The 57,671-nt window shown below is 60.5% G+C and carries 38 protein-coding genes and 1 pseudogene (2 of these 39 cut by a window edge); 17 read left to right on the top strand and 22 right to left on the bottom strand.

What is annotated here, in order from left to right; translation table 11 throughout:
* Positions 1–3,863 carry the 5' portion of an AAA domain-containing protein gene (locus E5720_RS16700; protein WP_136171573.1) on the bottom strand. Its footprint begins 985 nt before the window's first position, so 3,863 of the gene's 4,848 nt are visible here — the first part of the coding sequence; it begins with the start codon at positions 3,861–3,863; its stop codon lies beyond the left edge, outside the window.
* 229 nt (positions 3,864–4,092) lie between these two features.
* Here E5720_RS16700 and E5720_RS16695 point away from each other — a divergent pair, with 229 nt between their 5' ends.
* Entirely contained in the window at positions 4,093–5,688 is a 1,596-nt protein-coding gene (locus tag E5720_RS16695; RefSeq protein WP_168708368.1) for an SIR2 family protein, read from the top strand.
* 121 nt (positions 5,689–5,809) lie between these two features.
* Positions 5,810–6,736 carry an SMI1/KNR4 family protein gene (locus E5720_RS16690; RefSeq protein ID WP_136171571.1) on the top strand — a complete coding sequence of 309 codons (927 nt, stop codon included), beginning with the start codon at positions 5,810–5,812 and terminating at the stop codon, positions 6,734–6,736.
* 364 nt (positions 6,737–7,100) lie between these two features.
* On the opposite strand, the gene E5720_RS16685 is transcribed toward E5720_RS16690, so the two are convergent.
* Entirely contained in the window at positions 7,101–8,312 is a 1,212-nt protein-coding gene (locus E5720_RS16685; RefSeq protein WP_136171570.1) for a Fic family protein, read from the bottom strand.
* Positions 8,313–8,766: 454 nt separating this feature from the next.
* Between E5720_RS16685 and E5720_RS16680 the strand changes: the two genes are divergently transcribed.
* From E5720_RS16680 to E5720_RS16660, 5 genes are all read left to right on the top strand, one after another.
* Entirely contained in the window at positions 8,767–9,090 is a 324-nt protein-coding gene (locus E5720_RS16680; protein ID WP_168708367.1) for a WXG100 family type VII secretion target, read from the top strand.
* A gap of 2 nt (positions 9,091–9,092) precedes the next feature.
* Entirely contained in the window at positions 9,093–9,395 is a 303-nt protein-coding gene (locus E5720_RS16675) for a WXG100 family type VII secretion target (RefSeq protein ID WP_136171568.1), read from the top strand.
* A 62-nt stretch (positions 9,396–9,457) separates the two neighbouring features.
* Complete coding sequence (locus tag E5720_RS16670) at positions 9,458–10,681, top strand: hypothetical protein (RefSeq protein ID WP_136171567.1); 1,224 nt, start codon at positions 9,458–9,460, stop codon at positions 10,679–10,681.
* On the top strand, positions 10,666–11,052 hold the full coding sequence (locus tag E5720_RS16665; RefSeq protein WP_247596010.1) for a hypothetical protein: 387 nt from the start codon (positions 10,666–10,668) through the stop codon (positions 11,050–11,052). Before E5720_RS16670 ends, E5720_RS16665 begins: the two co-directional genes overlap by 16 nt.
* Positions 11,053–11,391: 339 nt before the next feature.
* Positions 11,392–11,661, top strand: coding sequence for a hypothetical protein (locus tag E5720_RS16660; protein ID WP_247596009.1), 270 nt, complete (start codon positions 11,392–11,394; stop codon positions 11,659–11,661).
* A 59-nt stretch (positions 11,662–11,720) separates the two neighbouring features.
* Here E5720_RS16660 and E5720_RS16655 read toward each other — a convergent pair whose 3' ends face one another.
* The 12 genes from E5720_RS16655 to E5720_RS21830 form a co-directional block, all read right to left on the bottom strand.
* A complete protein-coding gene (locus tag E5720_RS16655) occupies positions 11,721–12,314 on the bottom strand; it encodes a hypothetical protein (RefSeq protein WP_136171566.1) in 594 nt (197 codons plus the stop codon).
* A gap of 15 nt (positions 12,315–12,329) precedes the next feature.
* Positions 12,330–13,487: a hypothetical protein gene (locus tag E5720_RS16650; protein WP_136171565.1), complete on the bottom strand. Its 1,158-nt coding sequence runs from the start codon at positions 13,485–13,487 to the stop codon at positions 12,330–12,332.
* Complete coding sequence (locus E5720_RS16645) at positions 13,484–14,518, bottom strand: hypothetical protein (RefSeq protein WP_136171564.1); 1,035 nt, start codon at positions 14,516–14,518, stop codon at positions 13,484–13,486. The genes E5720_RS16650 and E5720_RS16645 overlap by 4 nt, the downstream gene beginning before the upstream one ends.
* 40 nt (positions 14,519–14,558) lie before the next feature.
* Complete coding sequence (locus tag E5720_RS16640; protein WP_136171563.1) at positions 14,559–17,279, bottom strand: hypothetical protein; 2,721 nt, start codon at positions 17,277–17,279, stop codon at positions 14,559–14,561.
* Positions 17,276–19,687 (bottom strand): hypothetical protein, encoded by a 2,412-nt coding sequence (locus tag E5720_RS16635; protein WP_136171562.1) that lies wholly within the window; start codon positions 19,685–19,687, stop codon positions 17,276–17,278. Before E5720_RS16635 ends, E5720_RS16640 begins: the two co-directional genes overlap by 4 nt.
* Before the next feature lies 1 nt (position 19,688).
* A complete protein-coding gene (locus E5720_RS16630; protein WP_136171561.1) occupies positions 19,689–22,397 on the bottom strand; it encodes a hypothetical protein in 2,709 nt (902 codons plus the stop codon).
* Positions 22,397–26,002 carry a tubulin-like doman-containing protein gene (locus E5720_RS16625; protein ID WP_136171560.1) on the bottom strand — a complete coding sequence of 1,202 codons (3,606 nt, stop codon included), beginning with the start codon at positions 26,000–26,002 and terminating at the stop codon, positions 22,397–22,399. Before E5720_RS16625 ends, E5720_RS16630 begins: the two co-directional genes overlap by 1 nt.
* Before the next feature lie 55 nt (positions 26,003–26,057).
* Positions 26,058–28,844 carry a hypothetical protein gene (locus E5720_RS16620; RefSeq protein WP_247596008.1) on the bottom strand — a complete coding sequence of 929 codons (2,787 nt, stop codon included), beginning with the start codon at positions 28,842–28,844 and terminating at the stop codon, positions 26,058–26,060.
* Positions 28,841–29,251, bottom strand: a complete 411-nt coding sequence (locus E5720_RS16615) for a hypothetical protein (protein ID WP_136171559.1) — start codon at positions 29,249–29,251, stop codon at positions 28,841–28,843. Before E5720_RS16615 ends, E5720_RS16620 begins: the two co-directional genes overlap by 4 nt.
* A 177-nt stretch (positions 29,252–29,428) precedes the next feature.
* Positions 29,429–30,004 (bottom strand): TerD family protein, encoded by a 576-nt coding sequence (locus tag E5720_RS16610; protein ID WP_136171558.1) that lies wholly within the window; start codon positions 30,002–30,004, stop codon positions 29,429–29,431.
* 133 nt (positions 30,005–30,137) lie between these two features.
* Positions 30,138–30,959, bottom strand: coding sequence for a hypothetical protein (locus tag E5720_RS16605; RefSeq protein ID WP_136171557.1), 822 nt, complete (start codon positions 30,957–30,959; stop codon positions 30,138–30,140).
* A 247-nt stretch (positions 30,960–31,206) separates the two neighbouring features.
* Positions 31,207–31,542, bottom strand: coding sequence for a hypothetical protein (locus E5720_RS21830; RefSeq protein WP_210729887.1), 336 nt, complete (start codon positions 31,540–31,542; stop codon positions 31,207–31,209).
* A gap of 370 nt (positions 31,543–31,912) precedes the next feature.
* Here E5720_RS21830 and E5720_RS16595 point away from each other — a divergent pair, with 370 nt between their 5' ends.
* Positions 31,913–34,042 carry a hypothetical protein gene (locus E5720_RS16595; RefSeq protein ID WP_136171556.1) on the top strand — a complete coding sequence of 710 codons (2,130 nt, stop codon included), beginning with the start codon at positions 31,913–31,915 and terminating at the stop codon, positions 34,040–34,042.
* 23 nt (positions 34,043–34,065) lie between these two features.
* Positions 34,066–34,253: pseudogene (locus E5720_RS22110) on the top strand (integrase core domain-containing protein); the annotation flags it as partial.
* A gap of 53 nt (positions 34,254–34,306) precedes the next feature.
* On the opposite strand, the gene E5720_RS16585 reads toward E5720_RS22110, so the two are convergent.
* Both E5720_RS16585 and E5720_RS16580 read right to left on the bottom strand, forming a co-directional pair.
* Positions 34,307–35,065, bottom strand: coding sequence for a vWA domain-containing protein (locus E5720_RS16585; RefSeq protein ID WP_247596007.1), 759 nt, complete (start codon positions 35,063–35,065; stop codon positions 34,307–34,309).
* 78 nt (positions 35,066–35,143) lie between these two features.
* Complete coding sequence (locus tag E5720_RS16580) at positions 35,144–35,767, bottom strand: DUF4352 domain-containing protein (RefSeq protein ID WP_136171555.1); 624 nt, start codon at positions 35,765–35,767, stop codon at positions 35,144–35,146.
* Between the two features lie 165 nt (positions 35,768–35,932).
* On the opposite strand from E5720_RS16580, the gene E5720_RS16575 reads away from it, so the two are divergent.
* Together E5720_RS16575 and E5720_RS16570 are read left to right on the top strand one after the other, a co-directional pair.
* Positions 35,933–37,138, top strand: a complete 1,206-nt coding sequence (locus E5720_RS16575) for a histidine kinase (RefSeq protein ID WP_348769835.1) — start codon at positions 35,933–35,935, stop codon at positions 37,136–37,138.
* Between the two features lie 38 nt (positions 37,139–37,176).
* Positions 37,177–37,830 carry a response regulator transcription factor gene (locus tag E5720_RS16570; RefSeq protein ID WP_136171553.1) on the top strand — a complete coding sequence of 218 codons (654 nt, stop codon included), beginning with the start codon at positions 37,177–37,179 and terminating at the stop codon, positions 37,828–37,830.
* A gap of 121 nt (positions 37,831–37,951) precedes the next feature.
* Here the strand turns inward: E5720_RS16570 and E5720_RS16565 are convergent, their stop codons facing one another.
* The 3 genes from E5720_RS16565 to E5720_RS16555 form a co-directional block, all read right to left on the bottom strand.
* Positions 37,952–38,185 carry a hypothetical protein gene (locus E5720_RS16565; protein ID WP_136171552.1) on the bottom strand — a complete coding sequence of 78 codons (234 nt, stop codon included), beginning with the start codon at positions 38,183–38,185 and terminating at the stop codon, positions 37,952–37,954.
* Positions 38,178–38,771 carry a hypothetical protein gene (locus E5720_RS16560; protein ID WP_136171551.1) on the bottom strand — a complete coding sequence of 198 codons (594 nt, stop codon included), beginning with the start codon at positions 38,769–38,771 and terminating at the stop codon, positions 38,178–38,180. The genes E5720_RS16565 and E5720_RS16560 overlap by 8 nt, the downstream gene beginning before the upstream one ends.
* Positions 38,772–39,101: 330 nt before the next feature.
* Positions 39,102–39,374, bottom strand: coding sequence for a hypothetical protein (locus tag E5720_RS16555; RefSeq protein ID WP_136171550.1), 273 nt, complete (start codon positions 39,372–39,374; stop codon positions 39,102–39,104).
* A gap of 171 nt (positions 39,375–39,545) precedes the next feature.
* On the opposite strand from E5720_RS16555, the gene E5720_RS16550 reads away from it, so the two are divergent.
* Both E5720_RS16550 and E5720_RS16545 read left to right on the top strand, forming a co-directional pair.
* Positions 39,546–41,180, top strand: coding sequence for a DUF726 domain-containing protein (locus tag E5720_RS16550; protein WP_247596006.1), 1,635 nt, complete (start codon positions 39,546–39,548; stop codon positions 41,178–41,180).
* 297 nt (positions 41,181–41,477) lie between these two features.
* Positions 41,478–41,747 (top strand): hypothetical protein, encoded by a 270-nt coding sequence (locus E5720_RS16545; RefSeq protein WP_136171548.1) that lies wholly within the window; start codon positions 41,478–41,480, stop codon positions 41,745–41,747.
* Between the two features lie 7 nt (positions 41,748–41,754).
* On the opposite strand, the gene E5720_RS16540 is transcribed toward E5720_RS16545, so the two are convergent.
* On the bottom strand, positions 41,755–42,054 hold the full coding sequence (locus E5720_RS16540) for a nucleoside triphosphate pyrophosphohydrolase (protein WP_136171547.1): 300 nt from the start codon (positions 42,052–42,054) through the stop codon (positions 41,755–41,757).
* Positions 42,055–42,072: 18 nt separating this feature from the next.
* Between E5720_RS16540 and E5720_RS16535 the strand changes: the two genes are divergently transcribed.
* The 4 genes from E5720_RS16535 (at position 42,073) to E5720_RS16520 (ending at position 51,925) form a co-directional block, all read left to right on the top strand.
* Positions 42,073–43,188, top strand: a complete 1,116-nt coding sequence (locus E5720_RS16535) for an HNH endonuclease (protein WP_136171546.1) — start codon at positions 42,073–42,075, stop codon at positions 43,186–43,188.
* Positions 43,189–43,370: 182 nt separating this feature from the next.
* Positions 43,371–49,349, top strand: coding sequence for a DUF3320 domain-containing protein (locus tag E5720_RS16530; RefSeq protein ID WP_136171545.1), 5,979 nt, complete (start codon positions 43,371–43,373; stop codon positions 49,347–49,349).
* A gap of 45 nt (positions 49,350–49,394) precedes the next feature.
* Complete coding sequence (locus E5720_RS16525; RefSeq protein ID WP_136171544.1) at positions 49,395–50,414, top strand: CBS domain-containing protein; 1,020 nt, start codon at positions 49,395–49,397, stop codon at positions 50,412–50,414.
* A 1,022-nt stretch (positions 50,415–51,436) separates the two neighbouring features.
* On the top strand, positions 51,437–51,925 hold the full coding sequence (locus tag E5720_RS16520; protein WP_136171543.1) for a hypothetical protein: 489 nt from the start codon (positions 51,437–51,439) through the stop codon (positions 51,923–51,925).
* 285 nt (positions 51,926–52,210) lie between these two features.
* On the opposite strand, the gene E5720_RS16515 is transcribed toward E5720_RS16520, so the two are convergent.
* Together E5720_RS16515 and E5720_RS16510 are read right to left on the bottom strand one after the other, a co-directional pair.
* Entirely contained in the window at positions 52,211–55,456 is a 3,246-nt protein-coding gene (locus tag E5720_RS16515; protein WP_136171542.1) for a UvrD-helicase domain-containing protein, read from the bottom strand.
* Between the two features lies 1 nt (position 55,457).
* Positions 55,458–57,671 carry the 3' portion of a PD-(D/E)XK nuclease family protein gene (locus E5720_RS16510; protein ID WP_136171541.1) on the bottom strand. The gene runs 600 nt beyond the window's last position, so only the last 2,214 of its 2,814 coding nucleotides appear in the window; the start codon falls outside the window, past its right edge; the stop codon is at positions 55,458–55,460.

Here is a 57,671-nt window from a genome sequence, read left to right as displayed (position 1 = left end):
TGGTACTCGCTTTGAGTCAAGGAGATGAACTTCTGCTCTGGGGCGACGACCAGTGACAGCATCACCACATGACGTTCGTCGCCCTGAAAATCGGGTGGTGTACCGACTCTCAGCTTCCGCTCTTCGTACACTTCGGCGGACACCCGGCGCATCAGGAGGTTCTCGATGACGTCGACCTGTGAGCGGCCCTGAAGCACCACGACTCCGAAAGTCTTGCCGTCGTAGGCCGGGTTGCCGAAGCACTCGATCAGCTGGTCGACGATGGCGGCCGCTTCGAGTTCGTTTCTGAGCGTTGCGCCCTTGCCGAGATGAACGGCGCCTTCGACGTACGTGTGGGCCAGCGGTGGGAGCCGGTCTGCACCGAACTGTCGGACCGGGATCAGCGGCGAATCACGGTAGAACTGGTTGCTCGACCAGTTGATAATTTCCGGCATGCACCGGAAGTGCTCACGTAGACGGACCACCTGGCCGAATCGAGTCCGCAGCATCGAGAACAGGCTCGACCGCGGAGTAAGCGTTGTGCGCACATGCTCCGGTAGGTCACCCAGGTAGAGGTCGAGCCGATCGAAAATCGTGTCGAGCGCGCCGCTCGACACTTCGCTCGGTGTGCACTGCTTGTCGTCGCCCACCACGATTACGCGTGGCGCCAACCAGAGTAGGAACAGACTCGTGATGTCTGCTTGGCTGGCCTCATCGACGATGACGACGTCGAACGTATTGGGCTTTGCTGGAATGGACGAGAGAACTTGCTGAAGCGGCATCACCCAGGCCGGGACCGCGCTCTGCGCTTCGAGCATCGCCGAACGAGCTGCGCTGCTGTACTTCTCCGCATACTTGCCAGTGCCCATACCGATGTTGGCGACGTGGTCGCGGTATGTCTGCAGTGCTTGCACTTCTGTCGCGGTCATTCGCTTGAGCGAGTCGCGCCACGCGCTCGCTGCGGCGAGCTGGGATGTCAGTTGCGCAATATCGGCGTCGACGGCGTCAAGTTCCGCATCGAGCTCTTGCTCCCTACCGGTTCGGTGCTGCTCGACAATCCACTCCTGGGCACGGCGCCATGCCCACGCTTTGTCGAGTTCCCAACCGATTCGGTCCCATTCCTCGTTGCCGGCCGTGGTTCGAACGAGCTTCGCAAGGGCGGGCGCTGCTTCAGTTAAACGAGACTCCAATTCGGTCAACCGCAGTTGGTTTATTGTTTCACTGCACGCCGAGACATACTGATCGACAGAGTCTTCCAACGCGCTGAAGTCAGCCGAATCGAGCGTCTGGATCAATGTCTCTCCCTCGGGTGAGGGAGCTTTGTCCACCTCGAGCGACACGGATCGGACCAGCTGATCCAACTCCGCGCGTGCGCTTTCAACATCCGACCTCGTGGCTATAGCACCGGCCGCGCCGGCGATCGATGACGCTTCGGCCAGGGAACGAACTCTCGGGTGCGAATGCGAAATAGACCTGAGCTGAGACACCAGGTGGTCACGAGTTGCCACAACGTTTCGAATAACGTCCAAGGATCGGAACGTTCCTTGCAAGCTGTTGATCTGCAGGCCTCGCGATCCGTCGACGACTACCGAAATGCGCAGGTCGGCGAGGAGCATCCCCGCTGAACGAATAGCGTCCAAAGCCCTCACGTGCTCCGCCACTGCACGGAGTGCACTGGCGTCGGCCGCGGGAGCACCATCCACGGTGGCGACAATGCCTGACTGTTCGTAGGCTCGCTGCTGAACGCTCTTGAAGAATCGACCCGACTTCCATTTGGCACCTGTCTCCAGAGCGACGGCCAACGCGTTGAGGACAGTCAGGCCCTGAGATGTGGTGTCCGAGCTGTAGGCATCTCGCGGGCCCACCGCGGAGTCTGCTCGCACCGCGATATCGAGAATCGCGGGCAGAGAATCAACACGCGCCCAGAGGTAGTCGGCCTCGCCGGACAGGACGCGGTCGGCCAGTTGCTGGAATTGGGGCGAGAGTTGCTGCACGTCGTCGACGAGACCATGCAAGCTCTCGCACAGCGACCGAACCTGTTGCGCAGTAGGCAGGTCGACGCCCCCGAGAATCTCGATGAGCTGCGCGGATTCGGCGGTATCGGTCGAAACCTGAGTGGTAGCTCGGGTGAAAAGCTCCTCCAGTGCCGGCCGATCCGGCAGCAAGAATTCGATAGGAGTAAGTAGTTTGGCCGGCCGAGTACTCTGAGTCGGTGACGCAGTACTGATGAGCTTGCGTAGCTCACCGATCTCTGTGCCGGACAGGGAAGGTTGCTTCGCGTGCAGTGGACCCGGAAGCCACGAATACGCCGCCTCGTTTGCCTTGACCTGCTTGACAATCGACGCTGCGCTACCTTCGTATCCGTCGGAAACAGGAGGATGCTGGTAGGTTTCGGCTTCCCGCAGCGAGCGGATGCGTTCGAGGATGGCTGAGCGATTCTGCCGGGCAGCCTGCCGTCTGGCAGCAAAATCTTTGATTCGTTGATCTTCGAGGCGCTCGTTGAAAGAGGATTTGCGCTCGGCGATCGTCGCGACACTCTTGTTCAGCTCGTGCGAGCCACCGCGTGCAAGATCGGTGATGGAGACACAGAGTTCTTGCATCTCGACCGGCAGCTTGTCCCGCAGTACGCGGAGTGCCTGCGATTTCTCGCTCGTGACGAGGACTCGTTGACCGCGAGCCAACAGCGCCGAGACGAGGTTGGCGATGGTGTGGGTCTTGCCTGTTCCAGGCGGACCCTCGACGACAACACCGCTGTCCTTACCCAACCGTTCCAGGATCTGTGACTGCTCGGCATTGGCAGGGAGCGGGAAAAGTGGATCGTCGGCGAGTGTCGAAGAAGCTGCAGCGCCGACGCTCTGGAGCCAATGGAGACGGTCATCGGGCTCGATCGCTTCCACCAGCTGAGCCAATCCCAAGGGCACAGGTGAATCGTCCGCCTCGACGTCGGCGATCATCTTCTCGTAGTACTCGACCAGTGCAAACGCGCCACGCTTACGAAGCACCAATGCTGGTGACGGCGTTAGCATCTTGTCCGACTTCACAGCGGGTTGTTCCAGTAGTTCGTTGACCTCGATCGTCTGCGTCAGGGCCCGCGGTGCCCAATCTTTGAGGAATAACAGAACGCCATCACTCAGCGGCGATGCGGCCTGCTGTTGTAGCTGCTTCTGCAAACCGAGCGAACCCGAGGAATCGAAATCTGATCTACCCGTGAGGAGCTGGGTGTCCTCGAGTCGCGGCGAGCTCATCGGTGTCAGGCGTACAACGAGATCACCGGTTGCTTCGTCACGATCAACGGACGCGCTCTGAGTGATCAGGTGGGTCTGCACAGCGTCTTCGGTATCGAACGACGCAAGAGAAAGCAGCCCTGATGCCAGAACCAGTTCGACGGATTCCGGACGGGCAGACAGCTCCTGCATCATGCGCTGCAGCGACTGATAGAACTCTGCCTGCGGTCGCCTGATGCGATCGGATGCAGCCCAGGTCTGCCACGTCGGCAACCACTCAGCGAAGGCGCTGCGCACTGTCTCCGCTTCTGGTGAGTCGCGCTGGATGGCGCCGAGACCCGTCAACGAGCAGGTTTCCGACAACTGCGGAGACTTCGATCGACTATCGGTAACCAGCTTCGCGTCAAGCCATCCCGTGAGAACCTTCGGGACCGGCGGCGGATCTTCGATGCTGACTCTTGGGGCACGGACAGCGATGCCGCCTTGCACGACCGACGGGTCGACCTGGGTGACCCTGTCATCACGGAACAGCCATTCGACCTGCGCGTGCTGCTGAACCTGCAACACCGGACTGGTGCGAGACTTTACGATCTCGCGGAGGAACTGCATAAGGCGCTTTACCCGCCCCTTGAGTTCTGCGTCGTGTTCCCGACTAGCCACTGCCAACTCCAAATTCGCCCCCGGATGCGACGTCTTCGCTCCCGCGGACAATCTATCGGTTGCCTCCGACACGTAATCCGTTAGCAAGAGCAAAGTGCACGATGGCCCATGACTTACGGATGTGTGCAGCGATCACTGCCGGCCATCGGACCAGCCCGACCGAACGATCTAGCATGGGCGGTGTGATCGAACGACGGCCTTCCGGGCATGCGCTATGAACGAACGTGAGATGTCAACGGAAACAGGGATCGAGGGGCACGTTTTCGTCGTCCGGGGCAGACTCGAAGCAGTGGCATCGGATGTCGTGATCGTACCGACGGATGGAACATTCGTACCTCGTCGAACGTGGTGGCCGGCCCTCGACATCGATCAGAAGCCCCCGCCGCCGGTCGACCAAGATCACAGGGCTCGGCGATTTCGACCGCACAGTACTCAGAGCCGATCCGCCTGGCTGTTGCACGTCGCCCACGGCGGCCATCCATCCGTCACGTGGCTGATCGACGGCCTCGACCATCTTTTACGACTAATCGACGCCGACCGGCCGAAGTTCGTGAGCGACGGTCGAGTGAGACCGCTGATCGCGCTCCCAACCATTGGGGTAGGACGAGGAGGGTACGCAGGCGTCCGCGGAAAAGTGATCGAGGCGCTCTATGCGACAACACTCGAATTTGTCGCAAAATCCGACTTCGATGTCGTTTTCGTGGTGGAGAATGCAGCGGATTACGCTGCCTTCCAAGCAATTCGGCGAGAACGATCCTTGCCAACTCGCCAGCGCGAGGCGGGCGCCCACTTGGCTTCCAAAATTCGAGGTGGCGACACCGCTCTCCTGCTCGGTGCCGGCGTCAGCATATCGGCAGGCCTCCCCACCTGGGACGAGCTACTCGCAACCATCAAAAAGGACACACTTCCAGATCTGGATCCGGATCAATTTGCAACGCTGGGTGTCCTCGACAGAGCCCAATTGCTGTCGAAGTCTGTTCAGGGGCAAACCCTCGGAGAACGCGCAGCGGGAGCTACGGGCGCTGATGCGAAAAAGGTTCCCACCCTTGCGCACTGTCTTCTAGCGTCGTTGTCAGTCGAGAAAGTTGTCACCACCAACTACGACTCCTTGTACGAGGACGCATTCAAAGCAGCGAACGGCCCAGATTCGATCTCGGTATTGCCGCGCGAGAACGCCGTTGGTGATCGCGCATGGCTACTCAAGATGCACGGTGACGTCGCGGCACCTGAAAGTATCGTGCTGAGTCGTCGAGACTTCGTTCGCTACGACGCCGAGCGACGCCCTCTCGGGTCCATCGTGCAATCCATCATGGCAACAGGCCATCTCATTGTCATAGGCGCCTCGATGACCGATGACAATGTACTACGGCTAGCGCATGAGGTTCTGGCAATGAATGCCACCAATAATCATCAACGCCCGTTGGGGACGGTGGTCACCTTGCAGAACGATCCCGTTCGAAGTGCACTCTGGGAAGGCGATTTCGACTACCTCGCAGCGTCCGACTCCTCCAATATGAAAGTAGCGGCGCGAGACCTGGAGATCTTGCTCGACGGAACAGCGATGTACTCCAGCGACAGGTCCCCGTACCTACTCGACAATCGGTATGCCGAGCTGTTGAGTCCAGAAGAGGCGCAATTAGCCGACCACCTTCGTGAGGCTGCTCACCGAATACGGTCACTCACCCCTGTCCAACGCGGCCGATGGAAGTCACTGGAGACAGTTCTGACGGCTATGGGCGACGGCGAACTATCCCTGAACCACGCTGGTTTTCAGCCTGAGCGGCCCGTGAAGGCGATTTGGGATCGTGGGCTTTTCAGGAGTTGATCGACAATCGCTCGAGGCACACCGCTCTAGATTTTTCTTCGGCACCCAATCGTGCATAGTCGGTACCTGGACCGACCATGCAGGCGCGGGTGGCGAAGCCACCACGACCGAGGAGAACGATATGGAATGGTATGTGTCGATCTGGAACAGCGAGACGAAACGAATCGTCACCCGGGGTGGCGAGGCGCATGATCGTGAGACCGCGATCGAGCAGCTCGTCGCGATGGGACGTTCGCTCACGCACACCGAGGACGGCACGCTGATCGGCAAATTCGGCAATGTCGTCGTCGATGACGAGCCGGGCAACTCGGTCCCATTCGGCGACCAGGACCTGAGTGACGACGAACTCCGTCGCCGGGTGCATGCCGCCATCGAGTACACGATGGGACGGATCGAACCCGCGTACCAGCCTATTCAGACGATGCCGAGTGCACAGGACGGTCCCACGAAGTTCTCCACCCCAACCGGTGTAATCACCGATCAATGGGACCGAATTGCACTGTGGCTCAGCACCTATCTCGACACCGCACCTGTGGTCCCCGCAGAGCAGACCGCCATCGACGACGCCATCGCACGCACCGGCGTCGGCTGGCCCGAGGAACTGCAGGCCCTTTTCAGGTCGGTCAACGGGTTTCCGCACGAGGCATGGGTGCCGCTGCTGCCATCGCACGAGTTGTTCGATCTCGAGCGCGTGATCGACGAGCGTCAGGTGGAGCTCGAGGTCTGGGGCGAATTCGCCGAGGACATGGACGAGGACGAGTTGCGCGCGTCGATGGCCGGGGACTCGGTGGGCACGTGGCTCCCAGAGTTCGTGCCGTTCGCGGGCGTCGACGGCAACCTGCTGTTCGTCGACACCAGGCCCGGTCCGCTACACGGATGCGTGACCGAATTCGACAAGGTCGGCGCGGACGACGACGGCCCGCAGTGGATCTCGATCAGCGCATTGCTCACCGACGTCGCTGATGCTCTCGAGTCGGGCCGCCCGTTCGCCGGTGCGTGGACTCCGTCGGTAGTCGACGGGCAGTTGAAGTGGTTGTACGCCAACTAGACTGGCCCCCTGGACCGGTTCGCAGCATCGTGTTGGCGCTGCACAGCATTGCTCGGGAGCATCTACCTCTGCCGGACGTCCGAGCCCTTCGACAGCATGGTCGGACTTTTCGGAGCACGGTTTTTGGTGAACTGCAGCATCCGGACCGACTGGATACTCCGTTGTTGCTGACGATCAAACTTCGCGGGACGAAACCGAATTCGATCCTTCCGAGACCGGGTCACCACCCTGCGCCTGATCGGCCCCTTCGGCTGCGGGTCACTGTCGATCCCCTACGCCGTCGACAACCTCGCGCCGGGGATCGCGGACACCCTCCGGTAGCGCTCGCACCCGAGAGGTCCAACTGACAACACGAACAGTGTCGCTACCACCTGGCCCGACGGGTGCGCTCGGCGAAACGGTCGAGTGCATCGAGGATCTCGTCTGCCTGCCAGACGCGGTTCCGTCGCCCCTTCGACGTCTGGTGAAGAACGCCCGCGTCGACGAGTCGGTCAATGGCTCGCTGAGCAGACATATCACTTACATTGAACGTCCTCTGCACGAAAGGGTTGTCGATCACGGGTTGTGCAATGAGCGCATCGATCAGGCTCCATACGACAGATTCGCGGCGCGCAACAACGGCTCCGATGAAACGATCTCTAGCAGCTGCCAATTCGTCGATCAATGTTCGGCCATTCGACACCGCTGTGAAAGTCGCGGCATTCAGGCGCCGAATTATCGGTTCGACGTGCCCCATTCTGTACTCGTCGAGGCTCGAAAAGTACGACGCCGTGTCCGTCAGCAGACCGGCGGACAATGGGGCCGTGACACGTTCGATTGCTTCTGCCCGTCGAAGCATCGTATGTATCAGTGATCTGCCGGTACGTCCGTTCCCATCAGTGAAGGGGTGAATCGTCTCGAACTGAGCATGGGCAATGGCCACCTGCGGAAGGACTGGAAGATCGTCCCTCGATGCGAACACGAAAAGATCGTCCAACGACTTCGCAAGCCGATCGTGGTGTGGCGGAACGAATGCAGCGTGGTGTGGGCCGACATCAGAGCCACCGATCCAGACCTGCTGAGTGCGCCATCGGCCTGCATCGGGGTCACCTGCCGGCTTCATCAGTGCCCGGTGCATGGCAAGTACCGACTCGGCGGACACCGTTGCACTCACTGCGAGTGCGGCCTCCATGGCGCGCACGTTGCCGCTGACGATCGACGCGTTTCGACTGCTCGGCGAGCCCAACTCGGCGAGAGCCAACGAACGCGCGCCGACGGTGAGGTTCTCTATCTGCGACGAGGCAGCGCTCTCGGATCGCAGCAGGATCGAACTCATCGGCGCCAGCTCGGTGGACGAGCCGAGCCGCTTCGACGCGTATTCGTCGAACCGAACGATTTCACGCAGCGCATCCTCGGATTCAGCCGACAATTCAGCAGGAAGCTGCAGATCGAGGTCGCCGATCCGAGGAAGGACGGCAGCTCGGTAGTCCCCCGCGTGCAACCTGCGTTGGGTTCTGGATGCATGCATGGATGACGCCTGCCACGGCCGACTCTCGTACTCGACAGCAGCCAGCCCGAGATTTGGATCAGTGGCCATCGGACTACCATACCAATCTGTAATCCTTTATGGATTGGTAAAGATCCAGTTACGCCACCAAAAGCCTTCATTTGCATCCGCTGATCCCGGCAGGTCAGCGTCACACATCTGTGACAAACGCGGAGCATTCGATGCGAAAACATTCCTGGCCGCTCGGGGCACTTCGGTTGACATGTCGCTTGCCGCAGAGTGCGGGGGTTCAGCAGCAGGCTGTCCGGAGACAACGGAGCTGTGGGTAAACCGCAGCTGACTGGCGGCAAGGGTGCTCGTTCCACGGGTGGATCGAGCCACAGGCCCTCACCAGCATTGCCGGCTACGTGCTGGGCAGAACCGCTCGCGTTTTCGTGTAGATTGCTCACGAGTCGAGACTGGGGGGTCCACTTTTGAATGCAGTTCTTGTCGGGGTGTGCGAATGCGTTACCGCCTGTCCCTCGGTGCCGCGTCGGGCACGCTGATGCCCGACGCGGAAGGCCCGGACACCGTCGATGCCGATCCGGCGACCATGATTACTGCTGCTGAGACACTCACCTCCATCGCACACGAACTCCATGAGGGCTTTGCTGCCATGTCGACGGACATTGAAGGAACAGTTAGTGATCACTGGTCGGGGGCGGCCGCCAACGACTACCTCGCGAGGTGGTCTGCTGTGCGTAACCACGGCGGACTGGTGGTGGACCGCCTAGAAAGCCTGATCGACGGGCTGACTATTTCGCGCGTTGAGTATCAGTCAACCGAGTCAGCGAACGCCTTCTCCATCCGAACTCTGAACCTCGACTAGCAATGGAGGGAAACTACACGGTCGATGTCGACGAACTTCAAGCTCTGACGCACAGAATCGACAGCTACGCGTCGCTCGTTCGAGAACGCGTGCTCGCGGCCGATGCAGCGGTGGCGCGCCTGTCGATGGGGTGGACCGGCCCAGCAGCGGACTCATTCCAGATCGTACACCAAGAGTGGGTCAGTTCCGCCGAGATGCTCGTCGAGTTTGTAGCCGACATGGCGGTGTCGGCGAGATCCGCGTGCACGGCGTATTCGGCTGCTTTCGAGGGTAATTCGAGTATGTTGCTGCAGGGCCGTTCGTGACCAAGCAAACTGCATCACCTTCGGTCTTGTATTCTGCTGCGACCCTGTGTAATGACGCAGCGGTGATCTCGTACGAAGTCGTCACCGAGACAACTTCAGCGCTGTCCGTTGCGAGTGGAATGGCCGGTTCGCACGACACAGCGCGGGAGTGGGCCACCACCTATGACGAGCGTGCATCGACGCTGCTGACATCGCTAGATGATGTCGTTCGAGCGTTGGAGAACTATTGCGTCGTGCTCAATCAGGCCGGCCACAACCATTCTATGGCGGAGAGCGCGGCCAACGGGTCGTCGACCGCGACGCCGGAACCACCGTCTTTCCCTGCCGTGATGCCGGGTTGCACTGTCCCGCTGCAGCAGTCAGCCGGAGGGCCCGGCAACGGCCTGGAGGACTACGCCTTCGGCATTGCGGACGCGGTTGGTATTCCGGTACCCGACGGTGATACCGAGAACCTTCGGCGGGCCGGTGCGTTGTGGCGGAACCTGAGTGTGAGCGGGAGGATCGACGACGTCCTCGCCCGCCTTCGCTCGGCGGAGGATCTGTTCTTCGACATCGAATCGACCGAGACAGATCTGATTCTCGACGACATGGACGACCTTCGAACGAGCCTGCAGGCCATCCAATTCGCTTGTGGCGAGCTGGCGGACTCCTGCGAAGACTACGCCGCGAACATCGACGAGCTCCGATCGCAGCTGTACGGAATCCTGGAAGACCTCGCGGAAGAGCTCACCATCACCGCCGCGATATCGATCGCTGCGGCGTGCATCAGCTTCGGTGCCTCGGCAGTCGTCGGCACCGCGAAGTCTGCTGAGTCGATCAAGAAGTACGGAACCCTGATCGGCGACGGCATTGCTGCGTGGTCCTTTTCCAAGAGCATCGGCAGCGGTGTTCGCGTCGGGGCGGATCTGGGTGTGGTTCAGCGAGTGTTGCTGCGCCTGAAATCCATCGGAAAAAAGATTGTCGATGCTGCTCGTCGAACACCGCCAAAGCGCAGCATCGATGAACTGTTCGTTAACGGGAGCAAGCCGAAGGCGTCCGAATTAGAGGAGTACGCGCGGTCAGAAGGATGGACCAAGATCCAGACCGCCAATGGACCGCCGAAGTACATCGACGAAAACGGTGTGACACGGTTAACGATCAAGAGCGGTACCGACAGAGCACCGGGAAGCGGAGATCCGCACGTCGAGATCAGGAACGCCGATGGTCAGCGGGTCGATCCGTTCGGCAATGAAGTGACGCGCAGAAGCCCCGGAAACCACACTCCAATCGAATGGGACTTGCCATGAACAACGAATATTCGCAGCTGAAGGGCCTCGCCGGCGTGTACCTGGAGGACAGCTACGTGCTGTCCATATCTGAGGCTCCGGGCCAGTTCACGTTCGCGCTCGATGCGGTGCTGACGCCGGAAAGCTCACGTTACAAACCTCCGAAGCCCGACGAGCAGTACTGTTACGCCCTCGGCAGGCTGGTATTCAGCGCGGTCACCGCGGTAAAGTGGATATCAAGATCGGCCCAGCAGTACACAGACGCAACCGGGGACGTCGACCTCGGCAATATCGACAATCTGTCTTTCGATGAAGGCCGGTATGTCGCCGAGGGCGATTGGGGCCAAGTGGAGATTTATTCGTCGGCTGATCCAGAGTTTCTCTTCGACTGATTGCTTCGCTCGAGTCCTTTCGCAGCGAGATCGGTCGGCCGAACGACTACCTCGCTTGCCAAAACTGTGTTGCGCTCGCCTTTCGAGTGGAGACTGAGCAACTCCAGAGCGCTCCGATTGCGTATTCAACTGCCTAATTGGTGGGGAGACTATTAATCTCATGCGCATTCGGCTTTGCCCGCTACGACGTCGGCGTCAGCTACTCCCCTGCCCAACACAGGCAGCGCGGTAGCGGATACTGAATCCGCAGTGGCGGATTCGGGGCCTCGATGTACTCGGCACTGGGTCGGTCGAAGCGCACGAACCTTGGGATGCGCTCCGGTATCTGCCATTCGGTCCGTGCGCCCGGTGGTCATCGGGCCGTCAGAGTTCGTACTGTTCGCGGGCATCGACGGCAATTTACTGTTCGTCGACACCAGGCCCGGTCCACTACACGGATGCGTGACCGAATTCGACAAGGTCGGCGCCGACGACGGCGGCCCGCAGTGGATCTCGATCAGCGCAGTGCTCACCGATTTCGCTGATGCTTTCGAGTCGGGCCGCCCGTTCGCCGGGGTGTGGACACCATCGGTGGTCGATGGGCAGCTGAAGTGGTTGTACGCCACGTAGCCGGCATATTACCAACGGCATTTCTACGGGCGCCTACCTCAATCGTGTTCTCAACCAGCTCAGCGCGTGGAAGCGTAGTCGCAATACCTACGCGACACGGGCAACCAAAGTAGTGCGACGGCAACGAGGCCGAGTAAGACAATTGTTACGACCAAGGGCCCACCGAGCAATCCGAACAGCGAGACCACCGCAAGTCCCGACGCCCACACACGTGGCCAGTGCTTCCCCTGGTACACGCCGCGCGCGAACGTGACATATCCGAACGCGAAGGCAGCGGCAACTGCGACCATTGCGAAGACCAAAGCAATGGTGGCTCCGTCGATGTAGTCGTCCGTGTACAAGGTTGCCGCCCCCGAGGGCTCCATACCGACCAGGTTTTGAACGCGACCCTGCAGATCCAAAATGGTCAGCACACCTAAAAGCGCGGTCAACAACGACAACACGGCAGCCAGAGCCAACACACCGAAAGCAACATGCATGGGTATCGGTCTTGCAACCAACGGCGCACCAGATCCCCGCGGCGTCCAGCCCGCAGAAGAGTTGCGCGAAGCGAGCACCGACTCGGCCGGCCCAGCGAGACCGAAGGGATCTGTGCTCGGCAGCGGCCTGGAAGCCGCATTCCCGCCGAACCAAGGATCGTCGTTCTGCGTCATGAAACCGTCTCCGTTCTAGAGCACACCGTTAGCCGAGAGAACCCAACGAATGGGGTCGAGGCACCGAAAGGGCGAGATTCCGTTGTCGTGGAGCCGACTTCCGACCGGTGAATCTCCGAGCGCCGATACGGCAAAGAAGCGATGAGGGTATGCCTGCCCCGTCTGTGTGTTCGTGACTGATCGGATCACAGGGCCCGCATCGAGTCGCTGAAGCAAGCTACTGACTTCTTCGTGCAACAACCGACCATCGTCTTCGTTGTATGTCGGGCTGTCCATGCCCGGGTCGCGCGAGAATGCTGCACCCGGATTGGACATGATCTCACTCCATTGGCTGCCGTTGACGTTCTGGAGAGCTTGCAATGCATCGAACTTCGACAAGATCATTGCAATGCGCGGAGTCTGGCGGTTGATCAGGTCGGTGACCGTGCGAAAAACTACCCTGGGATCGCCGCCTCGGTAGCCTTGCATGGGAATGAGATCCATCAACTGGTGCGCAATCTCCTCGACGCGCAGCGGGTCGAACAGAAACAGGACGGCATCGGCCAGACCGAAGAAGTGCCAGGCATGTCCTTCGGTATTCGCGTTCTCCAGATCCTCACCAGCTACGTCGCGAATCACCAAGTACTGCTTGACTCCTTGCCAGATTCCCAAGCTGAAGATCAGCGGATCCCGCTGGTAGGAACTCGCTGTGTTGACGGTGGGAGTGGGCTCGAGAAGGCCCCGCTCCTCATAGAGGGGGCGTTCGTAGAACTCGCGATAGTTACGCTCGGTCTCTTGATTGGCTGGATCGACCGATTGCCCTTGCTTCTCCACGAGACGCTGCAGTTGTTTGATCATGACAGCGATATAGACAGTCTTTCCCGTTGCGCGAGCTCCGGCCATCGTGATGCAGGTGGCGTTTCCCCAACGCCAGTACGCCGGTAACTTGAAATGGCAGATCGGACACAAATCCACAGCAGGCCGGCCGAGCTGTTCCTCAGCGTAGTTAGGAGTGGGAGTCCAATCAGGAGGCCCGTTTTCCGGCTTGCGTAGCTCTATCGTCGTACCCATAACCACGGGGACGCCGCTGTACGCTGATGCGCGCTTATTCGATTCTGTTTCCGTCGGTGTCTCGGCCGTCCACGCAAACCACTCGGGGGAAAGATGATTGAAGCACCTGGGGCACTTGGTCATATCGAGGATCCTCGTGCATCGTTGGCGATACGATCGTTCAATGGGCGGAGGAACGACCGAACAATTTCCTCGACCTCGGATGGTCGAGAGACCAGATAGTCTGCAGTGTCGGAGCCGTCCGGCGCGGGGACTACGACCGCGCCTGCGAAAGCGCGGCAACGTTGCGCTGCTCGCGATGACGACGCGATCATCGAGGCGAATCGCGAATCAGCCGACTCGCGTCCACTCGCGACGAAGTCTGATGGGGAATCAGTAACGAGGACGACCATAGAGTCCGGTCTCACGGCGTCGAATTGGTCGCCATTTCCAAAGCCGATGCCTGGCTTCGTTGTTTCGAGATGCGTATGGACCGTCGATCCCAAATCACCGGGTCCACTGTACGGAAGACCGGCCGACGCGTTTCCGACGATCGTTACTTCGGGATTTCGATCGTACGAAATCACGGTGGACACTCCCGCAAGTATCTCCATGATCGCGCGCACACTGCCATCCGCAATCGCGGGCAACATGGACGCACTGGTGTCCACCCGGATGTCGAGCATGGTCTGCTGACTATCGGACAATTGGTCGACGCGGAGCACCGACCTGGCCGCGGCCCGCGCTGACGACGCCAAGGGCCCGAGTTCGATCTCAGGCTCCTCCAAGCGGGTGACTACGGCAATGCGATCACCGTCGGGACCGATCGTGGCGAGCTCGAGATAACTCAAACCTGACACATCGCGCGGGGTGAGCTGCGCACGATCAGGGTCTGCTTCGTTCGAACTATCGACCGCGACCGAAACGTGAATCGTCGTCCCACTCGGGAAGGTCGAATTGCCCTGCGCGGGAATGGCTACAAGCAGCATCTCGTACTCCACCCTGGGCAGGATGAGCATCCCGGGGCTGTGCGCAATCACAGTGGGATCAGAGACGCCGCTGTGACGGACGTCGAGTGCAGCGGCTCCTGCGACACCTACCACCGACATGGACACCATCAGTGGCCGTTTCGGCAGGTGGGCTTTACTCTTGCCGTCCAGCACGTAGGTAACCATCAGATGGTGTCCTTTCGATGATCCTGCATTGTTGCATTGTCTACCACTGTGCCCCTCTATCTTCGCTTGGCCTGATATCCGAGATGTATCGACGAATACCGTGTGCCTCCAACCACTCCCCCACACAACGCGGGTAGTTCGCAAAGATTCTCTCGGCATCGTGTGCGGCCATGTCACGAACGAGAGGCCACATTGCATCGCGCAGTGAATCCGAGTCCGACGGTCCCGAATACAACTGTTTCCGGACAAGTTCGGACAAGAACTCGTCCTCCCTGGAGGGACGTGCCGATGGTCGCTGATAGCGCTGCTCGACGAAATCGATGAACGACTTACCTGCCATGCGAGACACATCGACGACACTCCGTGCCATCAAGGCACGAAGCTGACCGGACTGGGACTCGGCAGTCGCGATCAGATGCGAACGGCATTCGGCCGTATAAGCCGAAACATCATGCCCCATCGACTGTGCTACATAGAAAAGAAGTCCGAGTTTCTGCGAAAGATCCTGCGCTAGTTCTGATGCCGCAATACTGCGACCGAAGAGTTCGTTGTAGTCGTTCATGATCGGATCGAAGTAAGTGTCGATGAAATTCACGACAGCGGAGCGAGTCAAGTCACCCCAATCTGCCAGTCCACGCAACGCGCCCCACGCTATGGTCACCTGGTCGGACTTCACCCGCCGACCATCAAGTTTCGGCCGGTGGCCCGCCGCAATGAGGTGCGCCAGGACCGTGGCCAAGTGAGCAGTGTCCTCCGCGTACAGAACCACTTGACGCGCGGCTTCGGGCGGAACGAATTCGCCGAATGTTTTGAACAGGGCACCGACGTCACTCGGCGACAACGTATTCAGTCGACACAGCGCACGAAGATCCTCGGATCGGTCACTCGGGTCGGCCCTTTCCCGTTGGTCATCGAGGATTCCCCACACAGCAAGGCCGGCATATTCCCGCACGTGAGCCCGTTCAGGAGGCGAGGCCCAATCAAGCATCAACGTGCTGTACACATACTCCAGGAACAACGCGACGTCGTAGGGATACTCGAGCTGATTCTTCTCATCGGCGATCTGACACAGTGCTGGAACGTCCAACTTCGATGGAGCGACCCATCGGATGACTTCCGCCGAAAATCGGTGACCGAACCGAACCTCCCTCAGCCGCGGCATGGTCGCAAGAGTCCGACGGACGACTAAGCGCAAAGTACGCTCGTCCAGTCGACGACCTACTGTTGCGACGATCCTCGGTCCAGCTGCTGGATCCATCAATTCAGCTGCGACATTTTCGAAAACCTGGCACAACTGCTCGACGAGGTCGAAACTCACTGCCGCATCGGCATTGGTCGCTACGAGCACGTCTGCGATGCGAAGAAGGCGCACTGTCAGATCGGCATTCTTAGTGAATCGATCACACGCCAAGCCTGAGAGTTCGCCGAGTAGCGCACTGATATCGGTCGAAAAGACAGACGGAGCCAAACCTGCGAACTCTGCTCCGATCTCGCCGGCGGGATGCAGGCTCATCCACTCGTCGTCGCGCACTGCAAGTCTGATCAGGCTGCTGAGAGCGCCGGTTGTATTGCGGCCGTGCGACTTCGAGCGAACAAGTGCGGCCATGGCCTCGACCGCGGACTGCGGCGCGAATTCGGCATCGATCTCGTCGGACACTTCCGCGAGTCGTGACTCGGGAAGAAGCGATCCCGGTCGATGCTCGGAGACTACTCTCGATGCCTCGCGCTTGACGTCTTCCAAGCTTGGGAACGACAGCACTGCGATCGCCAATGGCCACATCGGCGACAACCCTTCACCACCCGCCTCCTCCGCTATAGCGTCCTGAAGTTCGACGACGGACAGAGCGGTCGCGTAGTCGCTCAGCGACGCTTGTGCCAGCATCGACCACGGCGTGACCTCGACCGAGACCCCGTGGTGCGTCCGATGCGGGACTCCGTCGAGCACTCCCAAAATCGGATCGTCCTGTGAGTCGAGGACAACTATGCCGCTGAGAGCTTGGAGGGACTCCTTCTCGGAATCCGGGGCGACGGTGAGATGAACTCTTCTCCCGATATTTTCAACAACCGCGCCCGCTCGATCGTGAGTGCTCCAGTTGAATCGCCTGCTCGTCGCCGGCGACATGAAAAAGCTGACAGCGCCGATCCACAGGGTGCCCGATTCCGAGTTCTCGGTCAGCAGCACCACCGGTGGTCCACCTTCCCACGCGTGAGCCACGGCATCGAGCAGAACCTGAAGCACCCCGAGGCGAAACACGCTGACGTCTGTCAAGAATGCAAGCACCTTCTCGCGGGTAATTGCACTGCCAGGTTCCGGAAGCGACGTCGAAGACACAACTGCGGATCTCGTGGCCGCCGGCCCGTACGGCATCGACCAGGAGGGCGACAACCACAGTTGAATAGGCCGAAAGGCCGGGATCGGATCGTCGATGGCACGGTCCAACACAACGTGCGCGAAGATGTTTCCCGGACGACCAGATCCATCGGTGCCTGCTTCGGCGGTATGCCAGTAGGCCGCACCACCCGGTACCGCGGCGTACATCAACCGACGCTCGCGGCCTTCGATTGCTTCCGGCGTCGGATACCGTTCCAACACCGGCTGCAGATCGAATCGAGTCGACACCCAGGCCGTCAGAGCGTCACGCTCGGCCGGATCCAGGTCTCCTGAGACATCCTTGACTTGCCATCCGCCTCCACTACCCGAGCCGTCGTCGAACGACGTGTAGATCAGGTGTGCGAAACGTGTCGGAGCCGACGGTGTCACCGGTCCGGTCTCGCATCGGTCTCCAAGAGAAGCTGTGCGACAGGCGGGTCCAGCAACGCATACGACTTCGCTCGCGCCGAATCGATGTCCAAGAACAATCTGACATATCCGCGGCGGTTGGTTGCGTCTGCACTCCATCCGGTCGGAGTCCACTGTGGGACCAAGCGTGGGGGAAGAAACTGCCGCATCTCGCGACCGGAATGATCGTTCTGATCGCTCAACAGCAGAGCCTCACCGTCTCGTGCGCTGAGGGGCAGCCTTTCGTGGTTGTAGACCAACGTGAACGGGGCAGGGGGCTCCAGGTCGCCATCGGCGCCCATTGTGATCTCCAGACGGGTTCCACCGTTCGGTGTCACAATTCGATTGAGCAGATACCAAATACTTGCGAGACCTTTGTAGTCCAAAGTGGTTACCGTGCCGGCCACCCGTTCACCGCGCGAGTACGCGATCGGAACGAGATGTACAGAACAACCTCCGGGTGGTAGCCGCTTGAAGGACAAACCCCCGTCGCGCTTGTACTGGGTCGCCGAAATCTCCAGATTCGGTTGACTTTCCAGCAGATTTTCGGGCACATGATTTCTAGGCCCGTAGTACGCGTACACACTCGCTGCTGCCTTCGGCCAGCCAAAGGTCACCAGCTGGTTTGCGCAACGCTCCACTATCCGCGCGTCGGTTACCGGCGAGATCGGGCGGGTCTGCACGGTCGTCTTCCCGACGCGAGCCGAACCGTTGAGAAGGGTGACCGGTGTGAGATACGCGCGGTCCCAGCCCGCAGGCCAGGGAATTCTCCGCATCCGCGACGTGCCACCCTCACCAGCCTCGATAGGTTGAGCGAGTTGCGTTTGGCGAGACAAGCCCTCTACTTCGATTGAACCTTCCGCCAGGACTGCGAAACGCAGTCCAGCGTCGGGTGGAGTCTCGGTGCGATAAACGAGAACATGGCCGGATTCGGGTGTCGTCCAAACCAGTTCGAAGGAGGGCTTGTTCGGATCCTGGTCCGGGTGGACTGTGAGGTCTTCCACTGGTTCGAGAACGACGGAAACCAGAATCTCGCCCTGCGACGGCGCGGATTGTCGCACGCCATCAGCGACCGATACCTCGGAGATTGCCCGATACAAGTACCTTTGGCCACGCACCACATCTTCGTCGACGAAGCCGGTGAGGTTGTCGGCGTGTTGTTCGATCTGGTATCGGGGATCGTTGGATACCGGGGACATACCGTCCAGGGGAATTCGATAGATACGCACAGCTCTGGTCCCCTGGAAAGCCGACCATCGGCCGATCACCCGGCCCACGTCCTCGGTGAGCTCGAATCCCGTCACAGGACTTACCGCTTCGCCGTACGCAATCTTGTCGGGCTGTTGCCTCGTCGCGTCCGCAGCATCATGTCCGCGATGGCACCACACCTGATAGTTGCGGACTGCAGACGTCGGCGGTCGGTCGTCGACCCACGTCGTAAGTGATGTCACGCCCAGGAGCTCACCTGCTTCAGGCTTGTACGGTGCGTTGATCTCACCCGAGATCACACGATAGATGGCGATCGAGCCGTCTGCATCGGGGTGCGGAGACCATGACAACCGGCGCCCGTCACCGGCGTTGGATACCTTCAGTGGCTCGGGTTGGAACGTGCTCTCGAAGTTGTACTCGCAGAAGTCCGAGGACTCGAGACCACTGAACTCGGACTTGTCTGGAAGAGCGGGCGACGGTGTCGACGCTTGCGGCTCGTCCTTTCTTCCGTGGCGCGCGGTCCCCGGCGGGACGACAAAAGTTGGGGCGGGATCCACCCTGGTGCTTTCCTCGACCGGGGCAACAGCACTCGGCACTTCGGCTTCCGCTTTCGTATCCTTTGCACCTGCGTTCGAGAAGACCTCGGCGATACTCCCCGCCAAGGACACCGATGGTCCTCGCAACTGCTTGCGAATCTGCGTCGCTGAGGTATGGCCGTACTTGATCAGGTTGTGAAACGTGACGTCCTTGATCGACGCTGCAGCGGTATCGCCTGCTGCAATCCGGTCCGCTCGCCACGCCAACAACGCGTCGATAGGTGTCCGCTCCCCTGCTTTGGTGTCCGGCGCTTTCGGAGTCGGCTTCTCGATGTCCGGGGACGTGGAGCTGGAGGTGGCGATCGGGGGCTTGGCCGGACCGCTTCGCGGAGTTCGTAGCTCCTCCGGGAGGTGGCGGAGCACCTCCAACGGGTCCATCCCGAACTTGATCTGGTGATTGATATGAGTGATCGTGTCGGCCCAGTCGGACGCCGCGGGTGACACTCCTGACTTCGACCACCCGTCGGGATCGCTCGAGATCGTCTGTATGTCGCGGGCAGTCGGAACACCGAAACCCACGCCTGCTGCGGCCTGTGCCCACTGGGTCAACGCCGTGGAGCGTCGAGCCTGCTTATCTGTCGCCATGTCAGAATCTGAACTCTCTGTTCTGCGGTGGGTCGTAGCTTTCGGGAGCGTCAACCGGCCTCGACTCTGCGACGCTGTGACGGTCGGGCATCTCCGGGACCGTCCAGTCCTGTGCGGCCACAACCGTCGTGTCGCCCGATCCGACGGTCAACTGGTCGACGGACAGTCCGTCGCTGATCTGTGTTGCAACGCTGACCGTCCCGATACCGGCCCAACCACGCTGCCGGACATCGTCCTTGACTGCAGTCATACCTTGTGTGGTTGCAAGGTCGGTGACCATTCCGCGATCGAAATGATCGACTCGTCCCTGGCCAGGTGCGTCCGCGACCCCTGCCAGGAAGTCGTTCAATGGCACGAATGTTTTGGTGCCGTCGAGAAGAACTTCGATTTGTCCGGTAAGCGACTGCACGAGTTCCGACTTCGGACCCATCAGGTTCGTCCGCGCCTTGTCCCACATCAATGCGGCACCGGTAGAGGCGAACGATCCTCGAAAGAAGTCTCTCGACCAACGGTCCAATGAGGACGCAGATCCGCTTCCCGGAGCTCGCCACAACAGCGTCGGATCGGCTTTGATATCTCGACCATCGCTACCCAAGGACTCTCCGGCGTTGACCATTGCCCGCTCCCAGGGCGTACTGAGCCAGCCCAGACCGAACAGATCCTGCCGGAGGTATTCCGCGGTGCTCGCCAGCTGATCTGGGTGTGGATTCGCATACCCGATGGCTGTGTTCTTGGGTAGACCCCACGCAATCCTGCCCTCATGCGACCGCTGAAAGGTGTTCGGCCCCAATGGTTCAGCGAGGAACGCGCCCAGCGCTCGACTCCATGAGAGGTACTGAGAGTAAGCGTCGCTCAACCGATCCAAATCGCGTAGTGCAGTTCTGAGATTCGCCTCGTCCGCCTGCTCGTTCGCTGCTGCAGTTTTACGTCTGTTCAGGTCCTGGAACAGGTCGCGTTGCCCTCGCAGGAACACAGACACGAGTACGACGATCCACAGAACGATCGATCCCACGATGACGAGGGCGCCGATCCACCAGTCGAACCATGCTTGCGCGATCCCGACCGCCGACGCCGCGATCACCAACACCAGGATCACCGACGTGATCTGAATCCACCGCGCAAGTTTGTTGTGTCCCTTACTCTCTGCGGGTGCCGGTCTGTCTGCGTGCGCCCGGAGCCTCGCCAGCAAGTCCTTGACTTCACGATGGCGGTCGTCGAAGTTGCGCGCGAGTGTGGTGCCCACAGCAACGGCGAAACTATTGCCCGTCCGCGAGCGCCACTCGTCGAGGGCTGAGCCGGTCCGGCGCGCTTCGATACCCAACGACGCGTCCTGGTCGAATTCGCTCAACCGGCTTCGAAGCTGGCTCGCACCGATCACGTCGGTCGCGTCGACGCTGTCGACTTCGACCGTTGCGGCAACGACACCAGGGATGCGATCGAATTGTTCGGCCGGCCCCGGTACTACGTCCGATGCCCGTCGTAGGACACCTCGGCTCGCGCCGATCTGCACTGGCGGCAACTCGGCAGACCTCGCACCCCCATCTGCAAGAGTCATCGCAGCACGTGAGTAGTCCTGCCAAAGGTCGGAGAGGTCCGCGCGCGCAGCATGGTGTCGATCGTCGTCCATCGACTCTATGGAACTGCGCAGTTGGTGCGTGGCCGAACCTACCTGGAACCAGCTGGCCGACCGCCCCTGTGTTGTGCGGCCGTTGGCCACCACCTCGTAGGCAGACGGATTCTCGCCGAACACCGTTGAGTGAACGGCTCCGGCGACGGAGGAAGAGACGCTGTCGACTACACGCGCATACCAAGCCGCAGGTGCATTGCGGAGCGCTGCACCGAGAAACGAAAAGAACATCTTCAAAGCAGCCCAGAATCCGATGATCTGGGTCTGCTCGACGGCATAGGGGACGCGGTCACCCATCAGTACTGCGCGATGCTTGTCCCACAGATTGCGGGCCATCGTGTGCGTCGCCAGCTGTACATCATCGATGTACGTGACGGGCGCGCCACCTTCGCGGGGTAGAGGCAATTGACCGTCTTGTTCGAAAATCTGTCTGCGCAGCGAATTTTCGACCTCCGAAGTGTCCAAACGTCGGTAGAACGAGCGCGTAAGGCTGAGCAAGTTGCCGGGAAGGACGGGCTTGTCATCGAAGGGGGCATGTTCGACGTCGGCCCATAACCCGGACACAGCCGCCACAACCGGCGCCGCATGGCGTCCGATTTCGAGACCGTTGTCCTCGGCGGAGAGTGCGATGTGCCCCATACCCGGGCCGCGTGCATCTTCTGGAGCGATCAGGATGTTGTGCCAACCGTCGAGCGCCAAAACCGTGTTGGTGGGCGGTACACAACCTGGTCGGCCGAGGAGCAACCGCAACCGCACGACGCGAGCTCCACCCGACGTCGAGGCCAACAACTCGGCTACTCGGCGCTCTATATCGATGCTCAATGCCGGAGACTGTCCGGTAAGAGGCACGAGCACGGACAGTCGGAGCGTGAGAATCCGTTGCGAAGCAACGACTTCCTCGATCGTGGTGTCGTACTCGCGACCGTGCTCGACCCTGGTTGCGGCCACTGGCGAACGATCCGCCTCCGAACCGTCCACCCATAGGAACGGGCGTATCAACCCGACTGCAGAGAGATCCTTCAGAACATCTTTGATCCCACCGGCAACACCGGGGGTCGCAAGAAAAACAGTAAGTGCAGCCATCAGTTCGTTCCTCGTTGTGGGATCTCGAACGAGTCCGCACCGGTCGACCACGATCCGACCGGAGGCGCGGGAGGCGGTGTGTCGGTACTTCGAGACGGTTCGAGTGCAGCGGCGAGGCATTCGTCGATCAGCGAAATCAACTTACCGGTGCCCCAGAACACGTCTGGCGCCAGATCCCTGTAGATAGGAGTTTTCGTTGCTTGCGCCCGAACGGTGATGTTGGAGAAGACTCCGCCACCGACGGCGCCTGCCTCGCCGACGGCCCCGCCAGAGCCAGGAGGCATGTAGTGCTTGGCTACGAAGGCACGCTCCTCCTCGAGCCAGGCTTTCGTTCTGGCGGCGCGATCCTGTGGAGTAACGGATTCACCGGTATCGGCAACTGCCGAGGCCAACCCGGTTCCGGTGTTTCCGGTCCGGAGCCAGTCGGTCAGGTGTGCAGCTGCTGACAAAGCGAAGATGCCGCTGACCTCATCCTCGGTCGAGGAGTCGTAGAGTCTTCTGAGCGCACGGTAGGGCTGCATCGACGACATCACCGGCGGTTCGTGCGACTGAGCCATCGCCAACAAAACCGACTCGATCACAGCCGGCAGCCAATCGTAGTCGGCAGCGAACTCCGATGGCGGAGTCAGCAACGGGTTCGGAAAGTTGAGCCATCTCCCAGCCTCACCGTCCCAGATCCGTGCCGGTTCGATGAACGGCGATTTCGGGAGGAAGATTCGTCCGAGGATCTGCCCGAGCAGCCAGCCTCCGACCATCGCTTGACGCTCGGACTGGTGCATCGGCAACGAGGCAGCCAACGGACGTGCACGACGCAAGTGCCAGAACGCCTTACGCTGCGACGGTGAAGACTCCAGCCACTGTCGGGAGGCCGGACCGATTACCGAGTTGTATGCGAGCGGGGAGTAGTTGGGGTACGAACCGAAGATGTCGATCCGCTTGATCTGCTTCTCATCGGTCAGTGCGTTGACCAGAACGTCCTTGGTCGTCTGGTCTATCCGCACACTTCTTTCGAGTTCGGCGGAGAGGTCGTCGGCAATACTCTGTCCGTCGAACGGGATCGCTGAGAACTTGAAGCGGTACTTCATCTGCTGGTCGTTGTGAATCGCTTGCATCGCAGTCTCGTTGACACTGGCCAGAGGTCTTGCGAGGGCGATGGCTTCGCCGAACTTCGACACCAAGTCTCGACGTCGGCCTGCCAGTTCCGATTCGGCGGCACCTCCCCCGGTGACGAAGTCGTGCAAGGAAACCGAGCAGAATTTGTCGAATGATTCTCCGGTGCGACTGACGAACTTGCGGGCTCTGGCGAGCAGCTCGTGAGGCCGGGTGTGCACGTTGTATGCCGCAGGTGAGGAGATGATGGACTCACCGCTTGCTGGGTTCGTCGGAAAGACCCGTGAGCGCCACGACGCGGTGCGTTCGACGAGCCGAACTGTCTCCCCCGGTGCACGACTGCCGTCGATGGTGGGCCACAGGCCTGTGATGACCTGAGCCGCCGCCCGAGCGACGGAGTCACCGAACGCTCGCCGATCCGTTGCACTGCTTCCGGTCGCGGCAGGAAGGTCCAGCTCGTATCGCATCTTGAAGTCGCTCGAACTGGTCAGCATCACTTCGTTGTTCGCCTCGGCGAAGCGAGACGGAACCTTTTCGTCCGAATCGGACGGCCACGCCGCATATTGATCGGTCTGCAATCGCGCCAGACCGAGATCACGCGGTTGTTCCACCGAGGCTTGCCGAAGCAGTGTGTGAGATTCGTTCAGCGCAGCTACCAAGGGGTCGAACACCTCGGCGACCATCGCGCCCGACGCTGCGCTCAGATGCGACGAAAGTGTCGCGTAGATCTGACGCTCTACGATGCGGCGGGTGCCGTCGAGCACGCTCACGACGACTTCTTGTGCGTTCGACAAAGTGCCCTTGAGCGCAGCCAAGGTTGCGCGTACGTCTTCTGGTGGTTCGGCGATGTCTCCCGGTGCCTGCTTCGCGAGGTCCTGTGCCGTCGGCAAAACCACGTTCTGCATGTACTTCGACACCCGCTTGACGAGAGCCGTCGCATAAGGAAGGCCGAGTTCGGCTACAGCGTCGCCAACGACCTGCTCGAGTTTGTCCGCAAAGTCGAGGTGCCACCGGAATGCGGCCGAGTAGGCAGCATTCTGGGCCCCGGAGAGCAACGCCGATCGTCGGCCATTGAGGTTTCGATGGACCTCCGGTACCCACGCAGCAGCATTGAGACCGTTGCCAGACGGAATGTAGTCGCGAAGCGAGTCGTCGATCACGTGAGTTGCGAGCGTCGACACCTCGGACCTGGGTAGGACCGTCGTCGTGATCCACATTCCAATGTCTTGGGGAAGAGCGTTCGCGTCTGTGTGTCCGGTCGGAAGTCCCAGTGCAGCACAGATGTTGCCCCACTGGTTGTCGAGAACTGCTGCGGCCTGCTCATCCTCCGATGCGCGATTCCCCGGCTGCACATGTCCACGGAGCAGCTTGTCCGCGCTCGCTCTCGCGAGTCGCTGGGATGAATACTCGGCGTATCGATCGCGGCCCATGCTCAAACTGGCGAATCCGAACGATCCCCACGGCAACGTGTTCCAGGTCTTGTTTCCCCAGCCTAGGTACTCACGGCTGCCGGCGATTCCACCACCGTTGGTCAGGTCCCACTCGACGAATTGCTGAGTGGCCGATTGGCTCATCATCAGCGCCGACAGTCCTCGGCCGAGACCACGGTAGATCGCGTTGGGGGTACCGTCGCCGAACAGCGTCTGTTCGGCACCGACGTAACGACCCACTGGGAACACGCGGGCGAAGGGAATCAGTTCCCCTTCACCGTTCTGCTGTCCTAGTGCACGAAGAATCGAGACATCGTGATCTCGTGCGGATCCCGTCTGGCTGGCCACGATTTCACCGAGCATGGCGAGTGCATTGGCGCGGACTCCGGTGGTGGCGGAGGCGTCGAGACCGTCGAAGATATCCGGAGCGACCATGAACACCCCCATGAGTCGCGGATCGACTCCAGTGATCAAAGTGAGCAGTCGGCAGATGTCCAATGCCATCGATGCCCCAGCACCACCGGCCATCGACGAGACAACCAGAACGACAGGCCGCTCACCTGGGTCGTATTTGCCGGCGCCCGGAATATCGAGGTTTCGCATCTCGGTATCGGTCTCTACGAGATTGAGTTTGCCCCAGGCAGTTTCGAGCCGTTCGCGGACCGAAGCCGCACGACTCAGGGTGATCATGCGGCCGAGAGCGCGGAATTGCCCGGCTCCGGTGCTCAGCGGAGTGTGTACCGCAGACGGATCACGAGGTGCCCAAGTCGCGATGGTGTCGAGGCGCTGCTTGCCGATGAACTGTTGGCTCATCGCATTGTCGAGAACGCTGTAGCTGTCGCTTTGTGGACCCGTTCCGACGTATGTGCCGCCTTGATCACGAACATGCCCCATCCCGTCGGGCCCGGGCGACGGAGCCGTCGGAACATCGAGATGGATGAACTGCCATCCGGCTGGAATGCCTTCGATGCCGTGAGAGGCGAGGTCGGAGCGAAGCTGATCCATCATGTACGCCAGCGTGGCTCCACCGGAACCGCCGCATCCGACGACGAGAAAACGCCTCATTCGTCTACCTCTCCATTAGCTGATTTGCGTATTTTCGGTGCTCTTGAACGTGCTGTCATCGACCGTCGCCGAAAGGGTCGAACGGTTTACCGGATGGGCCCGATTGCGTCGGACCCTGGCCTCTGGAAGGTCCACCGAACGGTTCCTGGGTTCGGGGGGTGGGCGTCATCCTGTTGGGGCCGCCACCGAATGGGTCGTTGTTTCCGGCGCTGGACGGGGAGATGCTGCCGCCCCCGAAGGGATCGAATCCGGACGGGCCGGCGGCCGGCGGCGTCGGTGCCGAAGGATTCGAATCAGGGTTGATGGAAGAACGAAGCGTCGCCAGCACATTGGGTAAGCGGTTCGTCATGTCGTCGACGACCGACCGCCGAACGGTGGGGCCTGCGTCGTCACCGATCAACAACACGACCGTGGCCGAGTCTGCGGGGCCTTGCGGATCATGTAGTACAACCCAGGTGTTGTGGACCGCCAAAGGCAGTCGTGCCTCGAGATTCTTGCCGTGTGTTGCCGGCAACACGGACGAGGCGCCTACACGCCCCGGCGACGATACCGTCACGAATCCCGCTCCGACAGGTGACCATCCGACATGTGTACGCAGCTGGACGCCGGCGACATCGAGCGATCGTGCCGGCGAATCGAGACCACGGACGACCTCGATCAGGTCGCGATCGGTCAATGCAAAAGGTGAGCCGTTGCGAAGGACTGTGCTACCCGCGATGGTGACGGGGAACTGCTGTCCTTTGAGCGTGCGAGCAGGAATTTTCGCCGTGTACCACTTTCCGCCGTACAGCAGCAGCAGTGGGATTCCCGGGCCGAGCAGGAGTGCAACGAGCAGGGCAAGTAGCGCATTGCTGGTATCGAGGGGCTTTTCCAGTTCCGCCCGGAATTCGACGTCGATAGGCAACGCACGGTCTGCCTCACCGTTGGGGGCGACCATCAGCTGAACGGTCCCGTTGATCGGACCGTTGGCTGCGTTCTCCACCTGCAGTGCGAGTGGGAAGGTACCGTCCTGGCCATCACCGAGCTCCTGGCAAGAGTCGACGGTTGCAGCTCCCGAGGTCGACACCCCGACACTCCCCACACCGTCCGGCGACCCGAGTATTGCCGCCGTCGTCTCTTGCGGCAGCCAGACACACCCTGGACCGGTGACCGGCAGGTCAGCCGAGAACGTCCCTGCGCCTTCGAGAGTGCCGAAGTCGACGGTCCGCGGCAATGCCGGAAAGCCGATCGGTGGTGCAACGGCCAACGGGATATCGACGGACTGTGGTGCGAGAGCCGTCCCTGGTTCGATGTCGCCACTCGATGTCGTAGCGTCCGCTGTCGTCACATCTAGAGTAAGGCGCACGGTTGCTTGTCCTGGGGCAACGTCGGTCAAGTCCAGTCGCAGGGGCTCGGAGATTTGGTCCTTCGGGATGCTCGCACCGACGACTGTCTGTTGTCCGTCGCTCTCGATCAGAGTGGCTGACAGGGTGGCAGTTCCGAGCAACGCAGTTGGATCTACCTCGTTTCGAGCCGAATCGACAATACCGAGATCGACTGGCACATCCAATTCGCCACTGTGAATAGCGCTCGTGCGTTGCCCTTTCCATTCGGGGAACAGATTTCCTGAGATATGGATATTCGATTTGGAACGAGCTCCTGCAGCATCGCCCGTCGGATCGACGAAAGCCAAAGCCCACACACCTTGCCACTGTGCGGCACCTGGATTGGCCATGTCGAAGGACAGCGTTCTTGCCGACTGCCAGCGGTAGGCGACGTCCACACCCCCGACGTTTGCAGTCACATCTGCCTCGGATGTCGGAAGAGGCAACTCGGAGCCATCCGGCGCAACCAGTGTCGGTATCAACCCTGGGACATCTGTCGACGCCAGTACGGATACGGAATCGATCGAATCGTCGAGCACGAACCGATGTTTCCCTTCCTCACACACGGTGAGGGCACAAACCCCGGATTCGCGAGTGAGCGGTGCTTGACCGGGCGTGGAGAAGGCATCGAACGCAAAGAGCAGGTCGTCGATGTTCTGAGCCAGATAGAAGTCACCAGGGCTGGGTGTCGTGATGTTGCCGCATGACGCCGAGCCGGTGCGCTCTCCGGTCGCGATCGATCGCATCACATCGAAGTCCGCTGGAGATGCGGTACCCGCAGCGAGGCCGATACCGAACAGTACAACGCCTGACGAACGCAGCTGATCGGCGACACCACCGGGGCGACAGATGGACTCAGTGGCTGCTCCCACCACGCGCGTCACGTCTTCAGCAGTATCGAGCGGCTGATCGGGAGCGTATGGCTTGCGTGTATCGCTGCGCGAAGTGAAGTCGATCTTGCCATCCGAGAACCACGCAACTGCTTGACAAGGGTCTACCCCGTCTGCGGTCTGGGTCTGGTCCGCGAGCGAGGCTCGAGCGCCATCCAGTGCCAACCAGTAGTCGGTGTCGATTCCATTTGTCCGACCACGAAACTCGTCGACCGAACCTTTGAGCGCCGGAAGCGTTCCTGAGTCCAGGGGTGTCCAGTTGGATTCGACAGAGTAGGTATCGGCGAACCCCGCTATCGCGACATCGAGTTCGATCCCTGACGAGTCTTTGAATTTCGCGAGTTGATCCAGCAGATAGTTGGCTGAGGTGATTCGCGCGCCGTCCGGATCGGATGTTTGGAGGCTCGAAGATTCATCGATCATGAGTAGCAAGTCGCCGCTGCGCTGCGCTGCGAGGCATGCGCCGAAGTCCGATACCGCGGCACCGCCGGGAGCGGCAGCCACCGCTGGAGCCAATGCGATCGCCACCGTGCCGCCGAGCCCTACCAATGCAGCGGTGAGTAATGCGCTGGCTTTCGCTTTGTTCACAGTCGACCAATCCAGTCAGCGATGCGCAGCGCGCAGACAATTATTCCGATTGCCGCGATAACCAGGACGGCCCAGTACGCCGGCCGGATCCACGTTGGTTCGGCGTAGACAGGACGTGCTCTCCGATTGGTGTCCAACAGAGTGAATGCCGACAGCACCCCTATCGCTACTGGCCCGGCAAGCACCCATCCGATTACCGCCAGCGGGCCGGAGGCTCCGAGCGCGACTCCCACGACAAGACCGATCAACGCAAGTGCACCGGAAGCGAAGAGGTAGGCCGAGGGTGGACCTGCGACGGATAGAGAGGAGCTCGGTTGGACGCCAGCCGGCTGATGAGACGGCAGAGGTGGTGGTGAACCGAATCCTCTGTCGTTGCCGTAACCGAACGGATCCGGTGATGAAGCCAATGCGTGGTCTCCTCAGACTGACTCGGGTTCGCAGACGATGACGCAACGCGAACCGTTCCCTGAGGAATCGACGATTCTACCTATTGCGTTACTACTGAGACTCATTCGTAATGAATTCATCGGCGGTGGCGGGCGCTTCAAGTCCCGGCCGACCGCATCGACGACCTATGGCCTACCTCAGACGTTGATTCCGAAGTCGCGGGCGATTCCGGCCAAACCCGAAGCGTAACCTTGGCCGACGGCTCGGAACTTCCATTCCTCAGCATGCCGATACAGCTCACCGAACACCATTGCTGTTTCGGTGGAGGCATCTTCGCTCAGATCGAATCGAGCCAGTTCGCGTCCGTCCGACTTGTCCACGACGCGAATGAACGCGTTGACGACCTGACCGAAGTTCTGTCCGAGTTCTTCGGCAGCATGAATCGAAACGGGGAACACAATGGATGCGATCTCGGGAGACAAAGCAACGAGGTCGATGTCGATGCTTTCGTCGTCGCCCTCGCCTTCACCGGTTCTGTTGTCGCCGGTGTGCACGATGGCCTCGTCAGGCGACTTCAGATTGTTGTAGAAGACGAAGAACAGCTCGTTGAGAACCTTCTTGTTGCTCCCTAGAGCAATGGCGCTTGCGTCGAGATCGTAGTCACCACCGGTGGTCGACCTGACATCCCAGCCAAGTCCGATAGTAACGGCGGTGAGACTCGGTGCCTGCTTGCTCAGGGAGACGTTTCCACCCTTGGCCAAGGTCACGCTCATGATTCGACTCCTTCTTCGACGCAGAGATCGAGATCGATCATTTTGTACTACATGTGAGCACAGCTCTTTACTTTTAGCAGATAAATGCTTTGCGAACACTGTGAACTGTCACAATTAATACGTTTGAATGACCCTAAGATGTCACGCCGAACACGATAAACAAGACGGCACCGAGAGCGATCCCAACCGGAAGCCAGTTCTTCTCCGCGAAACCGAACTCGGGAGCCGTACCTAACGACTTCGCTCGCCGCATGATCGAGTTGCGTCGTGCCCTTGACAAGGCGAGGAGTGGAATCAGAAGCAAGGACAGATAGAGCGCCACCAGCGATAAGTTGTCACTATCAGCAAAAGCACCCGCCACCACACCGAGCGAAAAGAACGCGATGAAAGCCCAGGCTGGAATCGTCTTCCAGAGTGTTACCAGACGCTTCCGCGAAGGGGCCTGACCCTCGACGATTACGTCCGCTGACGGGGTTTTCACCGAGCATTCAGCGGTTTCGACGTTCTCTGAGAGCTCCGATGTAAGCGGTGGCTGGGAGGTCGGTCCCGGCGGCCCGAACCCTTGGGCAGCCGTTGGCTCTACCCACGGTGTGGTGAATGGGTCGTACACGTCGACTGTTGGACGTTCGAGTGTCCGCGCGTCGGCGATGGAGTTCACTCGAGCGACGACGAAGTCTGCATCCGAAGCCTTCACCGTTGCGACGTTCCGTGGCTCTCTTCCATCGGCGTATACCACCAGAGTGCGACCTGCGGCACGCATCTTGATCTCGCAGGCACCGATCTCGAGTGCACTTATCTCAACCAGCGGCCCCTTGGAATCCAGACTTGTGCTTAGGAAGAGGATCAAACGACGATTTGTTACCGCCATGCCATCTGTCAGCGGTCTGAACGTGCTGATCCGTGCCAGCGCCCGTATTTCTTCTCCCTCGCCGATGACACCGCTAAGCGACTCCATCCACTTGGTAGCGTCCTTTTCCTTCAGGCTGGGCGAAAACGGTGGCAGCATCGTGGTCCTGTTCAGTCAGAGGTCGTCCGTCAGGGCATCGGGGAACTGCGGCAATGTGTTTCATCAGGTAGCGATGTAACGCATAGTAATGTCCAGCCGAAGTCTCCTACTGAACGTGGGCGCACTCAGCCCCGCACAAATCGAATGCAGGCGATTACTTGAAGCTCCGTACAGTATCTCGTAAAACCTCGCTTCATCAGCGCGTGACTGCCACTGCAGTCTGTTTGTCGCTGAGCGCGCTTGTGCTGGGGGGATGCTCAGCGGAAGACTCGAACGTCGAAACAGGCGACCCCGTACAAGTCACCGTGCCGCCCCTCCCCCAGGTCGACACGACTGCCCGACCGACAACGACAACGACAACGACAACAACGCGCACTACCGCTCCGGCGGCCACCACCACGGCTACCACGATCCCGCCGATGGTCACCACAGAACCGTCGGTGTATGTGCCGCCGCCACCGACATACACGCCTCCTCCGCCTGCGTACACGCCACCACCACCGGCATACACGCCACCTCCGCCTGCATACACGCCGCCGGCTGTACCAGTGCCAGACCCGTCCGAATCACTTCCTGGTGTCGTTCACCCCGGGTCATTCTGTGATGTGCCGGGTGCCCCAGGAGTAACCAAGGCCGGTACCGCCATGGTGTGCGGCACAGCGAAGGATGGGCGCCTGCGCTGGAAGAGCAGCTGACTACAGGGTGCAATTGACCGGGGTCGCGCGGTCAAGAGATAGTAATGCTCGAGCAGCATCACTTCGGGCAAAGGCAGAATAACCATCTATACCGCATCGATCTCCAGAAACAGCGCACGCGAGCCATTTTCGGCGTCGTTCAGGCATCCAGCACGTGTGGATCCGTCGACCGGACTACCTGGCAGGCGAGTGCGGCGGACTCTTGGAGTGCTCGAGGCGCACCATGCTGAGCGCATGGAGGAACAGCTCAACAAGCTGCTGTCCGACGAGGACTGGTGGGATCCCGCTGCACGTGAATACGCGGAGGGGACCTTCGATCCGGCCGTCATATCGGCTTTCTATGACAGCGCAGAACCACCAGCTCCAGGAGCTTCGCGGGACCTTCGCGAGGTTCACATGCCGTTGCCCACTCTCGAAGATGACTATCGACGCGTTCTGATGATCGGGACAACCGGCGCTGGGAAAACAACAGTAATTCGCCAGATTTTGGGGACTGATCCGGATCGAGACCGATTCCCGTCGACATCGACGGCCAAAACTACTGTCGCGGATACTGAGATAATTGTCGTCGAGGGAACGTATAAAGCTGTTGTGACTTTCTTTTCTTCTGAGGAAGTGACAGACCATCTCATCGAGTGCGCGGTGAAGGCTGCGCTGGCGATCAGACGCGGCGTGACCGACCAGGACGTAAGGTCGGCGCTGCTCGACCACGAGAATCAGCGATTCCGCTTCAGCTACATCCTAGGTCGCAAACAGAATCCGAAGCCATCGCCCGCGACGAAACGGAACTTGGATGAGTTCGACGAGTTCGAGTTACCTGCGATTGCAACTGAGCCACCTCGGTTCGACGCGGAGCCGGAACGGCTCGACGGCATCGACCTTGACGAGAGCTCACGCCTGATCGACGCTGCAATCTCCACCCTCAAATTTCTCGTCACACGGCACGGCTTGTCCGAAGGCTCAACTCCAGTCGAGGACGAAGATCTAGACATCTCGCTTCGCGACGATGACACGTTTCATTCGATTATCGACAGCCTGTTGGAGGAAATCGAGAAACGATTCGCCGCGCAAATGACCGGAGACTTTAAGCGTAACGCTGAAGGTTGGCCGGAAAGCTGGCAGTTCGAGAAAGCTGACAGGGCCGCCTTTTTGCAAGCAGTCAATCGATTCACGTCGAACTACGCGCCCCTCTTCGGGCATCTGCTTACCCCGCTCGTCGACGGCATCCGCGTTTCCGGCCCCTTCTTACCGACCTGGGCTGACGGCCAATTCCCGAAACTAGTACTGATCGATGGAGAGGGTCTCGGACATACTGCGAAATCGTCAGCGGCACTACCTACCAATGTCGCAGCTACGATCAATGAAGTCGACGCAGTTCTACTGGTAGACAACGCACAACAGCCGATGCAGGCCGCGCCTGCTGCCGCAATCCGTTCGATTCTGACCTCTGGGAACGTGGAAAAGCTTATCTTTTGCTTCACCCACTTCGAGGAGGTGCAGGGCGACAACCTGACGAACATCCGCGATCGTGCGCATCACGTGCTGGCAAGCGTCGAAAATGTGCTCAGCACGATCCGCAAGGATTTCGGACCGCGTGCCGAGCAGAGCGTGCGCGATCGTTTGGACCACGATCGGGTGCTTCTATCCAGCATCGACCAGCCGCTCAAAGCCGCCACTGACAACGGGCGGTGGTCGATCAGCCAGTTCCAGAAGCTGCTTGTCATCATCGAACGAAGTGCAGAAAGACCCGACCTCGGACCCGCAAAGCCCGTGTACGACAAAGCATTTCTGTCAGCGGCCATCGAGACCGGCACAAGGCAGTTCCATCACCGCTGGGGTGGCTTGTTGGGGACAGCCGAAGCCGAGGATGTCGAAAAGGAACATTGGAGTCGCATCAAGGCTTTGACGAAACGCTTTGCCGAGGGAATCGCAGACCAATACGACACACTGAGGCCTAATGCCGAGCTGCGCGAGATGCTGAAAGAAGACATCTACAAGGCTCTGGAGCGCCCCGAGAAGTGGATCGGCACGCCGCCCGAGAGCTTGGAAGATCAGACTGTGATTATCGACCAGTTCTCGAACGAGATCGCTAAGCGGCTCGAACAGCCGATACGCGAACGACTGTCCGAAGTGCCGCGTTCCGACTGGCAGATCAGCTACGCGTATAGCGGCAATGGGTCGACCGGCAAACGTGCTCAGCACATTTCCGATAGCATTTTCGGCAAGAACGTCACTGTCCCTGAGGATTTGTCGAGCTCGGATCCGAGCACATTTCTACACATAGTCATTGCATCGCTGGAAGAAGCCGCCGCCGAGTGCGGTGTCCACCTGGTGTAGTTCTGGGACTGTCTCTCCGCGAATCTCGGCACTACCGCATCAAACCGTATACGCCGAAACACAATGGGAAGGTCGAGCGCTACAACCGAATTCTCGCCGAAGAACTGTTGTACTCCGTGAGTACACCAACGAAGCCGAGCGGCGCGCCGCCGTCGACGTCTGGAATGTTCACTACAATTACCACCGATCGCATTCAGCACGCGGAGGATGACCGCCCGCCGCTTACCGCCGGCACCGCGTCACTAACGTCCGTGCCTCATACATCTAGCCTCGATCTACCGATCGAATGGAAATTTCATGAAGTCCTGATCTTCGGTCGAAGTCATACTGAGTAGGTATAGGACCGGAGGGTCGCAATGCTTCATCGCAGCTCAGAGAATCATTCGACTGAATGATTACGAGCCGCACTGCTTCCTTATCGCCCATCTCGCCTACTCCCCTCGCGCGCGCCTGGGGTCCTCGGTGGAGAAAGCCAACACCGCAGGCGCACCGAGTACGGCCGACCGACGTCGAAACATACGTCATCGACTTGTCGCGCTGAAAGCCCAGATCTGCACCCACCTCGACGGCGTCGATGTTCGATCCCAGGAACACGAAGTCCCAGCTGTACTCGGCTTCCTGCCGCTGAATCAGCTCTCGCACAGCAGCATTCGTCCACCCCCTGCTTGCGTTCTCATGACCGTCGGTCATCACGAGAACGGTCACCGAGCCGGGACGCTCGTCCTCCGGTATCGCGGCCAGCCCGGCACCGACCTCGCTCACAAGCCGGCCGATCGCGTCGTACAACGCGGTGCCGCCCCGTGGCTCGAGCACCAGCGGGTCGACCTTCTCGATGGGTACATTGTCGTAGACCAGCTGGTACCGGTTGTCGAACTGCGCCAGCGTGACCACGGTCCGGCCGTCGGCCTCACGCTCCTTGGCGATGAACGAGTCGAATCCGCCGCGGGTGTCGTCGGCGATGGAATGCATCGAACCGGACCGGTCGAGCAAAGCTGCAACGAGAGAGAGTGTCGGGTTGGTCATGATTTCCTTCCGTAGGACGCAGCCGAAACTGCGTCGAATGAATGGATTGAGAGATAACGGAAGAGCGGTTGACGACCGCTACCGCAGCCCAACCGTCGTACCGCCCGAGAAGGCGGAATCATGCAGCTCGATCTCAGCAGGGACGGTCCCGACGGGGACATCAAACACGACGGTCGTGTCCAGCGCATTGCCCGGGTTGATCTGTTCGTAGCCGATGCCCTCGTCGAGGTAGGCGGTCGCGGGGCTGTCGACCGAGTACTGCTTGCCGTCGGCGTCGAGCAACTTCTGCGACGACGCGTCCAAGCTCTGTGCTCGGTCGCCGATGTTGCGCGCGGAGATCTTGACCTGAACGAACTCGCCCTGAGCGGTCTGCGTCCGATACTCCGAGCCGACAGTCGAGACGGGTGGCGCGACCGCGGTGACGACGAACTCGAACTTGCCGTCGCGCACCGGGACGCCGATTCCCGGCTGAGTCGGCTCGGCCGGGGCCGCAGGAGCCGCTTCCTCTGACGGCGAGGACCCGGCCGGCGCGGGAGCCGTCGGGGTCTCGGATGAACCGCCGCCGATGAGCCGGATGAGGACACCCAGCACGACGATCGCCAAGATGACGGCCAGGATCTTGTGCCGCGCAAACCAACTCTTCTTCTGCTCCGGAGCGGGCGGGGCGTACTGCTGCTGGGGGTTCGGGCTGTTGGTGGTCATGTCGAAATTCCTCTCGGTTAGCGATGCATCAACCACACCGCAGTCGGCCCTGTCCGCGCCTCGGCTGACCGGTCGGTGCCCCTCCTCCTTTCGGTCGTATCCGGTTGGTGATGCGGGCCGATCGGACGATCCGCCGTGTCGGTGCTCGGCCGTACGCTTGCGTTCGTGAGCACCCACCGGACAGGCACCCTGCGTCGCAAAGCCTGGACTACGGCGGCGGTGGTCTTCAGCCTGTTCTGCTCGATCATGACCGCCGGGTTGGCGGGATCGTCCGGCACGCCGGGGTGGAATCTAGGCATCGGCGTCGCGCTCAACCTCGTCGCGGGCATCGCGTTGATCTGGCGACACGAGCGGCCATGGATCGTTCTGGGGCTGGCGCTGGCCGGGCCGCTGTTCTTCGCCACCGATGCGACGGCAGCGTTGATCGCCCTGTTTGCTGTCGGTGCGTTCGCGCGAACCAGGCCGCTGGTGATTGCTGCCGTCGCGGTCTTCGTCGCGTGCGGGGTGTCGTTGACGTACGACGCGCATCGCAGTCGGTACTACTCCGTGCTGACCCTCGGCTCGACCAAGACCAAAGATGGGTCGACGCCGGTCGAGTGGGACGTCGCGGCGTGGATTCCGTGGGTGGTCGCAGCTGTACTCGTCGGGTTGGTCGTGGGTGGAGCAATGCTGCGCCGCACACGATCCGACCTGACGGCGGCCGTGGTCACGCGGGACAAGGTGACGGTGGAGTCCAACGCACTTCGTGAGGAGATGCTGCTCAATGCGGAACGCGCCCGCATCGCCCGCGACATGCACGACACCCTCGCCGCCAGCCTCAGCCGCATCTCGTTGTTTGCAGGCGGAATGCAAGTCAACAGTGCCGATGGGCCCGAAAAGGTAGCCCAGACAGCGTCGATGATTCGGCAGACTGCGCACGATGCGCTAGATGAGCTCAAGCGCATCATCGGTGTGCTGCGCGGATCGGCCGATACCTCAGGCGGTGGTCGGCAGAGCGTCGAGGGCATCTCCGATCTGGTGCACTCGGCGCGGGGCGCGGGTTTGCACACGTCGCTGATGCTCGACGTGACACCCGGTGAGATCGGTGCTGCGAGCAGTCATGTGGCGTACCGGGTGGTGCAGGAATCGCTTACCAATGCGCACAAGCATGCCGCCGGATCGACCATTCGGGTGGCGGTGCACGGGTCCGATCAGACGGGTGTTCGCGTCGATGTGCGCAATCAGCTGTTGCGGCAACCGCCGTTTGAGCATGGGTCGGGTACGGGGTTGGCGGGATTGGCCGAACAGGTCCGCGGGGTGGGCGGGACGTTCAGTGCCGGCGTGCAGCCGGGTGAATTTGTGGTCTCGTGCTGGCTGCCGTGGTACTCCTGACGGACGATGTCGGAGACGCGTTCTAAGCTCAGCGCACCATGACAGCGCCAGCCGTGATTACAGTTCTGATCGTCGACGACGACCCCTTCGTTCGTCGTGGAGTGACGGACATCTTCGCGAAGACCCCGGACATTTCGGTGGTGGCCGACGTGGAGGACGGCGACCAGGTTCCCGCTGCAGTGACGGCGTTCCGGCCGCACGTGGTGCTGATGGATCTTCAGATGCGACGGGTCGGCGGGCTGGACTCCACCCGCGAATTGATGACGCTGGCCCATCCCCCGAAAGTCATTGCAATGACGGCAATGGATGTGGACGATCTGGTGATACGCGCCATCGAGGCCGGGGCACACAGCTTTCTGAGCAAAAGCGAGGCACCCGAAACGTTTCATCAGTCGGTTCGGGCAGTGGCATCCGGCAACACGTTGTTCAGTGAAGATTCGCTGCGGAAAATCGTCGCAACGTCGGTGTTGCCGACGGCCCCGAATTCAATGTCGATGGACGTGCTGAGCCCGCGGGAGCGAGATGTACTGCGCATCTTGGCTACTGGTTCGACCAATGCGGACATCTCCTCCGAGCTCTACCTCAGCGAGACGACGGTGAAGACCCACATCTCCGGGATCTTCGTGAAACTCGGCGTGCGCAATCGAGTCGAGGCGGCGCTGGCTGCCTTTAGGGCAGGAATGGTCACGTAAGCGACCCGGGCCAGAACCGCTGAGGAGCAATCGAGTTCGCTTTACACACATCTTGCTTCGAACGAACGACGTGCGGCGAAAGGGGCCGTTTGTGCCTTTCTTTCGTCAGAGAACCACACTGCTACTTCCGGGTCCGGGGTCCGGTGACGTCAAGAATCAACCCCAGAATCCACAGCACCGGAATGGCTACCGCCACCGCGATGGCCACGAGAAACAGCCTTCCGACAGTCTCCAGGTGCGTGAGAGCCCACCCCAACGCAACGAGCGCGAGCAACACCCCGACCGCATAGACGGCTACACGGTCAAACGTGCGGCCCGCAATCAACGGGGCCACAGCCGAGGCGCCGCTACTCACCCCTGGAGGTGAGTGTGTAGAGCCGAATATCGCTCTCACGCGCGAACTGTCGAGCCTCGGTGCTGTACCCGCCGTGCGAGGTGTGGAGTCTGACCTTGTTCTTCATCCGATCGAGTAGATAGACGTCCCGGTAGATAGCGTGCATTGTGTCGACGTCGACGGGTCTCGAACAGACTGTTCCCCGTCCGGTCACTCTGTTGCCGTCGATGTGAAAGGTCTGATCCGCATCGCCCTTGCGAAGGCTGGCGTCGGAGAATCCCAGCTTCTGCGTACTGCGCCGGACGGGCTCTCGGATATCGCGGCGGGTCAGCGGCACATTTATGAAGGGGAACACTCCGTGGACGACGGTCGTTGTTTTATCTCGAGATCGTGGCCGGGCCGACCGACGCGCGAACGCAGCGCCGGGACGTTCGCGGGGTAAGTCGTACGTGACCAGTTCGCAATGATTCTCGTCGAACTCGCGCGCTCGCAGCCGGCGCTTGACGGTCGGTGCACTGGTGCGGTGCGTCAGATTCCACCAACCGTCAGGCTGCAGCGTCCAGGTGTATCGGTGCCTGTTCCATGTGGTCTGTACCTCCATGGTCACCGGTCCATGGTGTACCAATCACGCGAGCTCGTCGACGTTTGCCATGCTCCCCTGCTGGCTGATGGCTCTCCTACTGGATTTCCCGCCACCGGTTCGGCGTGAACCAAGGCCGGCTGGATTGATACTCCGTATCTACCGCCGACAGTAACTCGCGTGCATTGCGGCCGGCTATGTATCCGCTCTCAGGGATGGACTGCCACCCACACCGTGTGGCGACCGCGTTATCAAGTATTCGTTCTCGAACACGACGGCCACGGCGCCGTCGCACTGCATGTACGAACTGGTATTCGGATCGAAATCGACTTCGACCTCGTCCAAACCGATGATCATTCACGGACTGGTCGCCACCAACGACAGCACGAAGTCGCCGGCACGCATCGTGTCGCGGACCGACCAATAATCTCCGCGGCCATAGCTGGAGTACATGTCTCTCAGCGCTTCTTGGTACGGAGTTCCGTAACAAATGTGCAGCTTGCTACGAGGCTTCAGCAACGGAAGTGGCGGCAAGTAGGACCGTGGCGGGATCGTCAGCTTGTTTATGGGGTCGAGTGTGCCAGTTCCACGTCCGACGTATTCCCTGATCAGGCTGACCGGCAGGTGCATTCACAGCAACGTGTCGCCCTCTCGGCTGCTGTTTCCCATCGACGCTTGTCGTCGGCTTGAACACCAGATGGGGCCGGCGTTCCTCAATAGAGGGCAACCTGTAGCGGTCCGAACACACTCGATAGATTTGCGTCGAAGCTGGCCGAAGAATTAGGAAGGCAAATGGTGGGAATGTCCGCTGAAGTCGTATTTCGCTCACTCGGGAACGCCGAATTCGAATGCGAGGTTCGCAGCCCGGAAGGGTTGACGATGCGCTGCAACGGCGCGCTCGGCGATCTCGAGCCTCGCGTCCTGGGTGACGACGCATTGGGAACCAACCCCGCCTTGGTCCACAATGCGTGGGCCTTCGCCAAGCACGATCACCTGTATCGCACCCTTACCGACGGCGCTGAGCGGGAAAGCCATCACAAGCAGGCAACGGCGCATCGCAAGACGGCGGCTGGCATCGCAGAACTGGTCGACAAGTTAGGTACAGCGTCGAAAAATTCTTGGTGTTCAGCATGCTTCACCCGAAGCGACCATCGACGCTTGACGCAAGGATTCGGCTCGATCCCGGCGTACCTGTGCGAATCGTGCGGATCGCCGACGCTGGGATGCGCAGGTCCGGGGTGCGCCAACATGGCAACGCGAGGTTTCGCAGCGGTACTGGTGCCGCGGTACTGCGCCGAGCACAAGCATGAGATCCCCGGGTTCGAAAAAGCGTCGGCGAACTTTGGGGCGCTGGAGGACTACCACGAATTCCTCAATTTCGAGCGTCGCAACCTCGCACTAGGGTCACGTGTCGCAGCGATCTCTGTTCTTTCCGCGGGTGCACTCGCGACCGGTGCATTTCTTGCTGCCCCCGCGATCGGCGGAGCTATCGGCAGTCTGAGCATCGCGGGGGGTGGCTACGCGGGAGCCGCGGCGAGCAGCTACGGGTTGGCTCTGCTTGGTGGTGGCTCGATCGCTGCGGGTGGGTTGGGGATGGCTGGCGGGACAGCAGTCGTCGCAGCCGTCGGTGGGGCTCTCGGTGGTGCACTGGGCAGTTCAGTGACAACTGCTTACATCGGTGCTGACAAATCGTTCAACATCGAGCTGATCAAGCCAGGGTCCGGGGTAGCCGTGATCGTCGCGAATGGACTCTTCAGCGAGGGAACGGACACACGCTCGGACTGGAAGAAGCTTGTCGCAGAAAGCTACCCGGGTTCACCGATCTATCGAGTTCACTGGGGGAGCAATGATCTGGGAGATTTGGCAGCAATGGTCAAGGCATTGGGTGGACAACCGGCAGCAGCGCTCGGAATCAAGGGGCTGGCTGCAAAGGCGGGAAAGGCGGGCGCGAAGAAGCTTGGACCGTTGGCACCCGCGCTGGCGGCAGCCGCCATTGCCAAAAACCCCTGGCATACTGCGAGAGTCAAGGCAGACCGCACGGGCGTGGCTCTGGCAGGGCTGTTGGCGAGAACCGACGCCAAAAGCTACGTGCTTGTCGGACACAGCCTCGGTGCTCGCGTTGCAGCCACGGCGGCCGAGACCCTTGCGAGGTCGAAGAGCAAGCCGAAGATTGACACGGTCCACCTGCTGGGCGCCGCAATCGGGTCGAGGGGTGACTGGCGACTTCTCAGCAATGCAGTCACCGGCGCCGTGCACAACTACCACTCGTCGAACGACGGTGTCCTCAAGTACGCCTATAAGACCGCCCAAGGTGGACAAACGGCGGTCGGATTTGCAGGCTTCCGCACCGAGTTCGCCCGCATCCACGACCACGACGTCTCTGAAAGCGTCGCTGGGCATTCGAAATATCTTCAAAGCGTGCAGCTTAGCCACTAGAGCTTTGCTACCGAGTACTGCTCTCCTGTAGCGAGTTTCGGTCCATGTCGCGCGGTTGGCATAGATGTGCACAGTCGCTGAATGCACAGCTACCGCACCGTCAGGATGGGACTCCCACGTTCCGTTGACCCGTCGATTTGTGGTGTGTCCCCGATTCACCGGGGACACACCACAGTCATCTTCGACAAACCTGTCGGCGCCCTCGTGTACACATGAAGTTGCAGGCAGTCCGATAGTCCGGACTCCGCTCTCGCCGGCTTTCTCGGCAACCCTTTCGCACAACTGACGAGGAGAACTATGGAACAAACACGGCTCGGGCCCAACGACATACCCGCTGGAGATCCCGGATTCATGATTGCAATCGAGGTCGATCGTCCGTTGTCGGACCTCACGCCCGAATGGCGTACCGACCCCGCGACAGCTCTACACGACACAGTCGAGGATCAACCCCGAGCGCTCGTGTCGATTCTGGACGAGTCACAACTGTCAGACGGATCGAATCAACAGGCGGCACTGGACCTCATCACCAAGCACTTCAACCCAGAGACCTCCGACGCAGCGCTGTGAACACCGACTACTCTAGCCAGATCCTCTTCTCGAAGCCACCGCGTTTCGCACGTTTACCCACAGCCAAGTCGTCCAGAGCCGCGTCGGTCAAGCCCAAATGCGCGGCCAATGCTCGGACTACTTCGAGGATGTCGGCCAGCTCCTCACGCCTGTTCTCCAGCATTGCCTCACGGAACTCGTCTGCTTCTTCAAACAGTTTGTCGATCAACGCGTTTCCGTAGTCTCTGGGATTGAGGGTTCGATACTTCGGGACGCGACCCGAGGCTTCGATGATCGACGGAATCAGATCACGGACGAGTTTTCCCATGCTCAGTAGTGTGCAGGTATGCCGATTCCATCGCCCGCTGATCCGCTGACGCTGGGCCAGCACCTGGTCAGCGTCCTCGACACCGGTGCACGCGTCGCTACCTACAAACTGGCTGTGTTGGTCGCTCTACTCGAATTCTCAGTCGAGAACGTTCCCGATGACCGTAGTTCCGCCGTGGACGTCGATCTCGACGACCTGGCCGAGCGCGTTGTCGGTCTCTACTGGCGGCAGGTACGTGACTTCGACGGTCACTACCTCCGCCAGTCCACGCAGGCCAGAGCGACGATTCCCGACGCTGTCCGCGAGTTTGCTCGAGCTACGGCAACCGCCGGCCGAGAAGCTCCACTGGACCTCGCTGCTCGGAGGAACCCTGGTCTGTTCCGCGAGATGATCAAGAGGGTTAAGCTCGTTCTCGCAACGCAGCCGTTGTATCGCCTGCAGCGGATTCCGGGCGGATACGCGGGCGAGTCATTTCTGTACGACGACAGATGGATGAGCGCCAAAATGGGCATGACCACGGTCCTGGCCCACGGAAACCGGATCGCGCTGTACCCCGGAGTGTGTTTCGCTCTGGCGCGATTGTCCTCACTTCTCAAGCCTGCGTTGATGCTGGCGTGGGTCGATGACGTCAGGCGAAAGAATAGCTTCCTCGAAGAGAACGTGCCGGATCTCGAAGGCCACCTGTTCGGCAATAGCAGAATCGCGCTCATCCGTCCCAAAGCCGCGTTGATCGAGGCCTTCGGTCCGTCGTGCTTCTACTGTTCGACGCGTGTGGGATCCGAAGCCCATGTCGACCATGTTCTTCCATGGTCGAGGGTCGCGATCGACGGTCTCGCGAACTTGGTGTTGGCTTGCCCATCCTGCAACACCAGCAAATCTCAGCTGTTGCCCGCACGATCACACGTCCTTCGAGCCCTCGACCGCGGCCGCGACCCCATCACCGAATTGGCGGCAACCATCGACTGGCCCGCGCAATTCGATCGAGTGGTCGCATCGGCACGGGGACTCTATGCCTCTCAACCAGACGGCTCTCCAATCTGGTTGGGCCGAAACAAGATCACAGCTCTACAAGTCGACTTTTCTTGGCTGCAGGGATACCGCATCGAACTATCGGACATCGCGGAATGCGAGTAGTCGATCAACTCAAAAGTTGATTCTGAGGTCGTCCGCCGCACTCCTTCGACAATATCGATTCGCGGCCATGGCCGGCATTCCATGGAACGTTCCCGCAACTAGCGACGATCTCTTACGGTGAGTGCAACGTCTTTCTTATGCCCACCGGTGGAGCTGCAACGAACGAGTAGTACGGAGACCCGATGACCAAGCCCGAACCGACCGACGCGACTCACCGAACAGAGGAGGGTGGCCTCGTCGTCGAGTTGTTCGCCCACCCCGCGGTGAACCTCGCGCTGGTCCACAACGGGATTCCTGTGATCACGGCTCTTTCCATTCGTAATGCGTCGAGCCAAGACGCGGTCGACACCCATGTATCGGTCCAGTTGTTCGGCCGTGGACATCCCATCTCTCCCGAGTTCGACGACGTGCACGACGGTGCACTCGCTCCGGGCTCTGCTCTCCAGTGGGACGACTTCGCCGAGATCGTGCCTGAGGTCGATCACCTGCAAGAACTCAACGAGAGTTATCCGGCAACCATTTACGTGAGCGTCAAGCATGTGTGGAGTCGACCGATACAACTCAAGGTGCCTATCAGGGTTCTGGCGCACAATGAGTGGTTCAACGCGCCGGTCTATTATTCGTCCCTGTCTGCGTTCGTGCAGCCCAACACTCGGGCCGTCTCGTCGGTCCTCGCCATCGCCAGCACGCTCCTGGAGAAGCAGACTGGCAACTCGTCGCTGGGTGGATACCAGTCCGGACCGGAGCGCGCCGCCTACATCGCAGGCGCGATCTATGAAGCCCTCCGATCCAAAGGCATTCGATACATCAACCCGCCGGCGTCGTTCGAGCGCTCCGGCCAGAAGATTCGAACCACAGCGCAGGTGTTGGAGGAGAGGCTCGGGACCTGCATCGACTTGGCAGTCACCTACGCCGCGTGCCTCGAAGCTGCTGGGCTGCGTCCTGTGCTCTGGCTCAAACAGGGTCATGCGTTCGCAGGCTTCATGCGTGAGGAGACGAATCTCGCGAGCGCCACGGTGACCGACACGAACACCATGGTCAACCTGGTCGAGTCCAACACCGTCGTCCCCGTCGAGGCTCAGTTCTACGACCCAGCACGTACCGGGACTTTCGCCAGTGCCGTCGCCACGGCTCGACGACACTTCGCCTCCCCGGAGACACTGTTGGGCGTCACCGCGGTGACGACGGCGCGCAAAGACGGTATCCGGCCGCTCCTGACCCAGGACGACGTCGTGATCGAGACCGTGAATGACGACTCCGACACCGAGGCGGACGGCATCGAGCTTCCATCCGATCTGGTTCGAGCTGCCGCCGAGCACGACGCAGTGTTCGACCCCACCGATAACTCCCCGGCCCGCGTGCAGAAATGGAAACGATCTCTGCTGGACCTCAGCACCCGAAACAGGCTGCTGAATCTGAAAGCTGCCAAGGAGGTCATCGACCTCCACATACCAAAATCTGGTCTGGCGATTCTCGACGACCTTGTTCACGCCGATGTGGCAATCGAACTGATGCCGAACGACGAAATCAGCGACATCCACGAGCTCCGGGGTGCGCGGCTGGCGCAGAACATCGACAACGATGTGCTTCTGGAGTACCTGCAGAAGAGCAAGAAGCTTTACGCCGCAGTCACCAAGGCGAAGTACGCGACTCAGCTCAAGAGTCTGCAACGGTCGGCCCGAACGATGTTCGAAGAGACCGGATCAGCGAATCTTTACCTGACTTTCGGTGCGCTTATCCACACCACGTCGACCGGACGCGAGGCACGAGCTCCCCTCTTTCTGCTTCCGGTAAGAATCACGGGAGGAACCGGGAACGCACCGTTCAAGGTCGCAATCGACTCGTCGGAGATCTCCAACCCGAACTATTGCCTTGTGGAATGGCTACGTCTGAAACACAACGCCTCCATTCCTGCGTTGCAGAACCCGCCGACCGACGATTCGGGAATCGACATAGATCTTGCCCTCCAGCAAATCCGGGGATCGCTGGTCGAGCACAACTTGTCCTTCCGAATCGATGAATGCACGTCACTCGGGATCTGCCAGTTCGGCACCTTCGGAATGTGGAAGGACCTCGACGAACACTGGGAGACTCTGCAAAAGAGCCCGATTGTCCACCACCTCGTGCACTCCGCCGGCGAGTCCTTCGTCGACAACGCCCGCCCGAAGGGTCAGGATCTCGACAATGTGCCGGTCGAGGAGATCGACGTGCCCGTTCCCATTCCTGCGGACGGGTCCCAGCTACGCGCGGTGGCACTCGCGGCCGATGGACACAGCTTCGTACTCGAAGGTCCTCCTGGTACGGGAAAGTCGCAGACGATCACCAACTTGATCGCGCACACCCTCATGCAGGGTAAGTCGGTGCTGTTCGTCGCCGAAAAGCAGGCAGCCCTCGATGTGGTGAAGCGACGACTCGAGAAGATCGGCCTATCCGATTTCACGCTGGACCTTCACGGCAAGAATCAGCGGCCACAAGCTATCCGTGACCAACTGAAGAAGGCCATCGATCTGGACGCGCATTACAACGAGCGATTGTGGCAAGCCAGCCTAGCCACGATGCGCTCCCGGCATGCGCCGCTGGCGGAGTATCCGAAAGCACTCCACGAAGTCAACGGAGCCGGCCAGTCCGTCTGGTCGGCCAGCGACACTGCGATGGGCCTGACAGACGGTCCGACAGCGGTTATCCCCCACTCCTTCGTCTCACAGCCGCCGGTCCCCATCGCCGACATCGAACACTCTTTACGACTCTTTGCTAGGTCCGCGCGCACGGCCCGTCCGTCAACCGACAACGAATGGAACCTGGTCGGGACGCTGAACGACGCAGTCTCCGAAGCGACATTGTCGACCCTTGCGTCTCGCATGGACCGAGATCTCACTTCTGCGCACTCCTCCACGTTCACGCACGGCGCGCTCGAACGGGCAAACGACGCTGCGTCGCTCCGGGACGTGGCGGACCATGCCGAACAATTGTCTCGGTTTCCGGTCCCCTCGATCGAGCTTCTGGACAAGGCATCTCGCAAAGACTGGCACGGCGAGCGGGACGACCTTCTCCGTCGCATCACCGACTTCCACAATTCCGTGCGGATCGTGTCGGACACCTTCACACCCTTGTTCGTCGCCACCGGTGAGATCGAGCCGGTAGTTACGGCAGCCGCAGACGCAGGCCGCGGGCTCATGAGAAAAAAGCGGGTCGAGGCTTTTCACCGTCTCGTCGAGCCGATTGTCGCGACTGGCGTGTCCCTCAGCCCGGAACAGGCTCTGCCTCTCTTGCAGACGCTTCCGTACGCGCGGTCCGACGCTCTCGACGTCACCGGACGTATGACGGATCTTCTACTCGACTTCGCACCGCAATGGTGGAGTCCGTTCGATCCCAATGCTGCGGCTCACCTGCAGCCACTCATCGAGCACGTCGAGAACACGTCCTCGCTGCGACGGAACGATCCGGCGTCGTGGTCCTTCCTCGTCGAATGTGGGTCGATTTCCGAAACCGACATTGCAACGGTGCGCTCACTCGCCGCGGGGTGGACAGAGTGGGTTGCTGCGCTCGGCAGTACCCCGGAGTCGCTTGCCCGTTGGCTCAGCAGCGATCCCTGGCAACATAAGTGGTCGAAGGACTGCCGGCGATGGGTCGATTCTCTCGGTGTCGACGGTATCCACACGGTCCAGCAGTATTCTTCGACAACCACGTATCTGGATCCGCTCCGGTCGGCCGGCCTGCAAGACTTCGTCAATCAGTTGCTCAGTGGATCGGTTTCGTCGTCGGATGCCGAGCTGTCCTTCATACGCGGTGTGGCCTCAACCTCAGCGCAGGAACGCCGGCGGCGAGCCGGCCTGGTCCACTTCGATCCTGAGCAGCGCTATGGCGAGGTCGACGACTTTTCTGCTGCAGCCGACGCTCAGCGCAAAGAGCAAGTGGTGGCACTTCGCTCACTGCTGTTGGGGCGCAGACCGTTCAAAGCGGGGCAATTGACCGACGAGGTGGGCAAACTCCGTCGCTTGCTCGATGCGAAGCGTGGCGGTCAAACGTTCCGGCAGCTGATCACTCGCTATCCGGACCACATCGTGTCCGCGACACCGTGCTTCTTCGTCAGTCCGACCTCGCTGGCACAGTTCGTCCCTCCCGGCACAGTGACCTTCGACGTCGTCGTGTTCGACGAAGCGTCACAGGTCACCGTGCCGCAGGCAGTCGGCGCTCTGGGACGCGGCCGGTCGGGCGTCATTGTCGGCGATTCGCAGCAGATGCCACCGACTGCCGTCGGCAAAGCGACGGCCGGCGACGGCGATGACGTCTTGGACGACGAGGAAGTAGTTCCAGAAGATCTCGACAGCATTCTTTCCGAAGCTGTCGAATCCGGGATCCCACGCCAGTGGTTGTCCTGGCACTACCGAAGCCAGGACGAGTCGTTGATCGCGTTCTCCAACGAAAAATATTACGAAGGCAGGCTGGCCAGCTTGCCCACACCGGGCGGTAACGACTCGCTCGGTGTCGAATGGCGTCGCGTACAGGGACATTTCAACCGCGAGAACACCAAACAACGCCATCGCACCAACCTCGTGGAGGCGGAGGCCATCGTTGGGGAGGTGCGTAAGCGACTTGCCAACGCGCACACGGCTAACGAGAGCATCGGAATCGTCACGTTCAACGCTCAGCAGCAGACCTTAGTTCGCGATCTTTTGGAGGAGTGCCGAGACCCCCTGGTGGCGGAGCATCTCCGAGAAGACAAAGAAGACGGCCTTTTCGTGAAGAACTTGGAGAACGTACAGGGTGACGAACGGGATGTCATTCTGTTCTCGACTGCGTTTTCCAAGAAGCCCGGTGACTCCAAGCTGGTGCTGAATTTCGGTCCGCTGACCCGAGCCGGTGGTGAGAAGCGGTGGAACGTCGCCATCACGCGGGCGCGACGCAAGGTCATCGTGTTCACCTCGTTTGATCCCGCGGATATCGACCTCAACCGAACGAACTCCGTCGGAATGGCACATCTGCGTGGGTACCTGGAACGGACCGCCCAAATCAGCGAAGTTACAGAGAGCGACGTTCGGTGGGAGTCTGTCGACGCCGTGCTCCGTTCCTTGGGCACAGCTTTGATAGAACGTGGCTACGAAGTGCGCCCAAGGTACGGGTTGTCCGACTTCGTGCTTGATCTGGTTGTCCGCCAACCTGGCAATTCTCATTGGCAGGTTGCAGTGCTGACCGATGGACCACAGTGGGCAAAGCGCCCCACCGTCTCCGACCGGGACATGACTCCCCTACTCCTCCAATCAATGATGGGCTGGGGCGGCCTGGTTCGCGTCTGGCTGCCGGAGTGGATCGACAACCCGGACGCGGTGCTCGATCGCATTTCCGAGGCCCTTGCGCGCGCAGCGCAGTCCGACGAGGAACGCGCAGCAACTCGTGATTCCGACGCCGAGGATTGGCAAGCATCCCTCGAAGAGTTGACCGCGACGGCCGCTCCCGAATCCCTCGACAGAGGGTTCGACGAACCTGTGGACCTTGAGCCGAAGGACGCGTCCGCACCGGTGAAACCGGACCTCGAGGCCGCCCGGATCGCGAGTGCCATCGAGGAGCAACATCAGATACGACTGTCCACCACGCGCAACATCCACGAGAAGTCCGCGCTGTATCTGGAGGCGCCGACGACGCGGCTGGGCAGCCGCGAGGATCTCGAACGGGACAAGTCTCCTAGTGTTCGTGCAACCATCGTCGACGCGATTCGTGCGGTCGTGGAGATTGAGGGCCCCATCGAAGTGGACCGGTTATGCCGACAGATTGGCACTCGATTCGGCTTCGATCGCCTGCGGGCCGCTCGGAAGGAATCGATCGAGCGGTGCATCCCGGCCGAGCTGGTCCGCAGTGGCCGGGGTGGTGACTTCGTCTGGCCGGCCGGGTTGGATTCAGAACAGTGGCGCGGGTTTCGCATCACGCAATCAGCAATCACTCGACCACTCGGAGAGATCAGCCCGGAAGAGATTGCGAATGCGATGATGTTCGTCGCCGACGGCAACGCCTTGGCACAGTCGGATCTATTCCGCCAGACGTTGGCTCAGTTCAATCAGAAGCGCCTCACCGAGCAGACCGCCGAGCGGCTCCGGCTCTGCCTGGATCTCGCGCTACGTACCAGCCGCATGATGCAGGTCGGTGAGCTCTACGCGAGCGGTGCCTGACTCGACATCCGTAGTGCACAATTCGAACGAAAGGCTTAGTACCGCATGACCTTGGACGAGTTCCTTACCGACGCCGCGAGCAGATCTGCCGACAACGCGATGACGCTGACCATCAGGGACTTGCTCGCCCGATGGGGCGCGAAGCGACGCGATCCAGACACGGTGCGATCCATTTCATCGGATCTTGCTGCGTACGGGTTGCAGACGTCACCGTCGTTCGAGGTGAGCTGGATCGACACGGAAATCAAACTGATCACTCGTGCTGCTTCTGGCGAGCCCAGTACCGATGATTGGGAACCTCGGACAACCTCGATAGACACCGAGGATGTGTCGCTGACCGTGTCGAGTTTGCAATCCGCGACCGCTGGGGTCACGCGAGTACGGCCCGATGAAAGCGTAATCAAGGCAAGGTCACTCATGCATCGTCATGATTTCTCACAGCTACCTGTGATGAAAGGTGAACGCTCGCTGGTCGGCGTCATTAGCTGGGAATCGATCGCGAAAGGTCGTCTGGACGGCGATGTCGACACCGTGAGTAGTGTGCTTGCACCGGCTGCGACCGTCGCTTTGACAGCCGATCTCCTCGCGTCCATACCTCGCATCATCGAGTCCGGATACGTGTTCGTGGAGGACAACACGAAACGGGTAACCGGAATCGTCACGACCTCAGATCTGAGCCAGCAGTTCGAACTGCTGGCCGGCCCGTTCTTGCTGATCGGTGAGACCGAGAGACGGTTGCGGCGGCTGGTAGACAAGTGGTTCTCGATCGAGATCATTCGAGATGCAGTCCACGATTCGCCGGATCGCCGAAAGAAGGTTGCGAATGCTTCCAGCTTGGCCATCGGCGAGATGATGAGATTGTTCGAGCCCGAATCAAACTGGCAATCGCTGAGCTCCCTGGTCGATCGGAAAACTTTTATTCAGGCTCTGGATGATATGCGGCGGCTACGGAACGACATCATGCATTTCAATCCGGACCCGCTCGATCAAACGGCTGTCAACGGAACTCGACAGTTTGCCAAGTGGTTGGAGTACTTGGATGGTGCCGAGCGACCTAGCAGCTGAACCAGCTACCAACGTCGATCTTTCTTCGTTCTTGGTACCGACCTAATGCGATCGAAATTGTTTGTTTCGGTCCCCAACGCAGGACTATGTGTACGGTTTCGATCCATGGTGCTTAGATGTCTTTTGGGTCGATTGGGTGGGTGAACTCCAAGTCATCCGGGCGCGGGACTCGCCCCCGGATTGGTCAGTGAGACACTTCCCTTGGCGACGGGCGGTCACGATAGATTGCGAAGATGTCGCTCTGGCAGGTCCCCGAACTCGGCATACACCCGGCGAGGCGCCCGCCAAGCACCTCACTGCTGTGGAAGTATCCCGGCAATCTGCGAATAGTATCGATCGCGACGCCTCCGCAAGGTCGCAATTCGCACTTCGTCATCACCGACATTCGAGGCTGAAACCAATGCCGAAATTCTTGTGTCAAGACTGTCGAGGGCACGCTGAAGCTGAGCAACACGTTCGACCTTAGCTGTGGGACTGTTTTTCGGGGTTTTCGACTTCCGTAAAGTCTTGGGAGTCGATCTCGCAACCGTCAGATCTTTTAGGGTCTTCTTCGCCGAGGCCGCCGCTTTCCGGTGCTTCGATTCCGCTTTCGATGTACCCAAAATCGAGTTGTCAAGCGGTCGAAGCTTATTGGAAGCCATGTAACCCTTCGCTCCTTGAATGACCAGCTCCAGTCCATGGCAACGCTTACATCGACGTGCCGCCGATCGCGATGTAGCCTTCTGTCCGCAAAAAGTGCAGGGGGCAGATCGAGTGCGCGGGTCGACTGTACGGGTCTGCGACGCCCTGGTCGTCCGGGGCGCACCGGCCTTCGGATTACCCGTATGAAGCAGAACTCGTCCCATTTCAACTCCTCCACGCCGATTTCCGACCAATAATCTCAGAGTCGGTCATTGTCCACCACAGGAATGAAGGAATCCACCGTTGCGCTCGGCCCGGTTGAGCGGAGCCCGGTTGTCTGCCATGTTCTCCACCTGCTCTTGATCGTAACTGTGCATACCGGCTTACTAGGGTTCGCAACCATGGCAACATCACGGAGTCGGCAGGCCGTCGACGAACTGTTCGACCAGGTCTTCCTCGACAGAGTTCTGAGCTCACCTCGCTTCGATCTGAACCCGACTGCACTGAAGCAGTTCGAGATGTTTCGCGCCGAGTTCGAGCCGAGCGCGCCGATCGCCCTCGACGAAGAAGTTTCGAGATTTGTGCAGACTGGGGGCTGGACTCAGTGTCGGATCTCCAAACGGAAGTTCGTGCGCGAAGGTGACTACTCGGCTGCCAAATTCAACGAACACTGCACGGTCTCTGGCATTCCCAGCATCGCGCACACCGTGCGCATCGGACCGCTGACACACGCCGAGTGGGTGCTCGATCGCTGCCAGCTGACGCTCGACCCCCGTTCGAGGCGCATCCTCTTCGATCTCAACGAGGCGAGTCGCCGACACAGGCGGCCTCGTGCCGTCGTAAATTTTCTGGCCACGACGAACGCTGCTAGCGTCGCGTGTCTGGGCTGACGTTGACAGTCGACGTTGAAAAATTGCGAATGCGTCTTGGCTCTCCGGTGTTGATCACCGGAGACAGACGCGAGCTCGAAGCGATCCTCCGGACACCCAGCGAGCAAACGGGATCGGCATTCGGGGTGAGGGTCGTGTCATACCCGGTGGACGGGAGATCGCGCGCCGGTGTGGCTGTCGCGCCCGGCGGTGGTCGCCTGACAAAGAGGTACGTTGAGTTTCCAGGCTCGCGGTTCTGCGACGATCTGATCTCACAAACCCGTTGTGATACATCGGAGTTTGGGACTATCGGTCCCGCTCCAGCGTCTCAGCCGACGGCGTTCTCGCAAACACCAACTCCACCCGACTAACCTGCTCACCCGTCGCCCGGGTGAGCAGATCCGCATACACCGACAGCTGGGTCCAATAGGCCTCCAACGTCTCGGCCGTCACCCCGACATCGGTCTTGTAGTCGACGATCACCAGTGACCCGTCATCTTCGCGGTACACCAGGTCCGCAATACCCTCGACCACGATGGTTTCCCGCGGCGACATGCCTGCCAGCTGCATTTCCTGCCAATGCTCGCGGGCAGCGGCCCGCATGACGGGCTCGGACCGGAACACCGACTTCGCAAGGAGCACAAACCGATCCAAGTCGATCAACCCCGCTAGGTTGCCTGCGCTCCGAGCCTTGTCGTCGAACGCAGAATCCAGGGCCGTATCGAGCGGCACCGTTTCCAACAGTGCGTGCAACGCAGTCCCCAGGGCCGTTCCGCTTTCGACCGACCCGATCGAGGGAGCAACCAACTCGATCGAGTTCGTCGGCAACACGAGTCCCGCTGACCGGTACTCTTCCAGAACTGCCTCATGGAGAGGCAACACTGGATGCGCGATCTGCGTCGCGGTCACCGTCGACGGTATCGCAGAGACCTCCGCCACCCGTGCGGTCTCGGACTTCCACTCGTCCCAGCTCTGCAATACAGCCGAACTCGACTGTGCCCCATCTTCGACCCGCACGGGCTCGATCAGATCCGGAACCACGTTGGGTATACCCGCGGTGCCTCCCGCAAGAGTCTTTCCCCAACTTCCTTTAGCACCGACGTAACCCGACACAGCAAGGAAACTCTCCGCCCGCGTGCACGCCACGTATAGGAGACGAACGCGTTCTGCCTCCGTATGCGCCTTTTCATTCGCCGACACAGTCTTGTAGTCGATGGACTGCACTCCCGCACCGACGTAGAGATGCAATGCCCCGTCGTCACCCCACACCGCTGGGTCGGACGTCGCCCGGAATCCACCGCTCATTCCTGCCAGGATGACCATCGGAAACTGCAGCCCCTTGGCCGCATGCATCGTCATGATCCGTACCGCGTTCACCCCGACCTCCGGCAATACTGCTTCGGTGACACGCGCGTTCTCGTCTTGCTGTGTCTGCGCCCAATCGAGGTAGTCCCGCAGATCACCGCCATCCTCGCCGTACCAGGCATGCGCCTGATCGATGACGAACCGCAGTCGACGCCACACGTCCCGATGTCGCGGTGAATCCATCGACACCTCGAACACGCGCCGGTCGACGGCCAATCGACTCAGCAACGACCCAGGGCTCAGCAGACCCAGCTCGAACCAGATAGATTTCAAATACGAACGCCCAGCTGCGACCGGTGAATCTTCCAGGCTCGTGGGTGCGTCAGAAAAAAAGTCCCACCGACCTCCCGCAGCTTTCCACCGCAGCAGGTCGTCGTCCCCACAACCGACCAGAGGTGTCCGGAGTGCAGCAACAACCGCTGCCTCGTTCGCGGTGTCTGCCAAGGCACGACACGTGACCAGGAGGTCGTGCACCTCCTGCGTGGAGTAGACCAACGATGAAGCCTCGGAACGAAACTCGATTCCGGCTTCGTCGAGAGATCGCTCGAGAGCCGGTAGAACTGCACGCGACGGGATCAGGATGCAAATATCGCTGAGGGTGACGGGCTGGTGCGTGTACTCGCCGAATCCCCCGTGCTCCTTCTGCCAACCCTTGTCGAGGGCGGTCGCGATAATGCGCGCCACGTCGCGCGATTCGCGGGCGCGCAGCAGTTCTGACGGCGTGTACAAGTGCTCGTCATCAACCGCCTCGCCGGTGTCCTCGAACACGAACGGCTGTGGACCCCAGTTCGATTCAGCTGTCCACTCCGGGCGACCAGGTGACGGATCGAGCGGCGTGTAGTCAGGCTGAACGTATCCATTGGCGACGACGAGAGTGCCGAAGACCGAGTTCACCCAGTCCAGAACAGGTTTCGTGGATCGAAAGTTCGTCGTGAGTCGAACGACATCACTGGATTCCGTCCCGTCGCGCGCAGCCATGTATGAAGCAATATCGGCGCGACGGAATCGATAGATCGACTGCTTCGGGTCCCCCACCGTGAACAACCGGCCCGACTCGTCCGGACCGTCGACGATCAACCGTGCGATCTCGAGCTGCAGAGGATCGGTGTCCTGGAACTCGTCGAGCATGATCCGCTGGTAGGAGTCGTGCACGAGCCGACGGACGTCGTCATCAAGCAACACGTTTCGGGCGTAGACGAGAAGATCATGAAACTCGAGCTCACCTCGTCGACGACGTTCGGCAGCCTCGTCGACAATCACGCGAGATAGATGATGTACGACGATCGCCAACGCCGACGCGACATAGCGTGTCCTCTCGGTACTGGCAGCTGCGTTCAGGTCGTCAATCGAACTCTTGATTTCTTTCACCCGTGAAGCGCCGCCGACCCAATTTGGCCCCTTGCCGCCACTGCCCTTCGCCGGACACTCCGCCGCGAGCGCGATCCAGGCGGTGGAGGACTTGGCGTCTGCCATGGACACTCGCCACTCGGAGATCAAAGACAGCCGCCTGGCCAGCTTGTCGGACGCATCGGTGCAGTCCGCGCCAGAATCGACAACTTCGTCGGCAAGATGCAGGAGGGCATCGATATCCGCGACCGCCATCGCCGGGGCAACGTCGGCCAGGATCAACCGGTCCCAGCTTCGGTCGAGCGCGTCGGCAAGAGTTCGTACCTGATCGAGCGACGCTCCCGCGCCCAAGACGACGCGCATCGCGTCGGTGAGTCCATTGGGGGCGGCGAGCTCGTCGGCGAAGAGAGCAGCTCGCATGCGCCGCCAACGACGTTCGAACGACAACTGCGAGCCCATCGCGTCGACGACGGCGACGCGCGGCGGCACACCCGCCTCTAACGGATGTTCGCTTACGATGCGTGCTGCGAAGGAGTGCAGCGTTCCAATCGCGGCGGTGTCGATCTGTTCCATCGCCTTCGCAGCCGCATCACCGTCGAAGGCCGCAAGATGCGTTCGGACTCGCTCACGGAGCTCGGCTGCGGCCTTCTCGGTGAACGTGATGGCCGCGATGCGATCGAGTGCGATTCCGTCCTCGAGAACGAGGTGACAGATGCGCTGGACGAGCGAATGCGTCTTTCCACTTCCCGCGCCGGCTTCGACGAACAGCGTTGCGGATGTATCGTTTTCGATTCGCGCTCGATCGCCGTGGTCGACCAGAAGGGTGTTCTCACTGGACATCTCAGTCTCCGTACTTCGCGCGGTAGTCGGCCAGCTCCGGCACGTCCCGCAGGCTCGACCACGCCCGTTCGAGACCGGATTTGCCGAGAAGATCGACCAGCGGATTCGCCCAATGACTGGCAGGTGGGCGCGGCGGGAAGTACCCGGCTCGAATCATCCTGTGTACTCGGAAGATATCGGCTTTCAAAACGTCGACCGCGGCATCGGTCAGTTGGTATCCGATCGTCTCGTAGTTCGCCTTGTGGTTGACGAACCAATATCGCGTCGTGACGTTGTTCCCCATCGTCAGGGCCAGTAGTCCGTACACGGGGAGCTGGAACTTGGTGCCGCCGTCGGTCGGTTCGGATTCCGAGAGCTTTTTGTACGACGTCGCCTGGCCGGACTTGTAGTCGGTAACTCGAATTCGTCCATCGGTGTGCCGATCGATGCGGTCGATCTTGCCTGCGAACGCAACTTGCTCGCCCATCACATCGAGCAAAACCACGTCAGGCTCGACACCGAAATCCCGCTCGACGTGCACCGGTGTCCACCCGTCGGCACGATCGGCCCGGTCGAGTTCGAACCACTCGACGAGTTCGCGACGAATGATGCTGCTGTCCTTCTCCCACAGTTGCGGCAGCCATCCTGGCGCGTCGACGCGGGCGTCGGCAAGCACTTCTTCGGAAATCTCGATCAGCCGATCGAGTGTGGCGTCGAGACCGTCGATCGTTGCCTGCACATAGCGTTCTAGGGAAAGGTGAATCAGATCGCCACGGGTCAGCGGATCGAGCTGCGCAGCGTCGTCGGGGTCATCGAGCGTATCGACACCAAGAATCGTCTTGATGAAGAAGCGGTAAGGACTGTCCACCCACTCTTCGAGCCTGCTCGTCGACACCGGAGCATCGAAGAACTTCACAGCGTTCTCGATGTGAGAGATGTTGCCGTTGAAGCGAGTGAATTCGCCGTGCAGCCTGTCGCTGCGAAGTTCCATTCCTGCAGCGACAATTGGGTCTTCGAGTGCGCCCCGCCGATCACATGCTGAAACCTCGGCCAATGCACGAAGTCGCCATTCAGTTTCCGACGCGGCACTGTCGCCGATGCGACGATCTACAGTCTGCGTCGAGACGTCGAACGATTCGACCGTGACGATGGCCTCGACGTCTGCAGTCTGCTTCTGCCAGTCGACGACGCCGATCTTGCTTCCGGACAACGCATCGAGTGTGGGCATGAGCCAACGCGACGGCACCTTCTCCGCTCCCCCGCGCATACTCCCGCGCGGGAAGGACACGATGCGGTGCTGCTGCCCTGACGCCAACGTGGCCAGGAATTGCGCCTTCTGGTGCTGGATCTCGTCTGCGAGCGTGCGACCCACCAATTCGCTCGGCAGCAGCGGATCTTCGCGTCGCGTGGCCGGGAGTATGCCTTCGGCCGCACCGACGACGACGCAGACGTCGAAGTCTCGTCCCGCCCCGGCGGAAAGCGGGCCGACGGTGACGGCCGACGACGTGGTTCCGACGGCCTCCGGCAACGCATCGATTCGTACCGAGATCGCATTGACGATTCCAGATGCAGTCGGCGGCGGTGCGATGCCATCCATGACACCGATTTCGCGGCAGATGGTGGTCAGTGCGTTGATGTCTGCGGACGAAGGATCGTCTGCACGAGTCGATGTTGCAGTGAAGTAGCGCTCGAGCAGTGCGATCAGGTTGTCGGATGCTGCAAACCACGAGTCGGATTCGGCGATCGCGGTGAGGTCGACACGTAGGGCAGTCACCAGTGCGTACAGCGATCCTGCAACTTCCGCGTAGTGGTGATCCGGCTCGATGGCGGCGAGCCGTTCCCAGTCGAGGCCGCCGACGATCTTGATGCTGGACCGCGTCAGGCGTTCCGCGCGCCGCAACGACAAGGGTGTTCCTGCGTCGTCCAACCAACGGACGGCACGTTCGGACAGGATCGACAGCAGCTCACGTCGGGGCAGCGTGTCGGTGTCGATGCTGAGCAGTCGTTTCAAAGACCGCGCAACTGGTCGGTGCTTGAGTGTGTGGCATTGCTCGCCGGCGAACTCGATTCGGATGCCGCCGAAGTGCTCGTGGATCAGACGCAGGTACGGGTCGGCATTGGCGTAGTACACGCCGATGCGATGGCCCGGTGTTCCGCCGGCTATGTGCTTTCGTACGAGTCTGGCGACCGATCGGATTTCGTCGTCGGCGTCAGACGCGTGGAGGACCATGGTGCC

The organism is Rhodococcus sp. PAMC28707, assembly GCF_004795915.1.
In the GTDB taxonomy this organism is placed as follows: Bacteria; Actinomycetota; Actinomycetes; order Mycobacteriales; family Mycobacteriaceae; genus Rhodococcoides.
The sequence above is the reverse complement of the archived record's forward strand: the minus strand, read 5'-3'. Positions and strand labels throughout refer to the sequence as shown.

Bases quoted from the DNA above. Each gene is read 5' to 3' on its own strand.
- E5720_RS16550 (WP_247596006.1), top strand. From the start codon at position 39,546: ATGTCCGCTGAAGTCGTATTTCGCTCACTCGGGAACGCCGAATTCGAA.
- E5720_RS16685 (WP_136171570.1), bottom strand. From the start codon at position 8,312: ATGGCCACTGATCCAAATCTCGGGCTGGCTGCTGTCGAGTACGAGAGT.
- E5720_RS16695 (WP_168708368.1), top strand. From the start codon at position 4,093: ATGTCAACGGAAACAGGGATCGAGGGGCACGTTTTCGTCGTCCGGGGC.
- E5720_RS16630 (WP_136171561.1), bottom strand. From the start codon at position 22,397: ATGGCTGCACTTACTGTTTTTCTTGCGACCCCCGGTGTTGCCGGTGGG.
- E5720_RS16605 (WP_136171557.1), bottom strand. From the start codon at position 30,959: ATGGAGTCGCTTAGCGGTGTCATCGGCGAGGGAGAAGAAATACGGGCG.
- E5720_RS16645 (WP_136171564.1), bottom strand. From the start codon at position 14,518: ATGGTTACCTACGTGCTGGACGGCAAGAGTAAAGCCCACCTGCCGAAA.
- E5720_RS16520 (WP_136171543.1), top strand. From the start codon at position 51,437: ATGGCAACATCACGGAGTCGGCAGGCCGTCGACGAACTGTTCGACCAG.
- E5720_RS16530 (WP_136171545.1), top strand. From the start codon at position 43,371: ATGACCAAGCCCGAACCGACCGACGCGACTCACCGAACAGAGGAGGGT.
- E5720_RS16665 (WP_247596010.1), top strand. From the start codon at position 10,666: ATGGGACTTGCCATGAACAACGAATATTCGCAGCTGAAGGGCCTCGCC.
- E5720_RS16690 (WP_136171571.1), top strand. From the start codon at position 5,810: ATGGAATGGTATGTGTCGATCTGGAACAGCGAGACGAAACGAATCGTC.
- E5720_RS16675 (WP_136171568.1), top strand. From the start codon at position 9,093: ATGGAGGGAAACTACACGGTCGATGTCGACGAACTTCAAGCTCTGACG.
- E5720_RS16545 (WP_136171548.1), top strand. From the start codon at position 41,478: ATGGAACAAACACGGCTCGGGCCCAACGACATACCCGCTGGAGATCCC.
- E5720_RS16515 (WP_136171542.1), bottom strand. From the start codon at position 55,456: ATGTCCAGTGAGAACACCCTTCTGGTCGACCACGGCGATCGAGCGCGA.
- E5720_RS16650 (WP_136171565.1), bottom strand. From the start codon at position 13,487: ATGACCAAGTGCCCCAGGTGCTTCAATCATCTTTCCCCCGAGTGGTTT.
- E5720_RS16580 (WP_136171555.1), bottom strand. From the start codon at position 35,767: ATGACCACCAACAGCCCGAACCCCCAGCAGCAGTACGCCCCGCCCGCT.
- E5720_RS16535 (WP_136171546.1), top strand. From the start codon at position 42,073: ATGCCGATTCCATCGCCCGCTGATCCGCTGACGCTGGGCCAGCACCTG.
- E5720_RS16525 (WP_136171544.1), top strand. From the start codon at position 49,395: ATGACCTTGGACGAGTTCCTTACCGACGCCGCGAGCAGATCTGCCGAC.
- E5720_RS16585 (WP_247596007.1), bottom strand. From the start codon at position 35,065: ATGACCAACCCGACACTCTCTCTCGTTGCAGCTTTGCTCGACCGGTCC.
- E5720_RS16655 (WP_136171566.1), bottom strand. From the start codon at position 12,314: ATGACGCAGAACGACGATCCTTGGTTCGGCGGGAATGCGGCTTCCAGG.
- E5720_RS16610 (WP_136171558.1), bottom strand. From the start codon at position 30,004: ATGAGCGTGACCTTGGCCAAGGGTGGAAACGTCTCCCTGAGCAAGCAG.
- E5720_RS16625 (WP_136171560.1), bottom strand. From the start codon at position 26,002: ATGAGGCGTTTTCTCGTCGTCGGATGCGGCGGTTCCGGTGGAGCCACG.
- E5720_RS16570 (WP_136171553.1), top strand. From the start codon at position 37,177: ATGACAGCGCCAGCCGTGATTACAGTTCTGATCGTCGACGACGACCCC.
- E5720_RS16555 (WP_136171550.1), bottom strand. From the start codon at position 39,374: ATGCACCTGCCGGTCAGCCTGATCAGGGAATACGTCGGACGTGGAACT.
- E5720_RS16540 (WP_136171547.1), bottom strand. From the start codon at position 42,054: ATGGGAAAACTCGTCCGTGATCTGATTCCGTCGATCATCGAAGCCTCG.
- E5720_RS16635 (WP_136171562.1), bottom strand. From the start codon at position 19,687: ATGGCGACAGATAAGCAGGCTCGACGCTCCACGGCGTTGACCCAGTGG.
- E5720_RS16680 (WP_168708367.1), top strand. From the start codon at position 8,767: ATGCCCGACGCGGAAGGCCCGGACACCGTCGATGCCGATCCGGCGACC.